Source organism: Pseudomonas sp. B3(2017), assembly GCF_002113595.1.
Lineage (GTDB): Bacteria > Pseudomonadota > Gammaproteobacteria > Pseudomonadales > Pseudomonadaceae > Aquipseudomonas > Aquipseudomonas ekonensis.
On the sequence record NZ_NEIU01000021.1, the window covers coordinates 1 to 57101 of the forward strand.

48 protein-coding genes, 1 other RNA gene, 1 pseudogene and 1 riboswitch are annotated in these 57101 nt (G+C 64.8%); of the genes and pseudogenes, 36 read left to right on the forward strand and 14 right to left on the reverse strand.

Annotated elements, in window-relative coordinates; all coding sequences use genetic code 11:
• Positions 1-398: 398 nt before the first annotated feature.
• The gene (locus CAG33_RS29120) at positions 399-1241 is read right to left on the reverse strand and encodes a methyl-accepting chemotaxis protein (RefSeq protein WP_371856116.1); all 843 of its coding nucleotides are present in this window, start codon (positions 1239-1241) and stop codon (positions 399-401) included.
• A gap of 12 nt (positions 1242-1253) precedes the next feature.
• A pseudogene (locus CAG33_RS29125) lies at positions 1254-2600 on the reverse strand (HAMP domain-containing protein); the annotation flags it as partial.
• A gap of 201 nt (positions 2601-2801) precedes the next feature.
• Here CAG33_RS29125 and CAG33_RS24015 point away from each other — a divergent pair.
• Positions 2802-3620, forward strand: coding sequence for a M48 family metallopeptidase (locus CAG33_RS24015; protein ID WP_085584775.1), 819 nt, complete (start codon positions 2802-2804; stop codon positions 3618-3620).
• A 246-nt stretch (positions 3621-3866) separates the two neighbouring features.
• On the opposite strand, the gene CAG33_RS24020 is transcribed toward CAG33_RS24015, so the two are convergent.
• The 3 genes from CAG33_RS24020 to CAG33_RS24030 form a co-directional block, all read right to left on the reverse strand.
• Positions 3867-4451 carry a TMEM165/GDT1 family protein gene (locus CAG33_RS24020; protein ID WP_085584777.1) on the reverse strand — a complete coding sequence of 195 codons (585 nt, stop codon included), beginning with the start codon at positions 4449-4451 and terminating at the stop codon, positions 3867-3869.
• Between the two features lie 88 nt (positions 4452-4539).
• A riboswitch (yybP-ykoY riboswitch) is annotated at positions 4540-4662 on the reverse strand.
• 40 nt (positions 4663-4702) lie between these two features.
• The gene (locus CAG33_RS24025; protein WP_085640797.1) at positions 4703-5701 is read right to left on the reverse strand and encodes a class I SAM-dependent methyltransferase; all 999 of its coding nucleotides are present in this window, start codon (positions 5699-5701) and stop codon (positions 4703-4705) included.
• Positions 5702-5734: 33 nt separating this feature from the next.
• Complete coding sequence (locus CAG33_RS24030; protein ID WP_085629388.1) at positions 5735-6700, reverse strand: 2-hydroxyacid dehydrogenase; 966 nt, start codon at positions 6698-6700, stop codon at positions 5735-5737.
• A gap of 142 nt (positions 6701-6842) precedes the next feature.
• Here CAG33_RS24030 and CAG33_RS24035 point away from each other — a divergent pair, with 142 nt between their 5' ends.
• Positions 6843-7472 (forward strand): LysE family translocator, encoded by a 630-nt coding sequence (locus tag CAG33_RS24035; protein ID WP_085629390.1) that lies wholly within the window; start codon positions 6843-6845, stop codon positions 7470-7472.
• Here CAG33_RS24035 and CAG33_RS24040 read toward each other — a convergent pair.
• Entirely contained in the window at positions 7456-8229 is a 774-nt protein-coding gene (locus CAG33_RS24040) for a helix-turn-helix domain-containing protein (RefSeq protein ID WP_085640799.1), read from the reverse strand. The genes CAG33_RS24035 and CAG33_RS24040 overlap by 17 nt on opposite strands.
• A gap of 84 nt (positions 8230-8313) precedes the next feature.
• On the opposite strand from CAG33_RS24040, the gene CAG33_RS24045 reads away from it, so the two are divergent.
• From CAG33_RS24045 to CAG33_RS24065, 5 genes are all read left to right on the forward strand, one after another.
• The gene (locus tag CAG33_RS24045) at positions 8314-9498 is read left to right on the forward strand and encodes an MFS transporter (RefSeq protein WP_085640801.1); all 1185 of its coding nucleotides are present in this window, start codon (positions 8314-8316) and stop codon (positions 9496-9498) included.
• Between the two features lie 145 nt (positions 9499-9643).
• Complete coding sequence (locus CAG33_RS24050) at positions 9644-11326, forward strand: fatty acid--CoA ligase (RefSeq protein WP_085584789.1); 1683 nt, start codon at positions 9644-9646, stop codon at positions 11324-11326.
• Positions 11327-11665: 339 nt separating this feature from the next.
• Positions 11666-13552 carry a DUF1302 domain-containing protein gene (locus CAG33_RS24055; protein WP_085584791.1) on the forward strand — a complete coding sequence of 629 codons (1887 nt, stop codon included), beginning with the start codon at positions 11666-11668 and terminating at the stop codon, positions 13550-13552.
• Between the two features lie 28 nt (positions 13553-13580).
• A complete protein-coding gene (locus CAG33_RS24060; protein ID WP_085584793.1) occupies positions 13581-14945 on the forward strand; it encodes a DUF1329 domain-containing protein in 1365 nt (454 codons plus the stop codon).
• A 187-nt stretch (positions 14946-15132) separates the two neighbouring features.
• Entirely contained in the window at positions 15133-17859 is a 2727-nt protein-coding gene (locus CAG33_RS24065) for a LuxR C-terminal-related transcriptional regulator (protein WP_085584795.1), read from the forward strand.
• 80 nt (positions 17860-17939) lie between these two features.
• Here the strand turns inward: CAG33_RS24065 and CAG33_RS24070 are convergent, their stop codons facing one another.
• The gene (locus CAG33_RS24070; protein WP_085640803.1) at positions 17940-21557 is read right to left on the reverse strand and encodes a M10 family metallopeptidase C-terminal domain-containing protein; all 3618 of its coding nucleotides are present in this window, start codon (positions 21555-21557) and stop codon (positions 17940-17942) included.
• A gap of 224 nt (positions 21558-21781) precedes the next feature.
• Here CAG33_RS24070 and CAG33_RS24075 point away from each other — a divergent pair, with 224 nt between their 5' ends.
• Both CAG33_RS24075 and CAG33_RS24080 read left to right on the forward strand, forming a co-directional pair.
• Positions 21782-22426: an MBL fold metallo-hydrolase gene (locus tag CAG33_RS24075; RefSeq protein ID WP_085584799.1), complete on the forward strand. Its 645-nt coding sequence runs from the start codon at positions 21782-21784 to the stop codon at positions 22424-22426.
• Between the two features lie 113 nt (positions 22427-22539).
• Positions 22540-23271 (forward strand): OmpA family lipoprotein, encoded by a 732-nt coding sequence (locus tag CAG33_RS24080; RefSeq protein ID WP_007956806.1) that lies wholly within the window; start codon positions 22540-22542, stop codon positions 23269-23271.
• 248 nt (positions 23272-23519) lie between these two features.
• Here CAG33_RS24080 and CAG33_RS24085 read toward each other — a convergent pair whose 3' ends face one another.
• Positions 23520-23954, reverse strand: a complete 435-nt coding sequence (locus tag CAG33_RS24085) for a YhcB family protein (RefSeq protein WP_085584803.1) — start codon at positions 23952-23954, stop codon at positions 23520-23522.
• Positions 23955-24098: 144 nt separating this feature from the next.
• On the opposite strand from CAG33_RS24085, the gene CAG33_RS24090 reads away from it, so the two are divergent.
• The 3 genes from CAG33_RS24090 to zapE all read left to right on the forward strand — a co-directional run bounded on the left by CAG33_RS24090 (position 24099) and on the right by zapE (position 27293).
• Positions 24099-24728, forward strand: a complete 630-nt coding sequence (locus tag CAG33_RS24090; RefSeq protein WP_085629895.1) for an alpha/beta hydrolase — start codon at positions 24099-24101, stop codon at positions 24726-24728.
• Between the two features lie 24 nt (positions 24729-24752).
• Positions 24753-26108, forward strand: a complete 1356-nt coding sequence (locus CAG33_RS24095) for a tryptophan--tRNA ligase (RefSeq protein ID WP_085629400.1) — start codon at positions 24753-24755, stop codon at positions 26106-26108.
• Between the two features lie 90 nt (positions 26109-26198).
• Positions 26199-27293 (forward strand): cell division protein ZapE, encoded by a 1095-nt coding sequence (zapE, locus tag CAG33_RS24100; protein ID WP_085584808.1) that lies wholly within the window; start codon positions 26199-26201, stop codon positions 27291-27293.
• 178 nt (positions 27294-27471) lie between these two features.
• Here zapE and CAG33_RS24105 read toward each other — a convergent pair whose 3' ends face one another.
• Positions 27472-28368 (reverse strand): GlxA family transcriptional regulator, encoded by an 897-nt coding sequence (locus CAG33_RS24105; protein ID WP_170929945.1) that lies wholly within the window; start codon positions 28366-28368, stop codon positions 27472-27474.
• A gap of 247 nt (positions 28369-28615) precedes the next feature.
• Here CAG33_RS24105 and CAG33_RS24110 point away from each other — a divergent pair, with 247 nt between their 5' ends.
• Positions 28616-29752: an acyl-CoA dehydrogenase family protein gene (locus CAG33_RS24110; RefSeq protein ID WP_085584812.1), complete on the forward strand. Its 1137-nt coding sequence runs from the start codon at positions 28616-28618 to the stop codon at positions 29750-29752.
• A gap of 185 nt (positions 29753-29937) precedes the next feature.
• Here CAG33_RS24110 and CAG33_RS24115 read toward each other — a convergent pair whose 3' ends face one another.
• The gene (locus CAG33_RS24115) at positions 29938-30978 is read right to left on the reverse strand and encodes an NADP(H)-dependent aldo-keto reductase (RefSeq protein ID WP_085629402.1); all 1041 of its coding nucleotides are present in this window, start codon (positions 30976-30978) and stop codon (positions 29938-29940) included.
• Positions 30979-31222: 244 nt separating this feature from the next.
• Here CAG33_RS24115 and rplM point away from each other — a divergent pair, with 244 nt between their 5' ends.
• The 7 genes from rplM (at position 31223) to CAG33_RS24150 (ending at position 36108) form a co-directional block, all read left to right on the forward strand.
• Positions 31223-31651: a 50S ribosomal protein L13 gene (gene rplM / locus CAG33_RS24120; protein ID WP_013789889.1), complete on the forward strand. Its 429-nt coding sequence runs from the start codon at positions 31223-31225 to the stop codon at positions 31649-31651.
• A gap of 14 nt (positions 31652-31665) precedes the next feature.
• Complete coding sequence (gene rpsI / locus CAG33_RS24125) at positions 31666-32058, forward strand: 30S ribosomal protein S9 (protein ID WP_085584816.1); 393 nt, start codon at positions 31666-31668, stop codon at positions 32056-32058.
• 267 nt (positions 32059-32325) lie between these two features.
• On the forward strand, positions 32326-32919 hold the full coding sequence (petA, locus tag CAG33_RS24130) for a ubiquinol-cytochrome c reductase iron-sulfur subunit (RefSeq protein ID WP_085584818.1): 594 nt from the start codon (positions 32326-32328) through the stop codon (positions 32917-32919).
• Complete coding sequence (locus tag CAG33_RS24135) at positions 32919-34130, forward strand: cytochrome bc complex cytochrome b subunit (RefSeq protein ID WP_085584820.1); 1212 nt, start codon at positions 32919-32921, stop codon at positions 34128-34130. The genes petA and CAG33_RS24135 overlap by 1 nt, the downstream gene beginning before the upstream one ends.
• On the forward strand, positions 34130-34912 hold the full coding sequence (locus CAG33_RS24140) for a cytochrome c1 (RefSeq protein ID WP_085584822.1): 783 nt from the start codon (positions 34130-34132) through the stop codon (positions 34910-34912). The genes CAG33_RS24135 and CAG33_RS24140 overlap by 1 nt, the downstream gene beginning before the upstream one ends.
• Positions 34913-35060: 148 nt before the next feature.
• On the forward strand, positions 35061-35678 hold the full coding sequence (locus CAG33_RS24145; RefSeq protein WP_085584824.1) for a glutathione S-transferase N-terminal domain-containing protein: 618 nt from the start codon (positions 35061-35063) through the stop codon (positions 35676-35678).
• A 16-nt stretch (positions 35679-35694) separates the two neighbouring features.
• Entirely contained in the window at positions 35695-36108 is a 414-nt protein-coding gene (locus tag CAG33_RS24150) for a ClpXP protease specificity-enhancing factor (protein ID WP_085584826.1), read from the forward strand.
• An 81-nt stretch (positions 36109-36189) separates the two neighbouring features.
• Here CAG33_RS24150 and CAG33_RS24155 read toward each other — a convergent pair whose 3' ends face one another.
• The 4 genes from CAG33_RS24155 to CAG33_RS24170 all read right to left on the reverse strand — a co-directional run bounded on the left by CAG33_RS24155 (position 36190) and on the right by CAG33_RS24170 (position 39636).
• On the reverse strand, positions 36190-36768 hold the full coding sequence (locus CAG33_RS24155) for a BON domain-containing protein (protein ID WP_085584828.1): 579 nt from the start codon (positions 36766-36768) through the stop codon (positions 36190-36192).
• A complete protein-coding gene (locus CAG33_RS24160; RefSeq protein ID WP_007928463.1) occupies positions 36765-37358 on the reverse strand; it encodes a phosphoheptose isomerase in 594 nt (197 codons plus the stop codon). Before CAG33_RS24160 ends, CAG33_RS24155 begins: the two co-directional genes overlap by 4 nt.
• A gap of 104 nt (positions 37359-37462) precedes the next feature.
• A complete protein-coding gene (locus tag CAG33_RS24165) occupies positions 37463-37825 on the reverse strand; it encodes a YraN family protein (protein WP_085584830.1) in 363 nt (120 codons plus the stop codon).
• Positions 37825-39636, reverse strand: a complete 1812-nt coding sequence (locus tag CAG33_RS24170) for a penicillin-binding protein activator (RefSeq protein WP_085640805.1) — start codon at positions 39634-39636, stop codon at positions 37825-37827. The genes CAG33_RS24165 and CAG33_RS24170 overlap by 1 nt, the downstream gene beginning before the upstream one ends.
• A gap of 178 nt (positions 39637-39814) precedes the next feature.
• Between CAG33_RS24170 and rsmI the strand changes: the two genes are divergently transcribed.
• The 16 genes from rsmI (at position 39815) to ftsA (ending at position 57068) form a co-directional block, all read left to right on the forward strand.
• Positions 39815-40720, forward strand: a complete 906-nt coding sequence (gene rsmI / locus CAG33_RS24175; protein ID WP_085640807.1) for a 16S rRNA (cytidine(1402)-2'-O)-methyltransferase — start codon at positions 39815-39817, stop codon at positions 40718-40720.
• Between the two features lie 73 nt (positions 40721-40793).
• Positions 40794-41147: RNase P RNA component class A (rnpB, locus tag CAG33_RS24180), an RNA gene on the forward strand.
• 403 nt (positions 41148-41550) lie between these two features.
• Positions 41551-42006 (forward strand): division/cell wall cluster transcriptional repressor MraZ, encoded by a 456-nt coding sequence (gene mraZ, locus CAG33_RS24185; RefSeq protein ID WP_003205355.1) that lies wholly within the window; start codon positions 41551-41553, stop codon positions 42004-42006.
• Complete coding sequence (gene rsmH, locus CAG33_RS24190; RefSeq protein ID WP_085584837.1) at positions 42003-42950, forward strand: 16S rRNA (cytosine(1402)-N(4))-methyltransferase RsmH; 948 nt, start codon at positions 42003-42005, stop codon at positions 42948-42950. Before mraZ ends, rsmH begins: the two co-directional genes overlap by 4 nt.
• A complete protein-coding gene (ftsL, locus tag CAG33_RS24195; RefSeq protein WP_007956777.1) occupies positions 42947-43240 on the forward strand; it encodes a cell division protein FtsL in 294 nt (97 codons plus the stop codon). Before rsmH ends, ftsL begins: the two co-directional genes overlap by 4 nt.
• Complete coding sequence (locus CAG33_RS24200; RefSeq protein ID WP_170929944.1) at positions 43240-44979, forward strand: penicillin-binding protein 2; 1740 nt, start codon at positions 43240-43242, stop codon at positions 44977-44979. The genes ftsL and CAG33_RS24200 overlap by 1 nt, the downstream gene beginning before the upstream one ends.
• A complete protein-coding gene (locus CAG33_RS24205; protein ID WP_085584841.1) occupies positions 44979-46442 on the forward strand; it encodes a UDP-N-acetylmuramoyl-L-alanyl-D-glutamate--2,6-diaminopimelate ligase in 1464 nt (487 codons plus the stop codon). The genes CAG33_RS24200 and CAG33_RS24205 overlap by 1 nt, the downstream gene beginning before the upstream one ends.
• Positions 46435-47802 (forward strand): UDP-N-acetylmuramoyl-tripeptide--D-alanyl-D-alanine ligase, encoded by a 1368-nt coding sequence (murF, locus tag CAG33_RS24210; RefSeq protein ID WP_085584843.1) that lies wholly within the window; start codon positions 46435-46437, stop codon positions 47800-47802. Before CAG33_RS24205 ends, murF begins: the two co-directional genes overlap by 8 nt.
• On the forward strand, positions 47802-48884 hold the full coding sequence (gene mraY, locus CAG33_RS24215) for a phospho-N-acetylmuramoyl-pentapeptide-transferase (protein WP_085584845.1): 1083 nt from the start codon (positions 47802-47804) through the stop codon (positions 48882-48884). The genes murF and mraY overlap by 1 nt, the downstream gene beginning before the upstream one ends.
• 5 nt (positions 48885-48889) lie before the next feature.
• Positions 48890-50236, forward strand: a complete 1347-nt coding sequence (murD, locus tag CAG33_RS24220; protein ID WP_085584847.1) for a UDP-N-acetylmuramoyl-L-alanine--D-glutamate ligase — start codon at positions 48890-48892, stop codon at positions 50234-50236.
• Positions 50233-51450 (forward strand): putative lipid II flippase FtsW, encoded by a 1218-nt coding sequence (gene ftsW / locus CAG33_RS24225; protein WP_085584849.1) that lies wholly within the window; start codon positions 50233-50235, stop codon positions 51448-51450. The genes murD and ftsW overlap by 4 nt, the downstream gene beginning before the upstream one ends.
• Positions 51440-52510, forward strand: a complete 1071-nt coding sequence (gene murG, locus CAG33_RS24230; protein ID WP_085584851.1) for an undecaprenyldiphospho-muramoylpentapeptide beta-N-acetylglucosaminyltransferase — start codon at positions 51440-51442, stop codon at positions 52508-52510. The genes ftsW and murG overlap by 11 nt, the downstream gene beginning before the upstream one ends.
• Positions 52503-53963, forward strand: coding sequence for a UDP-N-acetylmuramate--L-alanine ligase (murC, locus tag CAG33_RS24235; protein ID WP_085640809.1), 1461 nt, complete (start codon positions 52503-52505; stop codon positions 53961-53963). Before murG ends, murC begins: the two co-directional genes overlap by 8 nt.
• A complete protein-coding gene (locus CAG33_RS24240; protein WP_085584855.1) occupies positions 53960-54922 on the forward strand; it encodes a D-alanine--D-alanine ligase in 963 nt (320 codons plus the stop codon). The genes murC and CAG33_RS24240 overlap by 4 nt, the downstream gene beginning before the upstream one ends.
• 4 nt (positions 54923-54926) lie before the next feature.
• Positions 54927-55793, forward strand: coding sequence for a cell division protein FtsQ/DivIB (locus CAG33_RS24245; protein ID WP_085584856.1), 867 nt, complete (start codon positions 54927-54929; stop codon positions 55791-55793).
• Positions 55794-55808: 15 nt separating this feature from the next.
• Positions 55809-57068: a cell division protein FtsA gene (gene ftsA, locus CAG33_RS24250; RefSeq protein ID WP_065261511.1), complete on the forward strand. Its 1260-nt coding sequence runs from the start codon at positions 55809-55811 to the stop codon at positions 57066-57068.
• The last annotated feature ends 33 nt before the right edge of the window (positions 57069-57101 follow it).

Here is a 57101-nt window from a genome sequence, read left to right on the forward strand (position 1 = left end):
GCAAACTGGCCCGGATCGTATTCGCCCTGCTCAAAGGGCAAAGCGAATATGAACCAAAAGCAGGCTGAGGGCTTTGCCTCAACCATAGAATCTCCCACAGGGGATCGCGGGTGCCTGCGGAATCTGTGGTTCTCACCGAACCCTGCGGGAGCGAGCCTGCAAGCGATGAGGCCGGCTCATCCGACATCACCTGTGCCTGATCCACCGCCATCGCCAGCAGGGATCTGGTGGGCATGCGCAACTGTGTTCACTGCAAAAACCTGTGGGAGCGGGCTTGCCCGCGATGAGGCCGGCCCATTCGGCATCTATGCGTCAGGCTGCCTCCCACAGTTTTTCACCACCGTCCCCCTGTGGGAGCGAGCCTGCTCGCGATAAGGCCCGCAGGGCCTTCCCGCCGGTCAGACCTTGAACTGATTGATCAGCCGGCGCTGCTGCTCCGCAAGTTTGGTCAGGTCGGCGCTGGCCGAACTCGATTCGTCGGCGCCGCCCGCGACTTCGTTGGCCACCTGGCCGATGTTGATCACGTTGCGGTTGATGTCGTCGGCCACCGCGCTCTGTTCCTCGGCGGCGCTGGCGATCTGGGTGTTCATGTCGTTGATCACCGACACCGCCTGGGTGATGGTCTCCAGCGCTTCGGCGGCCTTGGCCGCGTGCTGCACGCTTTCGTCGGTGCGGCTCTGGCTGTCCTCCATGACCCGCACCACTTCGCGGGTGCCCTGCTGCAACTGCTGGATCATGCTCTGGATTTCTTCGGTGGCCTGCTGGGTCTTCTGCGCCAGGTTGCGCACCTCGTCGGCCACCACCGCGAAACCGCGGCCCTGCTCGCCGGCGCGGGCCGCTTCGATGGCCGCGTTCAGGGCCAGCAGGTTGGTCTGCTCGGCGATGGCGCGGATGGCGATGAGGATCGCGTTGATGTTCTCGCTGTCCTTGGCCAGTGCCTGCACCACTTCCACGGCCTTGCCGATCTCCACGGCCAGCACGCCGATCGACTTCGACGTGTCGCTGACGATCTGCATGCCTTGGCTCGCGGCCTGGTCGGCATGGCTGGCCGCCTGCGCGGCCTGGGTCGCGTTGCGCGCCACGTCCTGGGCGGTGGCGGTCATCTCCTGCACGGCGGTGGCCACCTGGTCGATCTCGGCCATCTGCTTCTGCACGCCGATGTTGGTGCGGATGGCGATGTCGGCGGTGTGCTCGGACGAATCGCTGACGCTCTGCACCGACGTCACCACTTGGGTGATCATCGCCTGCAACTTGGCCAGGAACGTGTTGAAGCCTTTGGCGATCGAGCCGAGCTCATCGCTGCGGTCGCTGCTCAGGCGGCGGGTCAGGTCGCCTTCGCCCTGGGCGATGTCGTCGAGCATGGTCACCATCTGCTTGAGCGGACGGGCGATGCCGTGGCCCACCAGCCAGATCACCAGCAGGCCGAGGCCGGCGATGATCAGGCCGACCATGGCCATGCCGAAAGTGTCGGATTTGCGCTGGGCGTCGAGGTCGCCCTGGAGTTTCTGCAGGTCGGCCATCACCGCGTTCAGCGGCAATTGCAGCATCAAGGTCCAGCGCGCGTCGGTCTGGCCGATGCCGAACGGCAGGTACAGCTCGATCCGCCCTTGTTCCTTGCTGACGGTGTAGGTGACTTCGCCGCGCTTGAGATTGGCCATGTTGGCGATCTGCTGGCTGTCGAGGATGTCGCTGACCTTCTCGCCGAACTTGCTCGGATCCTTGGTGTAGGCCACGATCCGGCCGTTGCCGCCGATCAGGGCCATCTGCCCGGCGCCGGCGTACAGTTTCTGGTTGGCGGCCAGGAGCATCTCCTGGATGAAGTTCACCGACAGGTCGGCGCCGACGATGCCCTGGAACGCGCCGTTGAGCATGATCGGCTCGATGAACGAGGCGAGCATCACGACCTTGTCGCCGACCTTGTACGGCGCCGGGTCGATCACGCAGGACTTCTTGGTTTCCTTCGAGCACAGGTAGTACTCGCTGGCGCGCACGCCGGTGGACAGGACTTTCTGGTCGTCCACATCCACCAGTTTGTCCAGGCCCAGGGTGCCGTCGTCATTGCGGAACCACCACGGCAGGAAGCGCCCGTTGGTGGCGTCGATGCCCACCACCTGGGTGCCGACGTAGGCGGCGTCGTTGTGGTCCAGGGCGTTCTTTTCCCAGCCGATGTAGGTGCCGAGGATTTTCGGGTTCTTCTCGACGTTTTCCTTGATCAGGCTGATCAACTGCTCGCGGCTGACGGTCAGCCGGGGCTGGCCGTCGGCGCCCGGCGTGCCGAGCAGGGCGTTGACCCGCACCAGCCCGCCGGCGATCAGCAGCGGCGCTTCGAGCTCGCGCTGGATCTGGCTGACCTGGGTCTGCGCCAGAGACGTCAGACGCTGTTCAATGACCTGCTCGAACTGGGCCTGGGTGCGTTCCTGCACCATGTCTTGCGTCCGGGCGCCGGAGAACAGCGCATACAGCACCAGCGCGGCCACCACGCTGAGAACGATGGCGCCGGCCAGGGCCGCCACGGAAAACTGGATCGACTTGAATTTCATGGGAGCTCCGCACGCAGGAAGACGTCTGCGCTGATGTATCGGCAGCGGGCACGGAGCCATGAGCGGATTGCGCCGGAATAAAGGAAGGATGTCGCAAATGGATCGGTGCGCGACGCAGTGGCGGAAGGCATTGCGGCGGGTATGAATTTTTTCCTACAGGGGCGCGGAGGCTTTCTGAAAGTACGTGCAACACGTCTGTTGGATCTGGCGCGGCTACCGTTACCCGCCTAGGATACGCGCAGGTTTCCAGGGAGCTTTTGAATGAACAAGATTTGGGTTGCAGGTGCGCTGGGCGCAGCGCTGTCGCTGGCCGGTTGCCAGTCGGTCAACACCACCAGCGGCGGCGCCGTGGGTGTGGAACGCAAGCAGTACATGTTCAGCATGCTGTCCTCGCAGGAAGTCGACCAGATGTATGCCCAGTCCTATCAGAAGACGGTGGGCGAGGCGTCCGGCAAGGGCGTGCTGGACAAGACCAGCAACGACGCGAAACGCGTTCAGGCCATCGCGAACCGGCTGATTGCGCAGGCGCCGAACTTCCGTCCGGACGCTGCGCAGTGGAAGTGGGAGGTCAACCTGATCAAGAGCGATGAGCTCAACGCCAACTGCGGCCCCGGCGGCAAGATCATTTTCTACACCGGGCTGATCGACAGCCTGAAGCTGACCGACGACGAGATCGCCGCGGTCATGGGCCATGAGATCGCCCACGCCTTGCGCGAGCACGGTCGTGAGGCGATGTCCAAGGCCTACGGCATCGAAATGGCCAAGCAGGGGGCCGGTGCGCTGCTCGGCCTGGGTCAGGACAGCCTGGCCCTCGCCGACACGGTGGCCAACTACGGCATGACCCTGCCCAACAGCCGCGCCAACGAAAACGAAGCCGACCTGATCGGCCTCGAACTCGCCGCCCGGGCCGGCTACAACCCGAACGCCGCGATCACCCTGTGGAACAAGATGAGCAAGGCCTCGGAAGGCGCACCGCCGGAGTTCATGAGCACGCACCCGGCCTCGTCCAGCCGGATCGCCTCGTTGCAGGCGGCGATTCCGAAGGTGATGCCGTTGTACGAGAAAGCGCCGAAGTCCTGATGGACACCCTGCGCGGCTGGTGGCCCCTTCGCGGGCAAGCCCGCTCCCACAAGGACGGTTCAGCGCAGATTCCTGTGGGGGCACCTGTCTTGTCTTGGGCCTGTGGTGCCCGGACTGACGCCATCGCCAGCAGGCTGGCTCCCACAAGGGATCTCGGGTGAATGCTGGGGCTGTGGTCACCGCAGAATCCTGTGGGAGCGGGCTTGCCCGCGATGAACGATAACGCGACATCGCAGGCTTGCCGCGTCAGACCCAGCCGCTGCTCTGCATCGCCTTGTACACCGCGACGATCGCCAGAATCATGAAGGCCGAAGCCGCCAGGCGACGGATCAGCGTCAGCGGCAGTTTCTCCGCCGCGAAATTCCCCGCCAGCACCACCGGCACGTTGGCGATCAGCATGCCTGCGGTGGTGCCGATGATCACCAGCCACAGCTCCGGGTACTGCGCCGCCAGCATCACCGTGGCGATCTGGGTCTTGTCACCGATTTCAGCCAGGAAGAACGCGATCAGCGTGGTCAGGAACGGCCCGAACTTGCGGGCCGTGCTGGCCTCGTCGTCGTCCATCTTGTCCGGCACCAAGGTCCACAGGGCCGTGGCGGCGAAGCTGGCCGCGAGGATCCAGTGCAGGACGGAGTCGGAGAAGAAACTGCCGAACCAGGCGCCGACCGCACCGGCGGCCGCATGGTTGGCCAGGGTCGCGGCGACGATGCCGGCGATGATCGGCCAGGGTTTGCGAAAGCGTGCGGCGAGAATGAGCGCGAGCAGTTGCGTCTTGTCGCCGATTTCGGCGAGGGCAACGATGGCGGTGGGAACGAGCAGCGAGTCCAGCATCAGGATTTCCTAAGGGGCGGGTCGACACGGCTATGACACGTACAGCCTTCCCGCCCCGGGTAAGGTGTGCGTGTCATAGGTCTTGTCAAACCCTGCGGTCCGTCTGGTGCGGACGCTGGGGTCGCATACGCCATGATCTGCGGATCAAGTGTGTTGACGTATGCCGGACGAGCTAGGCGCTCGTGGGAGACTACTCCCCTAGGACGGAGCGGATTCTGCCTAGGCAAATCCGATTGGGCAAGTACAAATTTTCAGCCGCGCTTGGCGCTGTAGATCCGGAACCCCTGGCCTTCGGCCCTCACCGAACAGGCGCCCAGATGCTCCTCGATCAACGGTTGGTACTTGAGGAAACTATTGGCCACCAACCGCAGTTCGCCACCATTTTTCAGATGTTGGGCTGCTTTTCGCAGCAGGTTTTCCGTTGCCTGGTAGTCGGTGTGCACCCCGGTGTGGAACGGCGGATTGGTCAGGATCGCGTTCAGGCCCAGCGGGGCGGCATCGATGCCGTCGCCGGTCAGCACGTCGCCTTCCAGACCGTTGGCCGCCAAGGTCAGACGGCTGCTGGCGGCGGCGAAGGCGTCGACGTCCAGCAAGGTCACCTGGGTGTCCGGGTAGCGACGCTTGACCGCAGCCCCCAGCACGCCGGCACCGCAGCCGAAGTCCAGCAGATGGCCGCTGGGCAGTTTGTCCAGGTGCTCCAGCAGCAGGGCGCTGCCGCAGTCCAGCCGGCCGTGGCTGAACACGCCCGGCAGGCTGATCACCTTGAGCGGCCCTTCGGCCAGCGGCAGTTCATAGGTCTGGGCCAGGCTTTCCAGCGGTTTGGCCGCCGGCGCGTCGGCCACCGTCACCTGCCAGAGCTGGCAATGGCGGGCGCTGTCGAGCTTGCGCGGCTTGCCGAACGGATTGAGCTGCTTGGCTGCGCCTTCGATGCCGCCGCGTTTCTCCCCCACCAGGTACACCTCGCGCCCGGCCAGGCGCGCAGCCACGGCGTTGAGCAGGTAGTCGGTCAGGTCCTTGGCCTTGGGCAGGAACACTACCGCGCTGTCAAACCCGCGCTCGGGGACGTTCACGCCGAAGTGGCTGCGCCCGGCGAAGCGCGCCTCCAGCATGGCCTGATCGCCGGCATGCCAGCACCAGCCGAACGCGTCGGGCAGGCGCCCGAGCAGATCGTCGGCGGGCAGCCCGGCCAGCAGCACCGACCCTTGGAATAACTCGGCCTGACGAAGCAGTACTTCACTGCGCGGATCCATAACTGCTCCTTGGTAAAAAAGTGCCGCAGTCTATCAATTGACGACCCGCAGCGCCTCACCGCTGAAGAACGCGTGGGCGTTTTCGGTCAGTTGCCCGACGATGCGCTGCCGCGCCTCGCGGCTGCCCCAGGCGTTGTGCGGGGTGACGATCAGGCGCGGAATGTCGGCGGCCAGCAGCGGGTTGCCGTTGACCGGCGGCTCGGTGCTCAGCACGTCGGTGGCGGCGCCGCCGAGGTGGCCGCTGCGCAGGGCGTCGGCCAGCGCCTGCTCGTCGATCAGGCCGCCGCGGGCGGTGTTGACCACGAACGCGCCGGGTTTCATCGACGCCAGTTCGCGGGCACCGATGAAGTGGCGGGTGTGTTCGTTGAGCGGGCAGTGCAGGGTGAGGGCGTCGACCTGGGGCAGCAGTTCAGCCAGCGGCACGCGGTCCGGCCGCGGCGGCCGTCCCGGAATCTGCCCCGACAGCACGCGCATGCCGAACGCTTCGGCCAGGCGGGCCACCGCGCCGCCCAGTTCGCCGTGCCCGAGCAGGCCCAGGGTCTTGCCTTCCAGCTCGACGATCGGGTAGTCCAGCAGGCAGAACTGTTTGGCCTGTTGCCAGCGGCCTTCGCCGACGGCTTTTCGGTAGTCACCCAAACGGGTGGCGAGGTTGAGCAGCAGCATGATCGTGTGCTGCGCCACCGACGGCGTGCCGTAGGCCTGGCAGTTGCACACGGTGATGCCGCGGGCCTTTGCGGCGGCCAGGTCGACGTTGTTGGTGCCGGTGGCAGTGATCAGGATCAGCTTCAGGTCGGGGTTGGCCGCCATGGCGGCCGCGTCGATGACGATCTTGTTGGTGATCGCCACGGTGGCGCCGTGCAGGCGTTCGGCGACCTGCTCCGGCAGGGTCTGGGCGAACAGTTGCAGGTCGCTGAAGCACTCGCGCAAAGGGTTCAGGTCGAGATCGCCCAGGTCCAGGGAAGGGTGATCGAGGAATACGGCGCGGCGGGCGTTCGTCATCAACTGTACCTTTTGTGCGGTGAACGGAAGGCGTAATCTGCCGAGCCTACCAGATGAAACAAATTGATACGCAACGGCTGAAGCCCGCCCCGCTGGGGGCTCTGCTCTGCGGATCCGCCCGATTCGACCCAAAGGAGTCCCCATGTACTGGACCGAGTTCTTGACCGTTGCACTGATCCACCTGCTGGCCGTGGCCAGCCCCGGCCCGGATTTCGCCGTGGTGGTGCGCGAGAGCGTGACCCACGGCCGGCGCGCCGGCACCTGGACGGCGCTGGGCGTGGGCACGGCGATTTTCCTGCACGTGGGTTACTCGCTGCTGGGCATCGGCCTGATCGTGTCGCAGTCGATCGTGCTGTTCAACGCCCTGAAATGGGCCGCCGCCGCGTACCTGCTGTACATCGGCTACAAGGCCTTGCGCGCGCAACCGGCGCCGGCCGTCACCGATGATCTGCACAAGGAGGCCGGCGAGCGCACCGCCCGCGGCGCGTTCACCTCAGGCTTCGTGACCAACGGGCTGAACCCCAAGGCCACGCTGTTTTTCCTGTCGCTGTTCACCGTGGTGATCAACCCGCACACGCCGCTGGCGGTGCAGGCCGGCTACGGCCTCTACCTGGCGGCGGCCACCGCGACCTGGTTCTGCCTGGTGGCCCTGCTGTTCAGCCAGCAGCGTGTGCGCGCCGGTTTCGCCCGCATGGGCCACTGGTTCGACCGCACCATGGGCGCGGTGCTGATCGCCATCGGCGTGAAGCTGGCCTTCACCGAGATGCACTGATCGACCCGAGCTGGTTGAGGGCGTTGAGGTACTCCCGGGGATTGTCCCCGAGCAAACGGCGGAACATCGCGCTGAACGCCCGCGCGCTGCCGTAACCCAGGTCCTGCGCCACGCGCTGCACGCTGTCCCCGGCGAGCAGGCGGGGCAGGGCTTCCATCAGGCGCAGTTGCTGGCGCCAGGCGTTGAAACTCATCTTCAGCTGCTGCTGGAACAGGCGCGCCAGCGTCCGTGAACTGGCCCCGGCCTGCTGCGCCCAGTCCTCCAGGGTGTTGGGGTGGTCGGGGGTCTGCAGCAGCGCCAGGCAGATGCCTTGCAGGCGCCGGTCGGCGGGCATCGGAATGTGCAGCGGCAGGTTCTCCAGGCCGGCGAGCTCCTGCAGCATCAGTTGCTGGATCAGCGGATTGTCCGCGTGGGGCGGGCCCTGCACGGCGCGCAGGATCAGTTCGCGCAGCAACGGCGTGACCGCCAGCACACAGCACTGCTGGAGGCTGGCCGGCGACAGCTCCGGGGCGATGAACAGCGAACGCATCTGCACGTCGCCGGACATGAAGATCTCGTGCGCGACCTCGGGCGGGATCCACACCGCACGGGTCGGCGGCAGCACCCAGGCGCCTTGGGCCGTGACCACCCGCATCACCCCGCGCACCGCATACAGCAGCTGCGCCTCGCGGTGCAGGTGCAAGGGCTGGTGGGCGCCGTCCAGGTAGTCCCGGGGGTAGGCGCTCACCGGGCCGTGTTCGAAATGGCTGATCAACATGTCTGGTTCGATGACTTGATTGGCAGGTCTGCGCTTTTTCGCCAACTTAGCATAGCCGCTCACAACAACATCAAGCGTGCCGCCATGAACCGATCCGCCACCGTCATCCGCTACATCAACGCAGCCCATGTGATCGATCACATGTTCATGCTGATCTTCCCCGCCGCCGTGCTCGGCATGACCCAAGCCTTCGGGCTCGACTACGCCGCGCTGATCGGCCTGTCGCTGGGCGGCTTCATCGCCTTCGGCGCCTGCTCGCTGCCGGCCGGGTGGCTCGGCGACCGCTGGAGCCGGCGCCACATGATGCTGGTGTTCTTTTTCGGCATCGGCGCCTCGGCGATGTTCACCGGCCTGAGCGCAAGCCCCGCGATGCTGGTGGCGGGCCTGACCCTGACCGGTGTCTTCGCCGCGATCTACCACCCGGTGGGCACGGCGATGCTCGTGGCCTATGCGCAGAACCGCGGGCGCGAGATCGGCATCAACGGCATGTGGGGCAACCTGGGGGTGGCGTTCTCGGCGCTGGTCACCGGGTTGCTGGTGGCGCAGTTCGGCTGGCGTGCGGCGTTCCTGGTGCCAGGTGCGGTGGCCATCGCCCTGGGCATCGGGTTTGCCCTCCATGTGCGTGACGAACCGATTCCGGTGCGTGCCCACGCTGCGCTCAAGAGCGCCGGGGGCCAGCGCATCTCCATGGCGATGGTGTTCGGCGTGCTGGCGCTGGCCACGGCCACCGGCGGAGTGGTGTTCAACGCCACCACCATGACCTACCCGAAGCTGTTCCAGGAGCGCTTGCATGAATGGGCCGCCTCGCCGCAGACCCTCGGGGTGGTGGTCAGCCTGGCCTACGCCTTCGGCGCGGTGGCGCAGTTGAGCATCGGCCGGGTGCTGCACCGGATCAGCCTGAAATGGCCGTTCGTGGTGTTGACCCTGTGCCAGGCACCGTTGTTGCTGGCCTTGGCCTGGGTCGATGGCTGGGCGGTGATCGCCGTCGGTGCGGCGTTCATGTTCGTGGTGTTCGGTCAGGTCACGGTGAACGATTCGATGGTGGCCAACTTCGTCGCGCCGCACTGGCAGGCCCGGGTGTTCGCTTTGCGCTACTGCCTGTCGTTCGGCGCCAGCGCGACGGCGATCCCGCTGATCGCCTATGTCGAACCACGCCATGGCTTCGCGGGCCTTTACTTGATTCTCGCCGGTTTTGGCGCCTTGACCTTCCTTGCCGCAGCGGTTTTCCCACGCACGCCTTCGGAAGAGGCTGTCGGACAAATGGCTTGAGCCGGTTCGAACCATCGCAAATGCTGGCGCAAAGCTAGCATTTGCGCCGCTCTGCAAATCATTCCTTTGGCTGATTTGACTGTCACGCAACGGTTCTAGAGTAGAGCTCTAATGCCAACACCGTGCCGTCAGAAAAGGGATTCCTATGTTGCAGACCCGCGTCATCCCGCCCGCCGAAGGGGCGTACCAGTACCCGCTGCTGATCAAACGGCTGCTGATGTCCGGCGCCCGTTACGAGAAGACCCGCGAGATTGTCTACCGCGACCAGCTGCGCTACAGCTACCCGACCCTGATCGAACGGGTCGCGCGGCTGGCCAACGTGCTGACGGCGGCGGGCGTGAAGGCCGGCGACACCGTGGCGGTGATGGACTGGGACAGCCATCGCTACCTGGAATGCATGTTCGCCATCCCGATGATCGGCGCGGTGATCCACACCATCAACGTGCGCCTGTCGCCGGAGCAGATCCTCTACACGATGAACCACGCCGAGGACCGCTTCGTGCTGGTCAACAGCGAGTTCACCGGCCTGTACCGGGCCATCGCGCCGCACCTGACCACGGTGGAGAAGACCCTGCTGCTGACGGATCTGCCGGAGAAGACCGCCGACCTGCCCAACCTTGTCGGCGAGTACGAGCAACTCCTGGCTGCCGCCAGCCCGCGCTACGACTTCCAGGATTTCGACGAGAACTCGGTGGCCACCACCTTCTACACCACCGGCACCACCGGCAACCCGAAGGGCGTGTACTTCACCCACCGGCAACTGGTGCTGCACACCATGGGCGTGTCGACCATCATGGGCGCCATCGACAGCGTGCGGCTGCTGGGCACCAACGACGTGTACATGCCGATCACGCCGATGTTCCACGTGCATGCCTGGGGCCTGCCGTACGTGGCGACCATGCTCGGGCTCAAGCAGGTCTATCCGGGGCGCTACGATCCGGAGTTCCTGGTCGAGCTGTGGCGCAAGGAAAAGGTCACCTTCTCCCACTGCGTGCCGACCATCCTGCAGATGGTGCTCAACGCCAAGGGCGCCCAGGGCACCGATTTCGGCGGCTGGAAAATCGTCATCGGCGGCAGCGCGCTCAACCGTTCCCTGTATGAGACCGCCAAGGCCCGCGGCATTCAGCTGACCGCCGCCTACGGCATGTCGGAGACCGGGCCGCTGGTGTCCTGCGCGCACCTGAACGACGAACTGATGGCCGGCAGCGAAGACGAGCGCACCACCTACCGGATCAAGGCCGGGGTGCCGGGACCCCTGGTGGAGGCGGCCATCGTCGACGCCGAGGGCAATTTCCTCCCGGCGGACGGCGAGACCCAGGGCGAGCTGGTGCTACGTGCGCCGTGGCTGACCGAGGGCTACTTCAACGAGCCGCAGAAGGGCGCCGAGCTGTGGGCCGGCGGCTGGCTGCACACCGGTGACGTCGCCACGCTGGACGGCATGGGCGTGATCGACATCCGCGACCGCATCAAGGACGTGATCAAGACCGGCGGCGAATGGATCTCCTCGCTGGACCTCGAAGACCTGATCAGCCGTCACGTCGCGGTACGCGAAGTAGCGGTGGTGGGCATTCCCGATCCGCAGTGGGGCGAGCGGCCGTTTGCCCTGCTGGTGGTCCGCGAGGGGCATGAGATCGGGGCGCGGGAGCTCAAGGAGCACCTCAAGCCGTTCGTCGAGCTGGGGCACCTGAGCAAATGGGCGATCCCGAGCCAGATCGCCCTTGTTACCGAAATTCCCAAGACCAGCGTCGGCAAGCTCGACAAGAAGCGCATCCGCCTCGACATCACCGAGTGGCAGACCAACAACAGCGCCTTCCTCTCCACGCTCTGAGCGTCCCCTGGCGCGCCGCAAACGGCGCGCCAGACACCCCCAAGCAAGCGCTTGGCTTGTGAAATCCGAATTTTCAGCCATCCTTGCCGTGCCGACATGGGTCGGCCTGGCGAAAGGACTGTTCCAGAGTGGCCGGCAGCTGCAAATCACACTTTAGAGGGATCAAGCGATACCCCCTGCTGGCTATAGTCCGCTCAAGGATTTTTAAGAACGGGGCACACGCGCACACATTTGGGGCGATGCAATTTGAAGCGAATTCGGGCAGCCCTGGCGTCCGGTCCTTCAGGCGTTTTTAAAAGTACTCACTGCCATAACAATAATGCACATGGAGTAGCGTCGATGAATTCAGCTAACCAGTTCTGGCGCCGGGCTAAACTGCCTCTGGCCGTCAGTCTCGCCTCCACGCTCGCCGGGCCTGCATTCGGCGTCAGCTTCAACGTCGGTGAAATCGAAGGCCAGTTCGACTCCTCCCTGTCGATCGGGGCCAGCTGGTCGACCCAGCAGCCGAACAAGAACCTCATCGGCGTCAACAACGGCGGCCACGGCCTCTCCCAGACCTCCGACGACGGCCACGCCAACTTCAAGAGCGGCGAGACCTTCTCCAAGATCTTCAAGGGCATCCATGACCTGGAGCTGAAATACGGCGACACCGGCGTGTTCGTCCGGGGCAAGTACTGGTACGACTTCGAGCTCAAGGACGAAAGCCGCGAGTTCAAGGACATCAGCGACAACAACCGCAAGGAAGGCGCCAAGTCCGCCGGCGGCCAGATCCTCGACGCCTTCGTCTACCACAACTACTCGATCGCCGATCAGCCGGGCTCCGTGCGCCTGGGCAAGCAGGTGGTGAGCTGGGGCGAAAGCACCTTCATCGGCGGCGGCATCAACTCGATCAACCCGATCGACGTCTCCGCGTTCCGCCGTCCGGGCGCCGAGATCAAGGAAGGCCTGATCCCGGTCAACATGTTCTACGTGTCCCAGAGTCTGACCGACAACCTGTCGGCCGATGCCTTCTACCAGATCGAATGGGACCAGACCGTCGTCGACAACTGCGGCACCTTCTTCTCCCAGCCGGACATCATCGCCGACGGCTGCGACAACAACCTGCGCGTGCTGAACAAGCGTTCGCAGATCCCGGCCATCGCCCTGGGGCCATTGGCGGCCAACGGCGTCGACGTCAACGAGGAAGGCGTGCTGGTGCGCCGCGGCGGCGACCGGGACGCCCGTGACGGCGGCCAGTGGGGCGCGTCCCTGAAGTACATGTTCGAGCCGCTGGACACCGAATTCGGCGCCTACTTCATGAACTACCACAGCCGTGCGCCGATCTTCAGCGCCACCGGCGCGCCGCAGTCGGTGTACAACACCGCGCGCGGGCTGCCGGGGCCGTTCGCCGCGCTCGGGCCGCTGCTGGTGGCGGGCAACTCGCAGTACTTCGTCGAATACCCTGAGGACATCCGCCTCTACGGGCTGAGCTTCTCCACCACCCTGCCCACCGGCACGGCGTGGAGCGGCGAGATCAGCTACCGGCCGAACGCGCCGGTGCAGCTGAACTCCACCGACATCCTGTTCGCCGGCGTGCGGCCGCTGGGCGGCGCCCTGACCAACGCTTCGCTGCTCAACGGCGTTCCGGGCCAGGACCTGCACGGCTACCGCCGCAAGGAAATCACCCAGTTCCAGACCACCCTGACGCACTTCTTCGATCAGGTGATGGGCGCCAGCCGCCTGACCCTGGTGGGCGAAGTGGGCGTGACCCACGTCGGCGGCCTGGAAAGCACCTCGGACGTGCGCTACGGCCGCGATCCGGTCTACGGCCCGGGCGAACTGCCGTTCACAGGTCCGGTGGACACCTGCGTGGCGCTCAACACCAGCACCATCAACGGCGCAGGCCCCGGCACCCCGACCAACAACCGTAGCCGCAACTGCACCAACGAGGGCTTCACCACCTCGACCTCGTGGGGCTACCGCGGCCGGGCGATCTGGGAATACAACGACGTGTTCGCCGGCGTGAACCTCAAGCCGAACGTGGCCTGGTCCCACGACGTGAGCGGCTACTCGCCAGGCCCTGGCGGCAACTTCGAGGAAGGCCGCAAGGCCATCAGCCTGGGCCTCGACGCCGAGTACCAGAACACCTACACCGCGAGCCTGGCCTACACCAACTTCTTCGACGGCAAGTACACCACCGTGGATGACCGCGACTTCGTGGCCCTCAGCTTCGGCGTGAACTTCTAAGCACTGCATCTTCAGGACGAACGAATTTATGAAAATAACAAAGAGTCTGTTCCACGCCGGTGTTCTGGGCCTGTCGCTGCTGGCGACCGGCGTCATGGCGGCGGTGCCCGCCGCCGAAGCGGACAAGCTGGGCAAGAGCCTGACCCCGATGGGCGCCGAAATGGCCGGCAACGCCGACGGTTCGATCCCGGCCTGGAAACCGATGCCGAAGAACGCCGGCACCGTCGACAGCAAGGGGTTCCTGTCCGACCCGTACGCCAGCGAGAAGCCGCTGTTCACCATCACCGCGCAGAACGTCGAGCAGTACAAGGACAAGCTCGCGCCGGGCCAGTACGCGATGTTCAAGCGCTACCCGGACACCTTCAAGATGCCGGTCTACCCGTCCCACCGCGGCGCCACCGTGCCGGACGCCGTGTTCGCCGCGATCAAGAAGAACGCCACCAGCACCAACCTGGTGTCCGGCGGCAACGGCCTGGAGAACTTCGACACCGCCGTGCCGTTCCCGATTCCGAAGAGCGGCGTGGAAGTCATCTGGAACCACATCACCCGCTACCGCGGCGGCAGCGTGACCCGTCTGGTGACCCAGGCCACGCCGCAGGCCAACGGCTCGTTCAGCCTGGTGTACTTCCAGGACCAGTTCGTGTTCCGCGACAAGATGAAGGACTACGATCCGGCCAACCCGGGCAACATCCTGTTCTACTTCAAGCAGAAAGTGACCGCGCCGGCGCGTCTGGCCGGTGGCGTGCTGCTGGTGCACGAGACCCTCGACCAGGTGAAGGAACCACGTTCGGCGTGGGTCTACAACGCCGGCCAGCGCCGCGTGCGCCGGGCGCCGCAGGTGTCCTATGACGGCCCGGGCACCGCGGCGGACGGTCTGCGCACCTCCGACAACCTGGACATGTACAACGGTGCGCCGGACCGCTACGACTGGAAGCTCGAAGGCAAGAAAGAGATGTACATCGCCTCCGACAGCTACAAGCTCGACGATCCGAAGCTCAAGTACGCCGACATCATCAAGGCCGGCCACATCAACCAGGACCTGGCCCGCTATGAGCTGCGCCGCGTCTGGCATGTGGTCGCGACCCTGAAGGAAGGCCAGCGCCACATCTACGCCAAACGTGACTTCTTCATCGACGAAGACACCTGGCAGGCGGCGGTGATCGACCACTACGACGGCCGCAACCAGCTGTGGCGCGTGGCCGAAGCCCATTCGCAGAACTACTACAACGTCCAGGTACCGTGGTACACCCTGGAGACCCTCTACGACCTGCAGTCCGGCCGCTACTTGGCGCTGGGCATGAAGAACGAAGAGAAGTCGGCGTATGACTTCGGCTTCACCGCCACCACCGCCGACTTCACGCCGAACGCGCTGCGTCAGGACGGCATCCGCTAAACCGCTGCAAACGAGGCCGCATCCTCGTGGAAACGCCCCGACCGGTTCGGGGCGTTTTTTTTGCCTGTGGCTTTTTCCGTAGCCTTTTTGTAGCCATTTGTAGCAACCGCCTTCAATCCCTCTTCGTTTACGGCTAGTCTGCGGACATCTGCCACGCCGCCAACAGCCATTCGAACAAGAGCCGGCCATGACTGATCTGTCCCCGCTACCGGGTCCTGCAAGCGTTGCCGTCGCGGCACTGGACGGCCGTTTCTTCCGTCCGCCGCTGCCTGACGGCCATGTGTTGCGCCCGCGCCTGTGCGAGCGCCTGCGCGCCGGCCTCGGCGGGCGGCTGTTGCTGGTCAGCGCCCCGGCCGGTTTCGGCAAGAGTTCGCTGGCGGTGGAGTTCTGCCAGAGCCTGCCGGCGCACTGGCAGAGCCTGTGGCTGGGCCTGAGCCCGCGGGACAGCGATCCGGGGCGTTTCCTCGAACGCCTGCTTGAAGGCCTGCAGGACTTTTTCCCGCAGTTGGGCAGCCGGGCGCTGGGGCTGCTGAAAATGCGTCAGCGTCATCAGCCGTTCGCCTTCGAAGAGTGGCTGGACGGCCTGCTCGACGAACTGGCGCTGCAGCTCGATCCTTCGGCGCCGCTGCTGCTGGTGCTCGACGATTACCACCTTGCCCAGGGGCCGGTGCTCGACCGTTGCCTGCAATTTTTCCTCAACCATTTGCCCGACGGCCTGCTGGTCATGGTCACCAGCCGCCAGCGGCCGGACTGGCACCTGGCGCGCCTGCGCCTGTCGCGGCAACTGCTGGAACTCAACGAGCAGGACCTGCGCCTGACCCGCGACGAGGCGCTGGCCTTGCTCGACCGCCACAGCAGCGCCTTGCGCGGTGAGGCGGTGGAGAACCTGATCCAGCGCAGCGAAGGGTGGGTCGCCGGCTTGCGTTTCTGGCTGCTGGCGGCGGCCGGGGCCGGCAACGAAGCGGCGCTGCCGCAGGCCTTGAACGGCGGGGAAGGGCTGATCCGCGACTACCTGCTGGAGGAGGTGATCGACTGCCTGCCGGCGGACGTGCAGGCTTTCCTCTTCGACACCGCGCCGCAGGAGCGCTTCTGCAGCGAGCTGTGCGATGCCGTGCGCGAAGCCCACGACAGCGCCGAGATCCTGCGCTACCTGCTGGCGCATCAGGTGTTCCTGGTGCCGCTGGATGAGCACGGCCACTGGTACCGTTACCATCACCTGTTTTCCGACCTGTTGCGCAGCCGGCCTGCCGCCCATGCCATGGTGCCGCCGGCCACCTTGCACCTGCGCGCCTGCCGCTGGTTCAACGCCCAGGGCCTCTTGGACGAGGCGGTGGAGCAGGCCCTGCGCGCCGGGCACCTGGACGTGGCGGCGAACCTGGTGCAGAACCTGTCCGAGGAGCAACTGCTGGCCGAGCAGAACGTCGGCATGCTGCTGCGCTGGAAGATGGACCTGCCCGACAGCCTGCTGATCAGCACGCCGCGGTTGATCGTGCTGTACAGCTGGGCCCTGGGCCTGGCCTGCCAGCTCGATGCCGCCGAGGAACTGGCCAGCCACCTCAGCCGCTTCCTGCCGGCACCGTCGGCCACCGCCCAGAAATCCATGCTGGCGCAATGGCTGGCGTTGAGCGGGATCATCGCCCGGGGCCGCGGCCGGCGCGAGCTGACACGCCAATACTGCAGCGAAGCGTTGGAGAGCCTTCCTGAAAAGCGCTACGGGCAACGGCTGATGTGCCTCTCGACCCTGTCCAACCTGGCGATCGCCGACGGCGACCTCTGGCAGGCCCGGCGCCTGAACCGCGAGTCCCTGGAGCTGGCGCAGCGGGTCGGCAATCCGTTGTTCGAGGCCCTGACCCACTATGACCGGGCGCGGGTGCTGCAGGCCCGGGGGGAAATCCTGCGGGCGCTCGATGAAGTGCACCAGGGGCTTGAGCGCCTGCGCGGGCTGTCGACGCAGCGCCTGTACGCCGTGCGGGCCCGGCTGACGCTGTACGAAGGTTTTCTGTTGGCCATGCGCCTGCAACCCCGGGCGGCGCGGGCACGGCTGCAGGCCGGCCTGAGCGAGGCGCGGGCCTGCCGCGACATCAGCGTGCTGATCGGCCACTGTGTGATCGCCCGGCTGGAGGGCAGCGGCGGCGAATTCGCCAAGGCCTTCGCCGAGTTGGCCGAAGCCGAGCGGCTGATGCACATCTGGGACGTTCCGCCGATCTATTACCTGGCGATGATCACCCTGGTCAAATGCGAACTGTGGCTGGCGCAGGGGCGCACCGACCTGGCCGAGGCCTGGCTGGCGCGCCTGGGGCAGACCTACACAGGCGAACGCGCCGCGGCGCCGCCGGAGTTCCATCCGCAGTTGCCGTTGCATGTCGAATTGCAGCAGGCCTTGCTGGATGTGATTCAAGGGCAGCCGATGCTCGCCGAAGGCCGGCTGAACGTGTTGCTGGAAAACGGCCAGCAAACCGGGCGGCAGCTGCTCAGCGTGATGGCGTTGACGCAGAAGGTCGCCGTGCTGCTGGGCGGCGGGCGGGAGCCTGAAGCGCGCAAGGCCTTGAGCCAGGCCCTCGAAGCGGCCGCCGGCGGTGTGCTGCAGCCGTTCGGACAACTGTTCGACGAGCACCCGGACTGGTTGCGCAGCCAACTGACCGGAAGCCCGCTGGGCCGGCAATTGCTGGAGCTGTTCCCGCCGGCCCCTGCGCGTGCGGCGTTGGAGGCTCCGGCGGCCGAGCTGTTGAGTTCCCGCGAGTTGGCGGTGCTGCGGCTGATCGCCCAAGGTTGCTCGAACCAGGAAATCAGCGAACAGCTGTTCATTTCGCTGCACACGGTCAAGACCCATGCCAGCCACATCAACAGCAAGCTGGGCGTGGAGCGGCGCACCCAGGCCGTGGCGCGGGCCAAGGCGTTGGGTGTGCTGGCCTGAGCGGTCCAGCGCAGTCCCCCCAATGAAAAACGCCCCGAACCGGTCGGGGCGTTTTTCGTTCAGTCACAGCCGCGAGGCGATCAGGACACCAGATCGTTGGCGCTGAAGCTGTTGACGCCGACCAGCATGATCTCGAAATCGGCGCCGGCGTTGCCGCTGACGTTGCCCGACAGCACGTGATCGACGAAGCGCAGTTGACCGGCGCCGGTGAAGGCGTTGGCGCCGATGAACGTGAAGCCGTTCATGCCGCTCTGCAGCAGGTTGGCATCGAACTGGGTCAGGTCGATCTTGTCGCCTTGCAGGCTGCTGAAGTCGCTGATCACGTCGCGGTTGGCGCCGATCCCCATTTCATTGACGGCACGGAACACGAACGTGTCCGCCCCGGTATCGCCGAACAGGGTGTCTGCGCCTGCACCGCCGTCCAGCACGTTGTTGCCGGCGTTGCCCCGCAGAACGTTGTTCAGCGAGTTGCCGGTGGCCTTGACGGCGCCGCCGACCAGGTTGAGGTTCTCGAGGTTGGCGCCCAGGGTGTAGTCGATGTAGGAGTACACCGAATCGACGTCGGTGGTCGAGGGGCCCTGCTCGATGATCACGTCGCCGACATTGTCGATGACGTAGCTGTCGCTGCCGGCGCCGCCGATCAGGGTGTCCGCGCCGGCGCCGCCGTTGAGGGTGTTGTTGCCGCTGTTGCCGATCAGGGTGTTGTTCAGGGCGTTGCCGTAGACGCTGAAGTCGCCGGCGCCGACGAGGGCGACGTCTTCGACGTTCTGCAGGTTGGCCAGGCCCAGGTCGATGGTGCTCTGGGCGCTCGCGTTGAACGAGATCTCCAGGCGGTCGGTGCCTTCGTTGGCCAGTTCCTGGACCAGGGCGAGCTCGCCGACCTGGTCGATACCGTAGGCGTCGTTGCCCTTGCCGCCGATCAGGGTGTCCACGCCCGCGCCGCCGACCAGCTGGTTGTCGCCGTCGTTGCCGATGATGACGTTGTTCAGCTCGTTGCCGATGCCGTAGATGTTGCCGGTGCCGGTCAGGGTGAGGTTCTCGACGTTGGCGCTGAGGGTGTAGTTCACGGAGGCGCGGACGGTGTCGATCTCGCTGGCCAGGGTGCTGGTCTCGCTGACCACGTCGCCGACGTTGTCGACGATGTAGGTGTCGTTGCCCAGTCCGCCGATCATGATGTCGGCGCCGGCGCCGCCGTCCAGCACGTTGTTGCCGTCGGTGCCCCTGAGGGTGTTGTTCAGCGAGTTGCCGGTGGCGTTGAGGGCGCTGCCGACCAGGTTGAGGTTCTCGAGGTTGGCGCCCAGGGTGTAGTCGATGTAGGAGTACACCGAATCGACGTCGCTGGCCGACGGGCCCTGCTCGATGATCACGTCGCCGACGTTGTCGATGACGTAGCTGTCGCTGCCGGCGCCGCCGATCAGGGTGTCCGCGCCGGCGCCGCCGTTGAGGGTGTTGTTGCCGCTGTTGCCGATCAGGGTGTTGCTCAGGGCGTTGCCGTAGACGGTGAAGTCGCCGGCGCCGAGGAGGGTGACGTCCTCGACGTTCTGCAGGTTGGCCAGGCCCAGGTCGACGGTGCTGCTCTGGGCGGTCGCGCTGTACGAGATCTCCAGGCGGTCGGTGCCTTCGTTGGCCAGTTCCTGGACGAGGGCGAGCTCGCCGGCCTGGTCGAGGCCGTAGGTGTCGTTGCCCTTGCCGCCGATCATGATGTCCAGGCCGGCGCCGCCGATCAGGCGGTTGTCGTTGTCGTTGCCCCGCAGGACGTTGTTCAGGGCGTTGCCGGTGGCGTTGAGGGCGCCGCCGACCAGGTTGAGGTTCTCGAGGTTGGCGCCCAGGGTGTAGTCGATGTAGGAGTACACCGAGTCGACGTCGGTGGCCGACGGACCTTGCTCGATGATCACGTCGCCGACGTTGTCGATGACGTAGCTGTCGCTGCCGGCGCCGCCGATCAGGGTGTCCGCGCCGGCGCCGCCGTTGAGGGTGTTGTTGCCGGCGTTGCCGATCAGGGTGTTGTTCTGGGCGTTGCCGAAGAGGGAGAAGTCGCCGGCGCCGATGATGGCGACGTCTTCGAAATTCTGCAGGTTGCTCTGGTTCAGGTCGATGGTGCTCTGGGCGGTCGCGTTGAACGAGATCTCCAGGCGGTCGATGCCTTCGTTGGCCAGTTCCTGGACCAGGGCGAGCTCGCCGACCTGGTCGATGCCGTAGGCGTCGTTGCCCTTGCCGCCGATCAGGGTGTCCACGCCCGCGCCGCCGACCAGCTGGTTGTCGCCGTCGTTGCCGATGATGACGTTGTTCAGCTCGTTGCCGATGCCGTAGATGTTGCCGGTGCCGGTCAGGGTGAGGTTCTCGACGTTGGCGCTGAGGGTGTAGTTCACGGAGGCGCGGACGGTGTCGATCTCGCTGGCCAGGGTGCTGGTCTCGCTGACCACGTCGCCGACGTTGTCGACGATGTAAATGTCGTTGCCCAGGCCGCCGATCATCAGGTCGGCGCCGGCGCCGCCGTCCAGCACGTTGTTGCCGTCGGTGCCCCGGAGGATGTTGTTCAGCGAGTTGCCGGTGGCGTTGAGGGCGCCGCCGACCAGGTTGAGGTTCTCCAGGTTGGCGCCCAGGGTGTAGTCGATGTAGGAGTACACCGAATCGACGTCGCTGGCCGAAGGGCCCTGCTCGATGACCACATCGCCGACGTTGTCGACGACATAGCTGTCGTTGCCGGCGCCGCCTTCCATGATGTCCGCGCCGGCGCCGCCGTTGAGGGTGTTGTCCAGGGCATTGCCGGTCAGGGTGTCGTTGAATGCCGAGCCGGTGGCGTTTTCGATCTTCGCGCCGAAGGCAATGGCCAGCCCTTGGTTGAAGGTGTTGCCCGCCTGATCGGTGAAGGCCTTGCCGATCTTGCTGTACTGGCCTTCGTTGAGGTTGATGCTGACGGCCGCCAATTGGTTGCTGGCATCGATCGTGTCGATGCCGCCGGCGTCCCAGATGGTTTCGAACACGGACTGCGTCGGTGCCCAGGAGTAGACGTTGTTGCCGGTCGCCCATTGGGTATTGGCGCCGTACAGGCTCTGGATCGCCAGAATGTCGAGCACCATGGGGGTGGTCGGCAGATAGGAATAGTTGTTGTTGTAGCTCATGATCGTGAAGCCCGCGTCATCGAGCTGCGGATCAAGCGTGATGCTGTTGTAAACCGACGGGGCGAACGAATGCTTGAGGCCGATCGCATGGCCGATCTCATGGACGAACGTCATGAAATCGTAGGTGCCTTTGTCGGGCGATGGCTCATTGGTGTTCGGGCCGATCCAGACGTCGCCGGCGTTGGGGGTTTCGTACGGCGTGTAGGCCCAAGCTGCGGAGCCGCTGTCCAGCAGCGTGTAGCCGCCGAAGCGCAGGTCGCCCACGCTTGTCGACGATTCGCCCGTCAATTGGAACGTGATGTTGGCCACGGCGGACCAGGCGCCCAGCGCCGCGGTCACCGCCGTCTTTTGCGCGTCGGTCAGCGCATAGGCGGCCTTGGGCTCGTTGTCGGGGCTGTAGTTGGGGGCGAAGACGGAAGTGCCCGGCACAATGAAACTGTACGTCAGACTGGTTACGGCTGTTGGCGACCACCACTTGGTGCTTTCCCATTTGTAGCCGGAAATGAGACTGTCGACGGGTTTGACGCCAGTCAGCGAGGCGAACGTAGCATCGGTGTAACCAGTAGGGCGGGGCATGCGGATTTCCTGAGTAGGCTGCGGCCCTTCCTGAAAATGTGGCCGCTACAAAGTGCAATTTTGCATTAGAAACCGGGCGACTGGCATCAATTGGCCACTATTTTTTTATTCATGGCGCCAAAAATCTGACCGGAGGTTCTCTATCGGCCGGTGGCGTAGAATCCTGAGCGCCATTGCCGACCGTGCGTCGCGCCCGGCAGGCCCACGAACACACAGGACTTCCCATGACCGCCATCAAGCCCCAACTCATCCGCGAAACCTTTCCTGTCGGCCCGCTGCAATGCAACTGCACGATCATCGGCGATCCGATCACGAAAAAGGCCATCGTCGTCGACCCCGGCGGCAATCCGGACCGGATCATGGCGCGCCTCGACGCCTTGGGGCTGAAGGTGGTCAGCATCATCCACACCCATGCCCATCTCGATCACTTCCTGGCGTCCGGCCAGATGAAGGAAAAGACCGGCGCCACCCTGCACCTGCACAAGGACGACCAGTTCCTGTGGGACAACCTGGAGATGCAATGCCAGATGTTCGGCGTGCCGTACACCCCGGTGCCGTCGCCGGACCGCTGGCTCGAGGACGACGAAGAGCTGGCCTGCGGCTGCGGCGTCGCGCTGCACACGCCGGGGCATACGCCAGGTTCCATGAGCTTCTGGTTTTCCGAGGCTAAGCTGTTGATTGCCGGCGACACGCTGTTCCGTCGCGGAGTGGGACGCACGGACTTGTGGGGCGGCGATCAGGCGACCATCGTGCGATCGATCAAGCAGCGGCTGTACACCCTGGACGAAGACGCCACCGTGGTGGCGGGACATGGCCCGGACACCCGGCTGGGCGACGAGATGCGTGAAAACCCCTTCGTGCGCGCCTAAACATTTTGTCATGAGTGCACGGCGGAATTTTTGCCCATTGCCATGATCCAACGCCCGCACGGGTCTTTTGCCAATGGCCGCTGCACAACAGAATGCAAATGTAGGAGCACTCCATGTTCACCACCCGTCGTTTGATCATTGTCGCCACCGCCGTGGCCGTTTTGTCCGGCTGCGCCTCGCCCAACCCGTACGACAACCAGGGCCAGGCCGACGGCGGCTCCCAGGGCATGAGCAAGACCGCCAAGTACGGCGGCCTCGGTGCCCTGGCCGGCGCCCTGGCCGGTGCGGCGATCGACCACAACAACCGCGGCAAGGGTGCCCTGATCGGCGCCGCCGTGGTCGGCGCCTCGGCGGCCGGTTACGGCTACTACGCCGACCAGCAAGAGAAGAAACTGCGCGCCAGCATGGCCAACACCGGCGTCGAGGTGCAGCGCCAGGGCGATCAGATCAAGCTGATCATGCCGGGCAACATCACCTTCGCCACCGATTCGGCGAACATCGCCTCCAGCTTCTATCAGCCGCTCAACAACCTGGCCAACTCCCTGAAGGAGTTCAACCAGAACCAGATCGAGATCGTCGGCTACACCGACAGCACCGGCAGCCGCCAGCACAACATGGACCTGTCCCAGCGCCGTGCGCAGAGCGTGGCGACCTACCTGACGTCGCAAGGCGTCAGCGGCGCCAACCTGTCGGCCCGGGGCGCCGGCCCGGACAACCCGATCGCCAGCAATGGCGACGTCAACGGCCGGGCGCAGAACCGCCGGGTCGAGGTCAACCTGAAGGCGATTCCGGGTCAGCAGTACGGGGGTCAGCAGCAGCCGGGCACGGTTCAGCAGTATCCGTAACCCGACGGCCGAATGAAAAATGCCCGATCCTGGTGATCGGGCATTTTTTTGTGTGGCCGGCCATGGCCTCATCGCCAGCAGGCTGGTTCCCTCAGGGGAGTGCGGTTGCCGGTCCGACAGGTATGCGCTGCATCGGCGGGAGCCAGCCTGCTGGCGATGGGGTCGTGACCGACACCGAAGACGCCGGACACAAAAAAGCCCCCGGACACTCGCATGTCCGGGGGCTTTTCGCTTGGAGCGGAGGCCGCTTACTTCTTCAGGCCGTAATGCTCGTCGAGCATGCCCGGCGAGTTCGGCGCTTTCGGCGCGTAGTCCCGCGGCGGCTCCTGGTCCCGTGGCGGGGTCAGGCGTTCCCGTGGCGCCTGGCTCGCTTCGGCGTGCAGCGAAGCCAGCAGGCGTTGGCGGGTCTGTTCGTCCAGGGCCAGGCGGTTGGCGCCTTCGGCCAGGTGATCCTGCACTTCCTGGTAGCTTTGGGTCAGCTTCTTGACCAGGTTCGCGGTGCTGTTGAAGTGGGTCACCACTTCGTTCTGATAACTGTCGAAACGTTCCTGGATGTCATCCAGCTGACGCTGCGTGCGGCTCGGCGCGGCGTTCGGCGCAACGCGAGCGATCAGGAAACCGATGGCTACACCCACAACCAGGGCAAGAGTCGGCAACAACCAAACTAAGAGCGAGTGTTCCACGAGTCCTTCCTCTATAAACGGCTTTGCTTTACGTTAACGGCTCGAACCTGCGCTGTATACCGCGATTCACTCGCAATAGATCGGCACAGACAATTTGCTAGACGAGTCGACCCGATCCGAGGTCACGGAGTTCCTTCCTTGCTGATGCGTGAAACCCCTGTAGCGATTGCCGGCCCTGTCGGTCAACTTGAAGCCCTGTACCTGGACAACGAACAGCCGCGCGGCATCGCGCTGATCTGCCACCCGAACCCGGTGCAGGGCGGCACGATGCTCAACAAGGTCGTCTCGACCCTGCAGCGCACCGCGCGCGACGCCGGCCTGATCACCCTGCGCTTCAACTACCGTGGCGTCGGCGCCAGCGAAGGCAGCCACGACATGGGCAGCGGCGAGGTCGACGACGCCTGGGCCGCTGCCGCCTGGCTGCGGGCCAAGCACCCGCAGCTGCCGCTGACCCTGTTCGGCTTTTCCTTCGGCGGGTTCGTGGCGGCCAGCCTCGGCGGGCGCCTTGAGGCCCAGGGCGTGACGCTCAAGCACCTGTTCATGGTCGCGCCGGCGGTGATGCGCCTGGGCGAGCAGGATCAGCTGCCGCATCAAGGCGAACTGACGGTGATTCAGCCGGAAACCGACGAAGTGATCGATCCGCAGCTGGTCTACGAATGGTCCGGCAAACTCCAGCGCCCCCATGAGCTGCTGAAAGTGGCAGAATGCGGACACTTTTTTCATGGCAAGCTGACCGATCTCAAGGATCTGATCCTGCCGCGTCTCTCGAATTGATTGCAGTCTGACAAGCGATTACCCATGACGAACCGTACCCGCATCCTCACCGGCATCACCACCACCGGCACGCCGCACCTGGGCAACTATGCCGGCGCCATCCGCCCGGCGATCGTCGCCAGCCGTGACACGAACGCCGATTCGTTCTACTTCCTGGCCGACTATCACGCCCTGATCAAGTGCGACGACCCGCTGCGCATTCAGCGTTCGCGCCTGGAGATCGCCGCGACCTGGCTGGCCGGCGGCCTGGATGTGGACCGCGTGACGTTCTATCGCCAGTCCGACATCCCGGAAATCCCCGAGCTGACCTGGCTGCTGACCTGCGTCGCCGCCAAGGGCCTGCTCAACCGCGCCCATGCCTACAAGGCGTCGGTGGACAAGAACGTCGAGGCCGGCGAAGACCCGGACGCCGGCGTCACCATGGGGCTGTACAGCTATCCGGTGCTGATGGCCGCCGACATCCTGATGTTCAACGCGCACAAGGTGCCGGTCGGACGCGACCAGATCCAGCACGTCGAAATGGCCCGTGACATCGGCCAGCGCTTCAACCACCTGTTCGGCCAGGGCAAGGAGTTCTTCACCCTGCCCGAGGCGCAGATCGAGGAAAGCGTCGCCACGCTGCCGGGCCTCGACGGCCGCAAGATGTCCAAGAGCTACGACAACACCATCCCGCTGTTCTCCAGCTCCAAGGACATGAAGGATGCGATCTCGCGGATCGTCACCGACTCCCGGGCGCCGGGCGAGGCGAAGGATCCGGACAACTCGCACCTGTTCACCCTGTTCCAGGCGTTCGCCACTCCGGCGCAGGCCGACGAGTTCCGCAGCGACCTGCTGCAGGGGTTGGGCTGGGGTGAGGCGAAGAGCCGCCTGTTCCAGTTGCTCGACGGCCAGTTGGGCGAGTCCCGCGAGCGCTATCACCAGTTGATCGAGCGTCCGGCGGACCTGGAAGACATCCTGCAGCACGGCGCGAAAAAGGCCCGTGCGGTGGCCACGCCGTTCCTCAACGAACTGCGCGAGGCCGTCGGCCTGCGTTCGTTCGTCAATCAGGCGCAAGCGGCCGCGACCACCAAGAAGAAAGCCGCCAAAGCCGCACGGTTCGTCAGTTTTCGCGAGGACGACGGCAGCTTCCGCTTCCGTCTGCTGGCAGCGGACGGCGAGCAACTGCTGCTGTCGCGCAATTTCGCCGACGGCAAGGCGGCGGGCCAGGTGACCAAGCAACTGCAATCGGGTCAGGCGCTGGATGTGCGCAGCGAAGGCCTGGCGTTCAGCGTGTGGCTGGAAGGCGAGTGCGTCGGCGACAGCCCGGCGTTCGCCGACGCCGCTGCGCGGGATGCGGCGGTCGAGGCGCTGCGGATCGCGCTGACGCCGGTTCAGGAATAAACAACGGTTCGGCCCGACCAAGGGCCGATTGCCATTCCCCGGGGCCGTCGCTACAGTGTCGGCCCGTTTTTGTTGCCTTGCTAACGAATTATGACGCCCCTAGAACGATATCAAGCTGATCTGAAACGTCCGGACTTTTTCCATGACGCCGCCCAGGAAACCGCCGTGCGTCATCTGCAGCGGCTGTACGACGATCTGATCGCCGCCGAGCAGAACAAGCCGGGCCTGCTGGGCAAACTGTTCGGCAAGAAGGATCAGGCACCGGTCAAGGGGCTGTACTTCTGGGGCGGCGTGGGCCGCGGCAAGACGTACCTGGTGGACACCTTCTTCGAGGCGCTGCCGTTCAAGGAAAAGACCCGCACCCACTTCCACCGCTTCATGAAGCGCGTGCACGAAGAGATGAAGACCCTGGGCGGCGAGAAGAACCCGCTGACCATCATCGCCAAGCGCTTCGCCGCCGAATCGCGAGTGATCTGCTTCGATGAGTTCTTCGTCTCCGACATCACCGACGCCATGATCCTCGGCACCCTGATGGAAGAGCTGTTCAAGAACGGCGTGTCCCTGGTCGCCACCTCGAACATCGTGCCGGACGGCCTATACAAGGACGGCCTGCAGCGCGCGCGCTTCCTGCCGGCCATCGCGCTGATCAAGCAGAACACCGAGATCGTCAACGTCGACAGCGGCGTCGACTACCGCCTGCGCCACCTCGAACAGGCGGAACTGTTCCACTACCCGCTGGACGAGGCCGCCCACGAAAGCCTGCGCAAGAGCTTCCGTGCGCTGACCCCGGAATGCACCGCCGCGGTGGAAAACGATGTGCTGATCATCGAAAACCGCGAAATCCGTGCGCTGCGCACCTGCGACGACGTGGCCTGGTTCGACTTCCGCGAACTGTGCGACGGCCCGCGCAGCCAGAACGACTACATCGAACTGGGCAAGATCTTCCATGCCGTGCTGCTCAGCGGCGTGGAGCAGATGAGCGTCACCACCGACGACATCGCCCGCCGCTTCATCAACATGGTCGACGAGTTCTACGACCGCAACGTCAAGCTGATCATCTCCGCCGAGGTGGAGCTGAAGGACCTGTACACCGGCGGGCGCCTGACGTTCGAGTTCCAGCGCACGCTGAGCCGTCTGCTGGAGATGCAGTCGCACGAATTCCTCGCGCGGGCGCACAAGCCGTAACGCGATCCGGAACATGAAAAGGGCCTGCAATCGCAGGCCCTTTTTTGTATTCGAAGTCACCGCGTACCCTGTGGGAGCGGGCTTGCCCGCGAAGGCGTCGTGTCAGTCGATGGTTTCTTCGCTGACACTCCCTCTTCGCGGGCAAGCCCGCTCCCACATGTTGTGCTGACCTGCGAGGTCAGGCCGCCTGCTGGAACTGCTGCCGGTATTGGTTCGGCGACAGCTCGGTGTGCTGGCGGAACAACCTTGCGAAGAAACTCGCGTCGTCGTAGCCGACTTCGTAGCTGATGGTCTTGATGCTCTTGCGGCTGCCGGACAGCAGCCCCTTGGCGGTCTCGATGCGCAGCCGCTGCAGGTAATGCAGGGGCTTGTCGCCGGTGGCGGTCTGAAAGCGGCGCATGAAGTTGCGGATGCTCATGCCATGCTCGCGGGCCACGTCCTCGAAGCGGAACTTGTCGGCGAAATGCTCTTCGAGCCAGTGCTGGATCTGCAGGATGATCACGTCCTGGTGCAGCTTCTGGCCGCCGAAGCCGATGCGGCCCGGCGAGTAGCTGCGCTGCACTTCATAGAGGATGTCCCGGGCCACGGCCTGCGCCACGTTGGCGCCGCAGAAGCGCTCGATCAGGTAGATGTAGAGGTCGCAGGCCGAGGTGGTGCCGCCGGCGCAGTACAGGTTGTCGGCGTCGGTCAGGTGCTTGTCCTGGTTGAGGTAGACCTGCGGGAACCGCTCGGCGAACGCGTTGAAGAAACGCCAGTAGGTGGTCGCTTCCTTGCCGTTGAGCAAACCGGCCTCCGCCAGCCAGAACACCCCGGTCGCCTCGCCGCAGAGCACCGCGCCGCGGGCGTGCTGTTCGCGCAGCCACGGCAGCACCTGCGGGTAGCGTTTGCACAGGGTCTCGAAGTCGTCCCAGAACGCCGGGAGGATGATGACGTCGGTGTTCTCCAGGCCGCCGTCCACCGGCATGATCACGTCGCTGAAGCTGTTCACCGGTTTGCCGTCGGGGCTGACCAGGCGGGTTTCGAACGCCGGCGTCAGGCCGTGGCCCAGTTGTTTGCCGTAGCGCAGGCTGGCCAGGTGGAAGAAGTCCTTGGCTTGCATGAGGGTGGAGGCGAAAACCCGGTCGATCGCCAGGATGCTGACGCGCCGCAAGGGCGTGGAGACTTGCTTAGACATAATTCAACTTTTGTTTTTATAAGGGAAAGTGGTCATCAGACGGCTGGATCGTCTTATTTTTTGTCGGATGTGTCCAGTGTCCTGTATCGGGAGCGGGGCTTAGTCTCTGAAGGCTCGATCCTTTCAACAATAAAGAAAAAGGTGCCGCATGATCCCCAGAACCCTGTTCAGTCCCGAGCACGAACTGTTCCGCGACAGCGTGCGTACGTTCCTCCAGAAAGAGGCCGTGCCGTTCCATGGACAGTGGGAGAAGCAAGGCTACATCGACCGCAATCTGTGGAACAAGGCGGGGGAGGCGGGGATGCTGTGCTCGCACCTGCCGGAGGCGTACGGCGGGCTGGGGGCGGACTTCCTCTACAGTGCGGTGGTGATCGAAGAGGTCGGTCGGCTGGGGCTGACCGGCATCGGGTTCTCGTTGCATTCGGACATCGTCGCGCCCTACATCCTGCATTACGGCAGCGAGGCGCTGAAGCAGAAATACCTGCCGAAGCTGGTCTCCGGCGAAATGGTCAGCGCCATCGCCATGACCGAGCCGGGGGCGGGTTCCGACCTGCAAGGGGTCAAGACCACCGCGGTGCTGGACGGCGACGAGTACGTGATCAACGGCTCGAAGACCTTCATCACCAACGGCTATCTCGCGGATCTGGTGATCGTCGTCGCCAAGACCGACCCGAAGGCCGGGGCCAAGGGCACCAGCCTGTTTCTGGTGGAGGCCGGCACGCCGGGCTTCGACAAGGGCAAGCGCCTGGAGAAGGTCGGCATGAAGGCCCAGGACACCTCCGAACTGTTCTTCCAGGACGTGCGCGTGCCGAAGGAAAACCTGCTGGGGCAGGCGGGCGCCGGGTTCGCCTACCTGATGCAGGAGTTGCCGCAGGAACGCCTGACGGTGGCCATCGGCGGGCTGGCGTCGGCCGAGGCGGCGCTGCAATGGACGCTGGACTACACCCGTGACCGCAAGGCGTTCGGCAAGTCGATCGCCGACTTTCAGAACACCCGCTTCAAGCTGGCCGAGATGGCCACCGAGATCCAGATCGGCCGGGTGTTCGTCGACCGCTGCCTGGAACTGCACCTGCAGGGCAAGCTCGACGTGCCGACGGCGGCGATGGCCAAGTACTGGGGCACGGACCTGCAATGCAAGGTGCTCGACGAGTGCGTGCAACTGCATGGCGGTTACGGCTTCATGTGGGAATACCCGGTGGCCCGGGCATGGGCGGACGCGCGGGTGCAGCGGATCTATGCCGGCACCAACGAAATCATGAAGGAGATCATTGCGCGTTCGCTTTGAATGTAAGGCGACTGCCGGATCGTCATCGCGGGCAAGCCCGCTCCCACAGTGGTCGGTGTTGCCCGCAACACTGTGGGAGCCAGCCTGCTGGCGATGGCGCCAGTTCAGGACAAGGCAGTTGCTCCCGCATTGGAATGAGTTCCCTGTGGGAGCGGGCTTGCCCGCGATGGCGGTTCATCTGCCGGTCAAGGCGCCGGGTTCGGATGGTCCTTGTGGATTGCCTCGATCCCTTCCAGCACTTCGTCGGACAGCTTCAGGTCGAAGCTGGCGATGTTGCTGTCCAGTTGCTCCAGGGTCGTGGCGCCGATGATGTTGCTGGTGACGAACGGCTGCTGATTGACGAAGGCCAGGGCCATCTGCGCCGGATCCAGCCCGTGCTCGCGGGCCAGGGCCACGTAACGGCTGCAGGCCGCTTCCGATTGCGGGTTGAAGTAGCGGCTGAAGCGGCTGTAGAGGCTCAGGCGGCCCTTCGGCGGGCGGGCACCGCCTTCGTACTTGCCCGACAGGAAACCGAACGCCAGCGGCGAATAGGCCAGCAGGCCGCACTGTTCGCGGATGGCGATTTCCGCCAGGCCCACCTCGAAGCTGCGGTTGAGCAGGTTGTAGGGGTTCTGGATCGACACGGCGCGCGGCCAGCCGCGGGCTTCGGCCAGGGCCAGGAAACGCATGGTGCCCCACGGGGTTTCGTTGGACAGGCCGATGTGGCGGATCTTGCCGGCGCGCACCTGTTCGTCGAGCGCCTCCAGGGTGTCTTCCAGCGGCGTGAGGTTGGCTTCGGTCTTGTGCTTGTAGCCGAGCTGGCCGAAGAAGTTGGTGCTGCGCTCCGGCCAGTGCAGCTGGTAGAGGTCGATGTAGTCGGTCTGCAGGCGTTCGAGGCTGGCGTTCACCGCCTCGGTGATGTGCCGGCGGTTGTGGCGCAGGTTCTTGTCGCGGATGTAGTCGATGGTGTTGCCGGGGCCGGCGATCTTGCTCGCCAGGATCCAGTCGGCGCGGTCGCCGCGCGTCTTGAAGTAATTGCCGATGTAGCGCTCGGTGGTGGCGTAGGTGTCGGCCTTGGGCGGCACCGGGTACATCTCGGCGGTGTCGATGAAATTGATCCCGGCGCCCTTGGCCCGTTCGATCTGGGCGAAGGCTTCGGCTTCGGTGTTCTGCTCGCCCCAGGTCATGGTGCCGAGGCAGATTGCGCTCACGTTCAGGTCGGTGCGGCCTAGCTGGCGATAGTCCATCGGGTGCTCCTTGGGCAAAGGAGCCATAAAAGCAGGTTGAATTTTTTTTCGCAATCTGGATAATTGCCGACCTCTTTCTGCAGTGGAAGTGATGCGCCGCCGCCGAAGAATCTTGCCGTTGAACGGACGCGCCGACCCGAGCCCCCGAAAGCGTCTGTATCCGGCTGCCTTTGACTTGTCAAAGTACGCACTATTCAGTAAGATCCGCCGTCTTATTTACGGGCGGCCCCTGAGGCTATAAAGAATGAAAACTTTTACTGCTAAACCGGAAACAGTAAAGCGCGACTGGTTTGTCGTCGACGCTGCTGGTCAGACCCTGGGTCGTCTGGCCACCGAAATCGCGAGCCGCCTGCGTGGCAAGCACAAGCCTGAGTACACCCCTCACGTTGACACCGGCGACTACATCGTCGTGATCAACGCCGAGCAGGTTCGTGTGACTGGCGCCAAAACCAGCGACAAAATGTACTACTCCCACTCCGGTTTCCCGGGCGGCATCAAGTCGATCAACTTTGAAAAGCTGATCGCCAAGGCCCCTGAGCGCGTGATCGAGACCGCGGTAAAAGGCATGCTGCCTAAGAACCCGCTGGGTCGCGACATGTACCGTAAGCTGAAAGTCTATGCGGGCGCTGCTCACCCTCATACTGCTCAGCAGCCCCAAGAACTGAAGATTTAACGGAATAGTTCATTATGTCGGCGACTCAAAACTACGGCACTGGCCGTCGCAAGACCGCAACCGCACGCGTTTTCCTGCGTCCGGGCACTGGTAACATCTCCATCAACAACCGTTCGCTGGACACCTTCTTCGGCCGCGAAACTGCCCGCATGGTAGTTCGTCAGCCGCTGGAGCTGACCGAAACCGTCGAGAAGTTCGACGTGTACGTCACCGTGATCGGCGGTGGTGTGAGTGGTCAAGCTGGCGCAATCCGCCACGGCATCACCCGCGCCCTGATGGACTACGACGAGTCTCTGCGCAGCGCCCTGCGCAAAGCCGGTTACGTCACTCGTGACGCCCGTGAAGTTGAACGTAAGAAAGTCGGTCTGCGTAAAGCGCGTAAGCGTCCGCAGTACTCGAAGCGTTAATTCCGCTTCCACGTTCAAAAAGAACGCCCGCTTCCTCATGGAACCGGGCGTTTTTTTATGCCTGCGATTTGTTGAAGAATTGCGCTGTGACAACTTGCCACATCCGTAGACCCCCTATACTACAAGGCTTGAGGGCCAGCCCTCCGGGTAATTACCTTGTCAGAATTGGGGGTTTTCATTACCATTCGGCAAAATTTTTATAAGTACATAGTTTTATTTAGTAGATGCCTGATTTAACAGGCCACAAAGCTGATGGGAGAGGACTGAATGAGCAATGACGGCGTGAATGCAGGCCGGCGTCGCTTCCTGGTTGCAGCCACATCCGTGGTGGGTGCTGCAGGGGCGGTGGGGGCTGCGGTCCCGTTCGTGGGGTCATGGTTTCCCAGTGCCAAGGCGAAAGCTGCCGGTGCACCGGTGAAAGTGAATGTCAGCAAGATCGAGCCAGGCCAGCAGATGATTGCTGAGTGGCGCGGCCAGCCGGTGTTCATTGTCCGCCGTACCGAGGAAATCCTGGGGAATCTCAAGAAGATCGAGGGCCAGCTCTCCGATCCGACCTCCAAAAACTCCACGCAACCCACTTATGTCGACCCGGAAGTGCGGTCGATCAAGCCGGAAATCCTGCTGCTGATCGGTATCTGCACGCACTTGGGTTGCTCCCCGACCTTCCGTCCCGAAGTGGCGCCCGCGGATCTGGGCAAGGACTGGGTAGGCGGCTATTTCTGCCCTTGCCACGGTTCCCACTACGATCTGGCTGGCCGCGTCTACAAGTCGCAACCTGCGCCTTTGAACCTGCCAGTGCCCCCGCATTCCTATGAGTCTGACGACGTCATCGTCATCGGCGTCGACAAGGAGAACGCGTGATGAGCAAGTTCATGGATTGGGTGGATGCGCGCTTCCCCGCCACCAAGATGTGGGAAGACCATCTCAGCAAGTATTACGCTCCGAAAAACTTCAACTTCTTCTACTTCTTCGGCTCCCTGGCGCTGCTCGTGCTGGTCAACCAGATCGTCACCGGCGTCTGGCTGACCATGAGCTACACCCCGTCGGCGGAAGAGGCGTTCGCCTCCGTCGAATACATCATGCGCGACGTCGAGTACGGCTCGATCCTGCGTCTGCTCCACTCCACCGGCGCTTCGGCGTTCTTCATCGTGGTCTATCTGCACATGTTCCGTGGCCTGCTCTACGGTTCGTACCAGAAGCCGCGCGAACTGGTGTGGGTGTTCGGCATGCTGATCTACCTGGCGCTGATGGCCGAGGCCTTCATGGGCTACCTGCTGCCGTGGGGCCAGATGTCCTACTGGGGCGCCCAGGTGATCATCTCGCTGTTCGGTGCGATTCCGGTCATCGGCAACGACCTGACCCAATGGATCCGCGGTGACTACCTGATCTCCGGCATCACCCTGAACCGCTTCTTCGCGCTGCACGTGGTGGCCCTGCCGATCGTCATCCTCGGTCTGGTGGTGCTGCACATCCTGGCGCTGCACGAAGTCGGCTCGAACAACCCGGACGGCGTGGACATCAAGAAGCACAAGGACGAGAACGGCGTACCGCTGGACGGCATCGCCTTCCACCCGTACTACACCGTGAAGGACATCGTCGGTGTGGTCGTGTTCCTGTTCATCTTCTGCTTCATCGTGTTCTTCTTCCCGGAAATGGGCGGCTACTTCCTCGAAAAACCGAACTTCGAGCAGGCCAACCCGTTCAAGACGCCTGAGCACATCGCCCCGGTCTGGTACTTCACGCCGTTCTACGCGATCCTGCGGGCGGTTCCCGACAAGCTCTTCGGCGTCATCGCCATGGGCGCGGCCATCGCGGTGCTGTTCGTCCTGCCGTGGCTCGACCGCAGCCCGGTCAAGTCGATGCGCTATAAAGGCTGGCTGAGCAAGATCTGGCTGGTGGTGTTCTGCATCGCCTTCGTGATCCTCGGCATCCTGGGGGTTCTGGCGCCGACGCCGGGCCGCACGTTGCTGTCGCAGGTCTGCACCTTCCTGTATTTCGCCTACTTCATTCTGATGCCGTTCTACACCAGGCTCGAGAAGACCAAACCGGTTCCGGAAAGGGTGACTGGCTGATGAAAAAGTTATTTGTTGCTCTGATTCTTGCTGCATTGCCTGTGCTGTCCTTCGCGGCCGAACACGGTGGCCCCGAGCTGGAAAAGGTCGACATCGACGTCTCCGACAAAGCGGCCCTTCAGGACGGCGCGCGCACCTTCGCCAACTATTGCATGGGCTGCCACAGCGCCAAGTTCCAGCGTTACGAGCGTGTGGCGGATGACTTGGGCATCCCTCACGAACTGATGCTGGAGAAGCTGGTGTTCACCGGCGCCAAGATCGGCGACCACATGAGCATCGGCATGCAGCCGGCCGACGCCAAGACCTGGTTCGGCGCAGCGCCGCCGGACCTGACACTGGTGGCCCGTGTCCGCGGCACCGACTGGCTCTACGGTTACCTGAAGTCGTTCTACGAAGACCCGGCGCGTCCATGGGGCGTGAACAACAAGGTCTTCCCGAACGTCGGCATGCCTAACGTGCTGGTCGGCCTGCAAGGTCGCCAGGTCGTGGGCTGCAAACAGGTGCAGATCGTCGACGACGGCAAGAAGCAATACGACCCGTTGACCGGCACGCCGCTGACCCACGAAGCCTGCGACCAGCTGACCATCGTGCCGAAGACCGGCACGCTGAACGAAGAGCAGTTCGATGAGAAGGTGAAGAATCTGGTAACCTTCCTGGCTTACTCGGCTAACCCGGTCAAGCTGCAGCATCAGCGCATCGGTACCTACGTCTTGCTGTACCTGGCGTTCTTCTTTGTGTTCGCCTACCTGCTCAAGCGTGAATACTGGAAAGACGTGCACTGATAACGCTTCAAACCATTGCTGTCGATCGCGCGCGCCCAGGGGCGCCTCCGGTGACGCAAGGTCTGGTTGGCCAGGCTTTGCGGGAGGCGCCCTCTGGGCGCGCGTGCTTTTCCGGTTCCGATCAATTCAACAAGCGAGGAGGATCGCCATGGGCGTGACCAATCGGTTGGCCTGTTACTCCGACCCCGCCGACCACTATTCCCACCGAGTGCGCATCGTGCTTGCCGAGAAGGGTGTCAGCGCCGAAATCATTTACGTGGAGGCTGGCCGCCAGCCGCCTAAACTGATTGAGGTAAACCCTTACGGCAGCCTGCCCACCCTGGTCGACCGCGACCTGGCGTTGTGGGAGTCGACTGTGGTGATGGAGTACCTGGATGAGCGTTACCCGCACCCGCCGTTGATGCCGGTCTATCCGGTGGCGCGTGCCAACAGCCGTCTGCTGATGCACCGCATCCAGCGCGACTGGTGCGGTCAGGTGGATCTGATCCTGGATCCGCGCTCCAAGGAGGCGGCCCGCGTGGTGGCGCGCAAGGAGCTGCGCGAAAGCCTGACAGGCGTGTCGCCGCTGTTCGCCGACAAGCCGTTCTTCCTCAGTGAGGAACAAAGTCTGGTGGACTGCTGCCTATTGCCCATACTCTGGCGTTTGCCGGTCATGGGCATCGAACTGCCGCGGCCGGCCAAGCCGTTGCTTGATTACATGGAGCGCCAGTTTGCGCGTGAGGCTTTCCAGGCGAGTCTGTCTGGCGTCGAACGCGACATGCGCTAAGGCTTAAGGAGCCGCTATGAATTCCAGTCGACCTTATCTGGTCCGCGCGCTCTACGAGTGGATTGTGGACAACGACTGCACCCCGCACATGCTGGTCAATGCCGAATACCCGGCGGTGCAGGTGCCGCAGGGCTTCGCCAGCGACGGGCAGATCGTGCTGAACATTTCGCCCAATGCCGTTCGCCATCTGCACATGGACAACGACGTCGTGACCTTCGAAGGCCGCTTCGGTGGCGTCCCGCACAGCCTGTACGTGCCGATCGGCGCGATCCTCGGCATCTATGCCCGGGAAAACGGCCAGGGCATGGTGTTCGACCTCGAGTCGCCGATGGATGACGAAGAGGACATCGAGCCGGATGACGACGTGCCGCCGCCGGACAGCGAACCGCCGCGCCCGAGCGGCCGGCCAAGCCTGAAAGTGGTGAAGTGACAAAAAAAGGCGATCCAACCGGATCGCCTTTTTTTGTGCCCCGCAGAAGCGGGGGCTTTGAGCTTTGGTGCCTGACGGTCGTCAGTCGATGTACTCGAACAGCTTCACGATCTTCTGCACGCCGGAAACACCCTGAACCAGGTTGGTGGCCTGGGCGGCTTCCTGCTTGGTCAGCAGCCCCAGCAGATAGACGATGCCGTTCTCGGTCACGACCTTGATGCGCGAGCCCGGAATGTTGGCGTCGGTGAGCATCTGGGTCTTGATCTTGGTGGTCAGCCAGGCGTCGTTCTGGCGGGCGAGCAGGGAAGAGGGCTGGATCACCTGCAGCTCGTTGTGCACGGTCTTCACGCGCTGCACGTTGGCGGCTGCCTGTTCGGCCTTGGCCTTGAGGTCTGCGCGCGGCGTCTGGCCGGCCAACAGCACCACGCCGTTGAAGCTGGTGACGACGATGTGCGAATCCTTGTCCAGGCCGACGTCGGCCTTGGCCACGTTGACGCCGACCTTGGTCTCGATCAGCGAATCGTCGATCTTGCTGCCGAAGGTGCGGGTGCCGCGGTCATCGTCGATGGGGGCTTCACGGCTGGCGTTCACCACCGAGGTGCAGCCGCTGATGCCGAGGCACAGGGTCAGGGCCAGGAGGCCGAGGCGATTAGGGGTCATTCTTCACTCCCGAACAGTTGGCTGTCGATCAGATCGCAAAGGCAATGGATCGCCAGCAAGTGGACTTCTTGAATACGTGCGGTGACGTTGGCCGGAACGCGGATCTCGACGTCTTCGGGCAGCAGCAGGGAAGCCATGCCGCCGCCGTCGCGTCCGGTCAATGCTACGACAATCATTTCGCGGTCATGTGCGGCCTGGATCGCCTGAATGATGTTCGCCGAGTTGCCGCTGGTCGAAATCGCCAGCAGCACGTCGCCCGGCTGGCCGAGGGCGCGGATCTGCTTGGAGAACACCTCGTTGTAGCTGTAGTCGTTGGCGATCGAGGTGATCGTCGAGCTGTCGGTGGTCAGGGCGATGGCCGGCAGGCTCGGGCGCTCGCGTTCGAAGCGGTTGAGCAGTTCCGAAGAGAAGTGCTGGGCGTCGCCGGCCGAGCCGCCGTTGCCGCAAGACAGCATTTTGCCTTCGTTGAGCAGGGCGTTGACCATCACCTGGCTGGCTTGCTCGATGTGCGGTGCAAGTACGTCCATCGCCTGTTGCTTGGTGTCGATGCTGGCTTGAAAGAGCTGGCGAATTCGGGATTGCATGTCCATCTGTGTGACCTTAATTGGCGCGGCTGTCCGGCACGTGAATGTGCTGCCCGCAAAGCAAAGAGCAAAAAAGAGTTGGGTGACGATGTCCGGGGCGCCGCCGGCGCTCAACTGTCGAACGCATTCTGCAGCCAGTTCAGTTGATCGGGACGGTTGTCGATGGCCACCACGTCGAAGCGGCAGGGAGAATTGGCCCAGCGCGGTTCGCGCTGAAGAAAATACTGCGCGGCGAAAATCAGTTTTTGCCGTTTGCGCTCATCGACGCTGTCGAGTGCGCCGCCCCATTGGGTGTTCTTCCGGTAGCGGACTTCGACGAATACTACTGTATCGCCATCGAGCATGACCAGATCAAGCTCGCCGCGTTTGCACATCCAGTTCTGCGCCAGCAGGCGCAGACCCTGGTGCTGCAGATGATCGAGCGCTTGGCGCTCGGCATCCTTGCCGCTTTGCTGGCGTGACCTGTCGGGCATCAGCGCGGGGTGTCCGGCAGGCGCTGGACCTGGCCGCTGACGAACTCGGCCCATGGCAGCTGACGCACGACGCGCTGGCTCTGGGTCATGCCCAGGCTGCCCGACTGGCCTTCGATGCGGCTGTCCGGCATGGCCTTGAGCTGGCCCAGGCGCGGCGCCAGGCGGTAGGCGTCGACGCCCATCGCATACAGGCGGCCGAGGCTGCCGGCGGCCTGCGGCCACTGCGCGGTCACCTGCTTGCGCAGCGGATCGTTGGCGTCCAGCAGCCATGGGGTTTCGCAGAAGCGAATGCCGTTCATGTCGTTGTACTGGTTCACGTCGCCGCTGGCGCTGAACACGTGGGAGGTGGCGTAGACCGGCACGTCGCCGGCGTACTGGAAGTTCAGGGTCGGCTTGATCTGCTGGGCCTGCTGCGGGGTGGCGGCCAGGAAGATGAACTCGATGTCCTGACGGCGCGACGGCTGCGCGGCGACGTTGGTGCCGGCGGCGTTCTGCAGGCTCTTGGCGCGGGCCTCGCTCTGGCGCAGCTGGAACATGTCGGCGATCTGCTGGGCCAGTTGCACCGGCTGATCGACGCGTTCGGTGGCGACGATGCTGCCGCCGTTGGCTTGCCAGTCCTGGCTGAACGCGCGCAGGACGCGGTCGCCCCATTCGCCGCGCGGCACCATGATCGCTGCGCGGTGCAGGCCGTCGGCGCGGGCGCGGCGGGACACTTCGCGGGCTTCGTCTTCAGCGGCCAGGCCGAACTGGAACAGTTGTGCCGGGCCTTGGTCGCCTTCGCTGTAGTTCAGGGCCAGGGTGGTGATCGGCAGTTGCGGACGGGTGCTCAGTTGTTTGACCAGCGGCTTCTCCAGCGGGCCGACGACCAGTTGTACGCCGTCGGCCTGGGCCTTGCGGTAGAACTCATCGAGATTGGTCAGGCGCGAGCTGTCGTAGAACTCGATGGCCGGCGGCTTCTGGCCGGCCTGCTGGGCCTGGTAGTGGGCGGCCATGAAGCCGTCGCGCAGCGCTTTGCCGACCGAGGCCAGCGGGCCGTCCTGGGGCAGCAGCAGGGCGATCTTGCTCAGGGGCTGGCTGGCCAGTTCCTTGAGCTTGGTCAGCGGCAGCGGCAGGGTGATGGCAGCCGGGTGCTTGGGATGCTGCGAGCGCCAGGCGTCGATGGCGGCCTGTTGCTGTTCCAGGGTGCCGGCGGTCTTGACGGCCAGGGCCAGGCTCATCCAGCCGCCGAGGTCGTCGGTGGCGTTGGCCTGCAGTTGGTCGGTCGGCAGCGAGGCGACCAGTGTCCAGATCGCTTCGTGGTTCTTGGCGGCGGCTTCGCCTTCGAGCATCGGCGCGATGAAGATGCGCTCGCGTGCGGCGGCCAGGGTCTGGCCGTCGGCCTCCAGGGCGCGGGCGTGAACGGTGCCGGTGCGCACTTGCTGCGCCTCGGAAAGTTCACCCAGGCGTTGCAGGCTCGGATGGCTCAGGGCGGTCAGCGCGGCCTTCGGCTGGTTGCGGGTCATGGCCAGCTCCGCCGACAGGGTGGCGGCGAAGACCTGCTGGCCGGGCTTGAGCTGCTCCATCGGCACTTGCTGCAGGATCTGCGCGGACTGCCCGGCATTGCCTTGGCGATAGGCCAGGTCCGCAGCGCTCAGGCGCAGCAGGGCGGCCTTGTCCGGGGATTTGCTCTGGGCGGCCTGTTCGAGCAGTTGCTCGATGCTGGCGTCCGGAGTCCGTGGAAGTTCGCCAAGGCTGGAGGAAGGGGAACTGGCGCAGGCCGCCAGCAAGGCAACGAGGCAGAGGGCAGTGAGCAGCCGCAGACAAGCGATCATGTAAGTGTTCCTGAATACTCGATCAAATTAGCGTGGAATTGTACCCAAGCGCTGGCCGGGGCGCGATGTCGCCGGTACGAAACCGTTAATTTATCCGCAGCAAATGTTGCGGCGTCACGCCGGCCGGCGACGGGCCCTGTCGATCCAAAGCACGTCGCCCGTCGCCTGACGCGCTACAATGCCGGCTTTTACCGATCTTGAGGTGCGCGCTTTGACTGCTCCAGGTGCTTTGAATTCCGCTGCCGGCTCGCTTTATGTGGTGGCGACGCCCATCGGCAACCTGGACGACATCAGTGCCCGTGCGCTGAAGATCCTGCGCGAGGTGGCGCTGATCGCCGCCGAGGACACCCGGCACTCCCAGCGTCTGATGCAGCACTTCGGCATCAACACGCCGCTGGCGGCCTGCCACGAGCACAACGAGCGCGACGAAGGCAGCCGCTTCATCACCCGCCTGCTGGCGGGCGACAACGTGGCGCTGATCTCGGATGCCGGGACGCCGCTGATCTCCGACCCGGGCTATCACCTGGTGCGCCAGGCCCGGGCCGCCGGGATCAATGTGGTGCCGGTGCCGGGCGCCTGTGCGCTGATCGCCGCGCTGTCGGCGGCGGGCCTGCCGTCCGACCGCTTCATCTTCGAAGGTTTCCTGCCGGCCAAGGCGGTGGGGCGCAACGCGCGCCTGGAGGCCATCAAGGAAGAACCCCGCACGCTGATCTTCTATGAGGCGCCGCACCGCATCCTCGAATGCCTGCAGGACATGGAAGCGGTGTTCGGCGCCGAGCGTCCGGCGCTGCTGGCCCGTGAACTGACCAAGACCTTCGAGACGCTCAAGGGCTTGCCGCTGGCCGAGCTGCGCGCGTTCGTCGAGGCGGACAGCAACCAGCAGCGCGGCGAGTGCGTGGTGGTGGTCGCCGGCTGGACGGCGCCGGAGTCGGACGAGGCGGTCAGTGCCGAAGCCCTGCGCATCCTCGATCTGCTGCTTGAGGAAATGCCGCTCAAGCGTGCGGCGGCCCTGGCGGCGCAAATCACCGGCGAGCGCAAGAACGTGCTGTACCAGGTGGCGCTGGATCGGCAAAAAGGCGCGTAACCCGTCGCCCAGACGGCTCTGATGGCCATTAGCGCTTGTTCTTCGGGCGCTCTGCCGTTAACCTGCGCGGCGGAGAGTCGATCGGACAGTCGCTGCCCCCTATGAGAATTAGGGGGGGGAGGAAAGTCCGGGCTCCATAGGGCGAAGTGCCAGGTAACGCCTGGGAGGCGCGAGCCTACGGAAAGTGCCACAGAAAACAACCGCCTAAGCGCTTCGGCGCCGGTAAGGGTGAAAAGGTGCGGTAAGAGCGCACCGCACGACTGGCAACAGTTCGTGGCTAGGTAAACCCCACTTGGAGCAAGACCAAATAGGGTCCCAAGGCGTGGCCCGCGCTGGGACCGGGTAGGTTGCTAAAGGTGTCCAGTGATGGCCATCGTAGACGAATGACTGTTCAAGACAGAACCCGGCTTACAGATCGACTCTCCACCTTTTTTCTTTCCCTGCTTGAATTAAAGGCGACGGGGCTGTTTATTAGCAGCAGGCCTGCGCCGGAGATCCGGCAGCGGCCGATGCCGTAGTAGCCATTTCCCACCTTGCTTCATTCAACAGCAGAAGCGCTTTTGTAATACCGAAAAGATCTTACTCTTAACAAATCACTTTAACTTTCGAGCGCAGCTTTCAGTGCTGCTTCAGGTTATTGGTCGCAGGTGTCCGCCGGATTCTCGTTGTGCCTCCTTTTATGCTCCTAAATCTCCGTTCTGTAAGGGTTTTCCTTTAATCCGCGCCTTGACGGTGTGGTGGGCGCATTCCTATAGTGTGCGCAAGTGGCGGAAAGTGGCATGAAGTGGGTTTTCTGAGCTCAAAACGCTAAAAATTGGAGAAACGCAGCCGTGTTTCGCGGAGCCAACGCTATCAGTCTCGATGCAAAGGGCCGTCTCGCCATGCCGAGCCGGTACCGTGACGAGCTCGTTTCGCGTAGTTCCGGGCAGTTGATCGTCACGATCGACGCCGTTGATCCGTGTCTGTGTGTCTACCCGCTCGATGAGTGGGAAATTATTGAAACCAAGTTGCGCGCGCTTCCTTCGCTCCGCGAAGAGAACCGTCGCCTGCAACGTTTGCTGATCGGCAACGCCGTCGACCTCGAACTCGACGGCAGCGGCCGTTTCCTGGTTCCGCCGCGTCTGCGCGAATACGCGAAGCTCGACAAGCGCGCCATGCTGGTGGGCCAACTGAACAAGTTCCAACTGTGGGACGAAGATGCCTGGAACGCGGTTTCCGCCGCCGACCTCGCTGCCATACAACAACCGGGCGCCATGCCCGACGAACTGCGTGATCTGATCCTGTGACTATTGATAGCGGCTTCAACCACATCACCGTACTGCTTGACGAAGCCGTCGAGGCTCTCGCCGTACGTCCTGATGGCTGCTATCTGGATGGCACGTTCGGGCGCGGCGGGCACAGCCGGCTGATCCTCAGCAAGCTGGGCCCTGACGGGCGGCTCCTCGGATTCGACAAGGATCCTCAGGCGATTGCCACCGGGCAAACGCTAGCGGCCGAAGACGGCCGCTTTGTCGTTGTGCAGCGCAGCTTTGCCGAGCTCGGCGCGGAAGTGGCCGAGCGCGGTCTGTCCGGCAAGGTCAGCGGCATCCTGCTCGACCTGGGCGTGTCTTCGCCGCAGCTAGACGACCCGGAGCGCGGGTTCAGTTTCCTCAACGACGGTCCGCTGGACATGCGCATGGATCCGTCCCGCGGCATCAGTGCGGCGGAGTTCGTCAACACCGCACCGGTCGAAGAGATCGCCCGGGTGTTCAAGGAATACGGCGAGGAGCGTTTCTCCGGTCGCATGGCCCGTGCCGTGGTCGAGCGCCGCGATGTCACGCCGTTCGAACGCACCGGCGATCTGGCCGAAGTCCTCAAGGTCGCCAACCCGGCCTGGGAAAAGGGCAAGAACCCGGCGACCCGCGCGTTCCAGGGCCTGCGCATCCACGTCAACAACGAACTGGGCGACCTGGAGGCAGGCCTTGAAGCCGCGCTCGAGTGCCTGGAGGTCGGCGGCCGTCTGGTGGTCATCAGTTTCCATTCGCTGGAAGACCGCATCGTCAAGCTGTTCATGCGCAAGCTGGTGAAGGGCGAGGCCGACAACCTGCCGCGCAACCTGCCGGTCCGGCACGTGGCGTTCGAACCCAAGATCAAGGTCCATGGCAAGGCGCAGACGGCCTCCGACGCCGAGCTCAAGGCCAACCCGCGCTCGCGCAGCGCGGTCATGCGTGTGGCGGAGAAGCTGCGGTGAGCAAGCTATTCGCCAAGCCCCTGCCGGGCGGCAGCTTCTTCATGCTGCTGCTGTTCATCGGCGTGCTCGTGTCGGCCATCGGCGTGTCCTACAGCGCCCACTGGAACCGGCAGCTGCTCAACACCCTGTACAACGAGCTGAGCGTGCGCGACAAGGCGCAGGCCGAGTGGGGCCGGCTGATCCTGGAGCAGAGCACCTGGACTGCCCACAGCCGCATCGAAGTGCTGGCCACCGAACAACTGAAGATGCACATCCCCGGCGCGGCTGACGTGAAGATGGTGGCGCCATGATGAAGCTCGAAGGCGCACTCTTCCCATGGCGGTTCCGCCTGGTGGTGGGGCTGCTCGGCATCATGGTCGCGGCGATCTGCTGGCGCATCATCGACCTGCAGGTGGTGGACCGTGACTTCCTCAAAGGTCAGGGCGATGCGCGCAGCGTGCGTCACATTCCGATTCCGGCGCACCGTGGCCTGATCACCGACCGCAACGGCGAACCGCTCGCCGTGAGCACGCCGGTGACCACCCTGTGGGCCAACGCCAAGGAAATGCAACTGGCCAAAGAGAAGTGGCCGGCATTGGCGGCTGCGCTGGGGCAGGATCCCAAAGCCCTGGCCGAACGCCTCGAGGCGCAGGCGAACAAAGAATTCATCTACCTGGTGCGCGGGCTGACCCCCGAGCAGGGCCAGGCCGTGCTCGACCTGAAAGTGCCGGGCGTCTACGGCATCGAAGAGTTCCGCCGGTTCTACCCGGCCGGCGAAGTCACCGCGCACATGGTCGGCTTCACCGACATCGACGACCACGGCCGCGAAGGCGTCGAGCTCGCCTACGACGAATGGCTCGCCGGGGTGCCGGGCAAACGACAGGTCATCAAGGATCGGCGCGGTCGGCTGATCAAGGATGTCCAGGTCACCAAGAACGCCAAGGCCGGCAAGCCCTTGGCGTTGTCGATTGACCTGCGCCTGCAGTACCTGGCCAACCGCGAACTGCGCAACGCGATCATCGAGAACGGTGCCAAGGCCGGCAGCCTGGTGATCATGGACGTGAAGACCGGCGAGATCCTGGCCATGGTCAACCAGCCGACCTACAACCCGAACAACCGCCGCTACCTGCAGCCGGCGATGATGCGCAACCGGGCGATGATTGACGTGTTCGAGCCGGGTTCGACCATGAAGGCCATCTCCATGAGCGCCGCCATCGAGAGCGGGCGCTGGAAACCGAGCGACACCGTCGAGGTGTATCCGGGCAGCCTGCAGATCGGCAAGTACACCATCAAGGACGTGTCCAAGACCGAAGGCCCGGTGCTGGACATGACCGGCATCCTGATCAACTCCAGTAACGTCGGCATGAGCAAGGTCGCGTTCGACATCGGCGGCGAGACCATTTTCCGCCTCGCGCAGAAGCTGGGCCTCGGCCAGGACACCGGCCTGGGCTTCCCCGGCGAGCGTGTAGGCAACCTGCCGAACTACCGGGACTGGCGCAAGGCCGAAACGGCGACGCTGTCCTACGGCTACGGCGTGTCCGTCACCGCGATCCAGCTGGTGCACGCGTTCTCGGCGCTGGCCAACAACGGCCGCCTCGCGCCGCTGACCCTGATCAAGACCGACAAGGCCCCGCAGACTACCCAGGTGCTGCCGGAGGCCGTGGCGAAAACCATGCAAGGCATGCTGCAGCAGGTGATCGAGGCCCCGCGCGGCGTGTTCCGTGCTCAGGTGCCGGCGTACCACGTGGGCGGCAAGTCCGGTACGGCGCGCAAGACGTCGGTGGGCACCAAGGGCTACGCCGAAAACTCCTACCGTTCGTTGTTCGCCGGCTTCGGCCCGATGAGCGATCCGCGTTACGCCATCGTCGTGGTGATCGATGAACCGACCAAGGCCGGCTACTTCGGCGGTCTGGTGTCGGCGCCGGTGTTCAGCCGCGTGATGTCCGGCACCCTGCGCCTGATGAACGTCACCCCGGACAACCTGCCGACCACACAACAGGCCAACGCCACCCCGGCCGTTCCGCTGAAAGCCAATGGAGGGCGCGGCTGATGTCTCTGAGTCTGAACAAGATATTCCCCCACGCCGGCCACGATCTGCTGATCCGTGAACTGGCGCTGGACAGCCGCAACGTGCGCGCCGGCGACCTGTTCCTCGCGGTGCCGGGCGGCAAGTTCGACGGCCGTGCCCACATCGCCGACGCGCTGGAGCGCGGCGCGGCCGCCGTGGCCTATGAAGTGCAGGGCGCCACCGTGCTGCCGATCACCGATGTGCCGCTGATTCCGGTCAAGGGCCTGGCGGCGCAGCTGTCGGACATCGCCGGGCGCTTCTACGGCGAGCCCAGCCATCACCTGAACCTGATCGGCGTGACCGGCACCAACGGCAAGACCAGCGTGACCCAACTGGTGGCCCAGGCCCTGGACCTGCTCGGCCAGCACTGCGGCATCGTCGGCACCCTCGGTTCCGGTTTCTACGGCGCGCTGCAGAGCGGCCTGCACACCACGCCGAACCCGATCGCCATGCAGGCGACCCTGGGCGACCTGAAAAAGGCCGGCGCCAAGGCCGTGGCCATGGAAGTGTCGTCCCACGGCCTGGATCAGGGCCGGGTCACGGCGCTGGCCTTCGATGTGGCGGTGATGACCAACCTGTCCCGCGACCATCTCGACTATCACGGCACCATGGAAGCCTACGCGGCGGCCAAGGCCAGGCTGTTCGCCTGGAACGACCTGAAATGCCGGGTGGTCAACCTCGACGACGACTTCGGCCGGCAACTGGCCGCCGAACAGCGCGAGTCGCGGCTGATCACCTACAGCCTGCTCGACAGCGGCGCCTACCTCTATTGCCGCGAAGCGCAGTTCGACGACCACGGCGTGCGCGCCACGCTGGTCACGCCCCAGGGCGAACATCACCTGCGCAGCACGCTGCTGGGCCGCTTCAACCTGAGCAACGTGCTGGCGGCGGTCGGCGCGTTGCTCGGCCTCGACTACCCGCTGGACGAAATCCTCAAGGTGCTGCCGAAGCTTGAAGGCCCGGCCGGACGCATGCAGCGCCTGGGCGGCGGCAACCAGCCCCTGGTGGTGGTCGACTACGCCCACACGCCGGATGCGCTGGAAAAGGTTCTGACCGCGTTGCGCCCGCACGTCAAAGGCCAACTGCTGTGCCTGTTCGGCTGCGGCGGCGACCGTGACCGCGGCAAGCGTCCGCTGATGGCCGAAGTGGTGGAGCGTCTGGCCGACCGCGTGCTGGTCACCGACGACAACCCGCGCACGGAAGACCCGGCGCAGATCTTCGACGACATCCGCGCCGGTTTCGCGGCTGTGGATAACGTCACCTTCGTGGCCGGCCGCGGCCAGGCCATCGCTCAATTGATCGCCGGCGCTTCGGCCGACGACGTGATCGTCCTGGCCGGCAAGGGCCATGAGGACTATCAGGAAATCAACGGCCAGCGGCATGCCTTTTCCGATCTGGTGGAAGCCGATCATGCCCTGACCGCGTGGGAGGTGGCCCATGCTTAAGGCTCTGAAACTCAGCGAACTGACCAACGCCCTCGACGCACGGCTGATCGCCGGCGACGCGAGCTTCGACGGCGTCAGCATCGACAGCCGCGCGATCAAGCCCGGCCAACTGTTCATCGCCCTGACCGGCCCGCGTTTCGACGGTCACGACTACCTCAACGACGTCGCCGCCAAAGGCGCGGTCGCGGCGCTGGTCGAGCGCGAGATCGCCGACAGCACGCTGCCGCAACTGCTGGTCAAGGACACCCGTCAGGCCCTGGGCCAGTTGGGTGCGCTCAACCGTGCCGCGTTCACCCATCCGGTGGCGGCCGTGACCGGCTCCAGCGGCAAGACCACGGTCAAGGAGATGCTTGCGGGCATCCTGCGCACCCGTGGCTCGGTGCACGCGACCCGCGGCAACCTGAACAACGACCTCGGCGTCCCGCTGACCCTGCTCGAACTCGCCCCGGAACACAGCGCGGCGGTGATCGAGCTGGGGGCTTCGCGCCTGGGTGAGATCGCCTACACCGTCGGCTTGACCAAACCCCATGTGGCGATCCTCAACAACGCAGGCACCGCCCACGTCGGCGAGTTCGGCGGGCCGGAGAAGATCGTCGAGGCCAAGGGCGAAATCATCGAAGGGCTGGCCGCCGACGGCACCGCAGTGCTGAACCTCGACGACAAGGCTTTCGGCATCTGGAAGGCCCGGGCGGGCGGGCGCAAGGTGCTGACCTTCGCCCTGAACAACCCGCAGGCGGATTTCCGTGCCAGCGACCTGGCCACCGACGCGCGCGGCTGCCCGGCGTTCACCCTGCACGGGCCGGCAGGCTCCGAGCGGGTGCAGCTGAACCTGCTCGGCACCCACAACGTCGCCAACGCCCTGGCCGCCGCCGCTGCCGCCCATGCCCTGGGCGTGTCGCCGTTCGGCATCGCCACCGGGCTCGGCGCGGTGCAGCCGGTCAAGGGCCGCACCGTCGCGCAACTGGCCAAGAACGGCCAACGCGTGATCGACGACACCTACAACGCAAACCCCACCTCCATGTGCGCGGCCGTTGATATACTCGCCGGCTTTTCCGGCCGCACCGTTCTGGTGCTCGGGGACATCGGCGAGTTGGGCGACTGGGCGGAGCAGGGGCACCGCGACGTGGGCGAGTACGCCCGGGGCAAGGTTTCCGCGCTTTACGCCGTCGGCCCGCTGATGGCCCATGCCGTGAACGCTTTCGGTGCGCAGGCGCATCACTTCGGCACCCAGGCCGAACTGATCCAGGCCCTGGCCGCCGAACAGGACAAAAACACCACCATTTTGATCAAGGGCTCGCGCAGCGCGGCGATGGAAAACATCGTGGCGGCCCTGTGCGGTTCCAGTCTGGAGAAACATTAATGCTGCTGCTGCTAGCGGAGTATCTGCAACAGTTCTACAAAGGCTTCGCGGTCTTCCAGTACCTGACCCTGCGCGGGATCCTCGGTGTGCTGACCGCGCTGGTCCTGTCGCTGTGCTACGGCCCATGGATGATCCGCACCCTGCAGAACCGCCAGATCGGCCAGGCCGTGCGCAACGACGGCCCGCAATCGCACCTGTCCAAGTCGGGTACGCCGACCATGGGCGGCGCCCTGATCCTGTCGTCCATCGGCGTCAGCACTCTGCTGTGGGCCGACCTCACCAACCGTTACGTCTGGGTCGTGCTGCTGGTGACCCTGCTGTTCGGCGCCATCGGCTGGGTCGACGACTACCGCAAGGTGATCGAGAAGAACTCCCGTGGCCTGCCGAGCCGCTGGAAGTATTTCTGGCAGTCGGTGTTCGGCCTCGGCGCCGCGATCTTCCTTTACATGACCGCCGCGACGCCGGTGGAAACCACCCTGATCCTGCCGATGCTCAAGGACTACAGCATTCCGCTGGGCGCCGGCTTCATCGTGCTGACCTACTTCGTGATCGTCGGGTCGAGCAACGCGGTCAACCTGACCGACGGCCTCGACGGCCTGGCGATCATGCCGACCGTGATGGTCGGCGGCGGCCTGGGCATCTTCTGCTACCTGTCGGGCAACGTGAAGTTCGCCGAATACCTACTGATCCCTTACGTGCCGGGCGCGGGCGAACTGATCGTGTTCTGCGGCGCGCTGATCGGCGCCGGCCTGGGCTTCCTGTGGTTCAACACCTATCCGGCCCAAGTCTTCATGGGCGACGTCGGCGCGCTGGCGCTGGGCGCCGCGCTGGGCACCATCGCCGTGATCGTGCGCCAGGAAATCGTCCTGTTCATCATGGGCGGCGTGTTCGTGATGGAGACCCTCTCGGTGGTCATCCAGGTCGCCTCTTTCAAACTGACCGGCCGCCGCGTGTTCCGCATGGCGCCGATCCACCACCACTTTGAACTCAAGGGCTGGCCCGAGCCGCGCGTGATCGTCCGTTTCTGGATCATCACCGTGATTCTCGTGCTGATCGGCCTTGCCACCCTGAAGCTGAGGTAGAACGAGTGTCCCTGATCGCTTCCGACCACTTCCGCATCATTGTCGGCCTCGGCAAGAGCGGCATGTCCCTGGTTCGCTTCCTGGCGAACCGGGGCGTGGCGTTTGCGGTGGCCGACACGCGGGAAAACCCGCCGGAACTGGCCACGCTCAAGCGTGACTATCCGCACGTGGAAGTGCGTTGTGGCGAGCTGGACGTCGAGTTCCTGTGCCGTGCCGACGAACTCTACGTGAGCCCCGGCCTGGCGCTGGCGACCCCGGCCCTGCAGGCCGCAGCGGCCCGTGGCGTGAAACTGTCCGGCGACATCGAGCTGTTCGCGCGCAACGCGAAGGCGCCGATCGTGGCCATCAGCGGCTCCAACGCGAAAAGCACCGTCACCACCCTGGTCGGCGAGATGGCGGCTGCCGCCGGCAAACGCGTGGCGGTGGGCGGCAACCTCGGCACACCGGCGCTGGACCTTCTGAGCGACGACGTCGAGCTGTACGTGATGGAGCTGTCGAGCTTCCAGCTGGAGACCACCGACCAGCTCAACGCCGAAGTGGCGACCGTGCTCAACATCAGCGAAGACCACATGGACCGCTACAGCGGCCTGCCGGCCTACCACCTGGCCAAGCACCGGATCTTCCGGGGCGCCAAGCAGTTCGTGGTCAACCGCCAGGACGCCCTGAGCCGTCCGTTGATGGGCGAGGGCCAGCCGTGCTGGACCTTCGGCCTGACCAAACCGGACTTCAAGGCGTTCGGCATTCGCGAAGAGGACGGCGAGAAGTGGCTGGCCTTCGAATTCCAGAACCTGATGCCGGTGCGCGAACTGAAGATCCGCGGCGCCCACAACCAGTCCAACGCCCTGGCGGCGCTGGCGCTCGGCCATGCGGTCGGCCTGCCGTTCGACGCGATGCTCGCGGCGCTGCGCAACTTCGCCGGCCTCGAGCACCGCTGCCAGTGGGTGCGTGACGTGGACGGCGTCGGCTATTACAACGACTCCAAGGCCACCAACGTCGGCGCCGCGCTGGCCGCCATCGAAGGCCTGGGCGCGGACATCGACGGCAAGATCGTGCTGATCGCCGGCGGCGACGGCAAGGGCGCCGAATTCCATGACCTGCGCGATCCGGTGGCGGCCCACTGCCGCGCCGTGGTCCTGATGGGCCGCGACAGCGACAAGATCGGCGAGGCCCTCGGCGACGCCGTGCCGCTGATCCGTGCCGGCTCCCTGGCCGAAGCCGTTGCGCAATGCCGCGCCGCCGCCCGCCCGGGCGATGTGGTGCTGCTGTCGCCGGCCTGCGCCAGTTTCGACATGTTCAAGAACTACGAAGACCGGGGCCACCAGTTCGTCCGCACCGTGGAGGATCTGGCATGAGCCTGAAAGGGATCATCAAGCCGTACCCGTCGCCGATCATCACCGGACGCGGCATCGACCTCGACTTCCCGATGCTCGCCGGCTGCCTGGCGCTGCTGGGGCTCGGGCTGATCATGATCGCCTCGGCGTCGACCGAAGTGGCGGCGGCCCAGTCGGGCAGCGCCCTCTATTACATGATCCGCCACCTGATCTACATCGTGCTGGGGCTGGGCGCCTGCGTCGTGACCATGATGATCCCGATCGCCACCTGGCAGCGCATGGGCTGGATGATGCTGATCGGCGCCTTCGGCCTGCTGGTGATGGTGATCGTTCCCGGCATCGGCCGGGAGGTGAACGGCTCGATGCGCTGGATCGGCTTCAGCTTCTTCAACGTGCAGCCCTCCGAGATCGCCAAGGTGTTCGTGGTGATCTACCTGGCCGGCTACCTGGTGCGCCGGCAGAAGGAAGTGCGCGAAAGCTGGATGGGCTTCTTCAAGCCGTTCATCGTGCTGCTGCCGATGGCGGGCCTGCTGCTGATGGAGCCGGACTTCGGCGCCACCGTGGTGATGATGGGCGCGGCCGCGGCGATGCTGTTCCTGGGCGGCGTCGGCCTGTTCCGGTTCTCCCTGATGGTGGTGCTGGCGGTCGCGGCGGTGGTGCTGCTGATCCAGATGCAGCCGTACCGGATGGCGCGTCTGACCAACTTCGCCGACCCGTGGGCCGACCAGTTCGGCGCCGGTTACCAGCTGTCCCAGGCGCTGATCGCGTTCGGCCGCGGCGAGTGGCTGGGCGTCGGCCTGGGCAACAGCGTGCAGAAGCAGTTCTACCTGCCGGAAGCCCACACCGACTTCGTGTTCTCGGTGCTGGCCGAGGAGCTGGGCGCCGTGGGTTCGCTGTGCACTGTGGCGCTGTTCGTGTTCGTGTGCATCCGTGGCATGTACATCGGCCTGTGGGCCGAGAAGGCCAAACAGTTTTTTGCCGCCTATGTCGCTTACGGGCTGTCGTTCCTGTGGATCGGCCAGTTCCTGATCAACATCGGCGTGAACGTCGGCCTGCTGCCGACCAAGGGCCTGACCTTGCCGTTCCTCAGTTACGGCGGCAGCTCCCTGGTGATCTGCTGCGCCTGCCTCGGCCTGCTGCTGCGGATCGAGTGGGAGAGCCGCACGCACCTGGGCAGCGAAGAGATGGAATTCCATGAGAGCGACTTCGCCGAGGAGCCGAACCATGGGCGCTAACGTATTGATCATGGCCGGCGGCACCGGCGGCCACGTGTTCCCGGCGCTGGCCTGTGCCCGCGAGTTCCAGGCGCGCGGCTACACCGTGCACTGGCTCGGCACCCCGCGCGGGATCGAGAACGACCTGGTGCCGGCCGCAGGCCTGGAACTGCACCGCATCAACGCCACCGGCCTGCGGGGCAAGGGCAAGCTGTCGCTGCTCAAGGCGCCGTTCATGCTGCTCAAGTCGGTGCTGCAGGCCCGTGCCGTGATGCGCCGCCTCAAGCCGGTGTGCGTGGTCGGTTTCGGCGGTTATGTGACCGGCCCCGGCGGTGTCGCCGCGAAGCTGGCCGGCGTGCCGGTGATCGTTCACGAGCAGAACGCCGTGGCCGGCACCGCCAATCGGATGCTGGTGCCGTTCGCCGCCCGGGTGTGTGAAGCGTTTCCCGACACCTTTACCCTGTCGGACAGCCGCCGCACCACCGGTAACCCGGTGCGCAGCGAGCTGTTCCTCGAAACGCCGCGGCAGGCCCTGGCCGGTCGCAAGGCACGTTTGCTGATCCTGGGCGGAAGCCTGGGCGCAGAACCGTTGAACAAGCTGTTGCCTGAAGCCCTGGCGCAAGTCGCTGCCGACCTGCGTCCGGAGGTGTTCCACCAGGCCGGCAAGCACCACGATGAAGTGACTGCAGAGCGCTACCGCGCCGCCGGCGTCGACGCGCAGGTGCAGCCGTTCATCAAAGACATGGCCCAGGCCTATGGCTGGGCTGACCTGGTGGTGTGCCGCGCAGGCGCCCTGACCATCAGTGAACTGGCCGCCGCCGGTCTGCCTTCGATGCTGGTGCCCTTGCCCCACGCCATCGACGATCACCAGACCCGCAACGCCGATTATTTGGCCCGCGAAGGCGCTGCCTTCCTGATGCCGCAAAGAACGACCGGCGCAGCGGACCTTGCCGCGCGCCTGACAGAGGTCTTGATGCAACCGCAACGACTCGAACAAATGGCCCAAGCGGCCCGCCGTCTGGCCAAACCCGATGCCACCCGTAGCGTGGTCGACACCTGCCTGGAGGTGGCCCATGGTTGAGAATCAGAAAGCCATGCCGCAACCGGAAATGCGCCGCATCCGCCGCATCCACTTCGTCGGCATCGGCGGCGTGGGCATGTGCGGCATCGCCGAGGTGCTGCTGAACCTGGGCTACGCCGTGTCCGGTTCGGACCTGAAGGCTTCCCCGGTCACCGAGCGCCTGGAGTCCTTCGGCGCGCAGATCTTCATCGGCCACCGTGCCGAGAACGCCGCCGCAGCCGACGTGCTGGTGGTGTCGAGCGCGGTCAACACCTCCAACCCGGAAGTGGCGACCGCCCTTGAGCGTCGCATTCCCGTGGTGCCCCGTGCCGAGATGCTGGCCGAGCTGATGCGCTACCGCCACGGCATCGCCGTCGCCGGCACCCACGGCAAGACCACCACCACCAGCCTGATCGCTTCGGTGTTCGCGGCCGGCGGCCTGGATCCGACCTTCGTCATCGGCGGGCGCCTGAACGCCGCCGGCACCAACGCGCAGCTGGGCACCAGCCGCTACCTGGTCGCCGAGGCGGACGAGAGCGACGCGAGCTTCCTGCACCTGCAGCCGCTGGTGGCCGTGGTCACCAACATCGACGCCGACCACATGGCGACCTACGACGGCGACTTCAACAAGCTGAAGAAGACCTTCGTCGAGTTCCTGCACAACCTGCCGTTCTACGGGCTGGCGGTGATGTGCCTGGACGACCCGGTGGTGCGCGAGATCCTGCCGCAGGTCAAGCGTCCGACCGTGACCTACGGCTTCAGCGAAGACGCCGACGTGCGCGCGATCAACGTGCGCCAGCAAGGCATGCAGACCTTCTTCACCGTGCTGCGCCCCGACCGCGAGCCGCTGGAGGTGTCGGTGAACATGCCCGGCAACCACAACGTGCTCAATTCCCTGGCGACCATCTGCATCGCCACCGACGAAGGCGTCAGCGACGAAGCCATCGTCCAGGGCCTGTCGGGCTTCCAGGGCGTGGGCCGGCGCTTCCAGGTCTACGGCGAGCTGCCGGTGGACGGCGGCAACGTGATGCTGGTCGACGACTACGGCCACCACCCGACCGAGGTCGCGGCCGTGATCAAGGCCGTGCGCGGCGGCTGGCCTGAGCGCCGCCTGGTGATGGTCTACCAGCCGCACCGCTACAGCCGCACCCGCGACCTGTACGACGATTTCGTCAACGTGCTGGCCGACGCCAACGTGCTGCTGCTGATGGAGGTCTACCCGGCCGGCGAAGAGCCGATCCCCGGCGCCGACAGCCGCAAGCTGTGCAACAGCATCCGTCAGCGCGGCCAGCTCGACCCGATCTACATCGAGCGTGGCGCCGATCTGGCGCCGGTGGTCAAGCCGCTGCTGCGCGCCGGCGACATTCTGCTGTGCCAAGGCGCCGGTGACATCGGCGGCCTGGCGCCGAAACTGTTGAGAAGCGAGTTGTTCGCCGGGGCCGTCGCGGCGCCGGTCGAGGGGAAGTTGAAATGAGTGCTGCCTACGCGAACCTGTTCTCCACCATCGCGCCGAAAGACTTCGGCCGCGTCGCCGTGCTGTTCGGCGGCAAGAGCGCCGAGCGTGAAGTCTCGCTGAAGTCCGGCAACGCCGTGCTCGCCGCGCTGCAGAGCGCCGGCGTGGACGCGTTCGGCATCGACGTGGGCGACGACCTGCTGCAGCGCCTGTTGAGCGAGAAGATCGACCGCGCGTTCATCATCCTCCACGGTCGTGGCGGCGAGGACGGCAGCATGCAGGGCCTGCTCGAAGTCGCCGGCATTCCGTACACCGGCAGCGGCATCCTGGCCTCGGCGCTGGCCATGGACAAGCTGCGCACCAAGCAGGTCTGGCACAGCCTCGGGATCCCGACGCCGCGCCACGCCGTGCTGCGCAGCGAAGCGGACTGTATTTCGGCGGCGGCGGAACTGGGCTTCCCTTTGATCGTCAAACCGGCCCATGAAGGTTCAAGTATCGGGATGGCCAAAGTGACTTCCGCGTCCGAGTTGATCGACGCCTGGAAAGCGGCCAGTACCTACGATTCGCAAGTGTTGGTCGAGCAATGGATCCAGGGTCCGGAGTTCACCATCGCCACCCTGCGCGACCAGGTGTTGCCGCCGATCGCCCTGGGCACGCCCCACACGTTCTACGACTACGACGCCAAGTACATCGCCAACGATACCCAGTACCGCATTCCGTGCGGGCTCGATGCCGCCAAGGAACAGGAACTCATGGACCTGACGGCCAAGGCCTGCGACGCGCTGGGCATCGCCGGCTGGGGACGTGCGGACGTGATGCAGGACGCCGACGGGCAGTTCTGGTTCCTGGAAGTGAACACCGCTCCGGGCATGACCGACCACAGCCTGGTGCCGATGGCGGCCCGGGCCGCCGGTCTGGATTTCCAGCAACTGGTTCTGGCCATCCTGGCCGCCAGTGTCGAAGCAGACGCGCGAGGTTAAGGCCATGCAAGGCGCACAGCTCAGACATCAGCCCTCCGCACCCGGCCGCAAGCCGGTGCCGCGGGGCGCCAGCCGCATGGTGGCCAAAGAGCCGATGTCCGCGCGCCTGCCCAAAGCCAATTTCGGCTTCCTCAAAGGGCTGTTCTGGCCGGTGCTGCTGGTGGCCCTGGGGTTCGGCACCTACGAAGGCGCGCAGCGGCTGCTGCCGTACGCCGACCGGCCGATCACCAAGATCGCGGTGCAGGGGGACCTGAGCTACATCAGCCAGCAGGCGGTGCAGCAGCGGATCGCCCCGTACGTGGCGTCGAGCTTCTTCACCATCGACCTGGCCAGCATGCGCACGGAGCTTGAGCAGATGCCGTGGATCGCCCACGCCGAAGTGCGTCGGGTGTGGCCGGACCAGGTGGTGATCCGCCTCGAAGAGCAGTTGCCGGTGGCCCGTTGGGGCGACGAGTCGCTGCTCAACAACCAGGGCCAGGCGTTCACGCCCAAGGAACTGGCGAACTACGAACACCTGCCGCAGCTGTTCGGCCCCCAGCGGGCCCAGCAGCAAGTGATGCAGCAGTATCAGGTGCTGAGCCAGATGCTCAGGCCGTTGGGCTTCTCGATCGCGCGCCTGGAACTGCGCGAGCGGGGCAGCTGGTTCCTGACCACCGGTGCCGGTAGTTCCGGCCCCGGCATCGAGTTGCTGCTGGGACGCGGCAACCTGGTGGAAAAGATGCGCCGCTTCATTGCCATCTACGACAAGACGCTCAAAGAACAGATTACGAACATTGCGCGCATCGATCTGCGCTACGCCAACGGCCTGGCCGTTGGCTGGCGGGAACCTGTAGCGCCGCCGGCAGCCCAACCCGCTGTCGCAAAGAATTAAGAAGAGGCAGGACCCATGGCAAACGTGCAAAGCGGCAAAATGATCGTCGGTCTGGATATCGGCACCTCCAAAGTGGTGGCGCTGGTAGGCGAGGTCGCTGACGACGGCACGCTCGATATCGTCGGGATCGGCACCCATCCGTCCCGCGGCCTGAAGAAAGGCGTGGTGGTGAACATCGAATCCACCGTGCAGTCGATCCAGCGCGCCATCGAAGAGGCGCAGCTGATGGCCGGCTGCCGGATCCACTCGGCGTTCGTCGGCGTGGCCGGCAACCACATCCGCAGCCTGAACTCCCACGGCATCGTGGCGATCCGCGACCGCGAAGTCAGCTCCGCCGACCTTGAGCGCGTGCTCGACGCCGCCCAGGCCGTGGCGATCCCGGCCGACCAGCGGGTGCTGCACACCCTGCCGCAGGACTACGTGATCGACAACCAGGAAGGCGTGCGCGAGCCGCTGGGCATGTCCGGCGTGCGCCTGGAGGCCAAGGTCCACGTGGTCACCTGCGCCGTCAACGCCGCGCAGAACATCGAGAAGTGCGTGCGCCGCTGCGGCCTGGAAATCGACGACATCATCCTTGAGCAACTGGCCTCGGCCTACTCGGTGCTCACCGACGACGAAAAGGAACTGGGCGTGTGCCTGGTGGACATCGGCGGCGGCACCACCGACATCGCGATCTTCACCGAAGGCGCCATCCGCCATACGGCGGTGATCCCGATCGCCGGCGACCAGGTGACCAACGACATCGCCATGGCGCTGCGCACCCCGACCCAGTACGCCGAAGAGATCAAGATCCGCTACGCCTGCGCCCTGGCCAAGCTGGCCGGCGCCGGCGAGACCATCAAGGTGCCGAGCGTCGGCGACCGTCCGCCGCGCGAGCTGTCCCGCCAGGCCCTGGCCGAAGTGGTCGAGCCGCGCTACGACGAGCTGTTCACCCTGATCCAGGCCGAACTGCGCCGCAGCGGCTACGAAGACCTGATCCCGGCGGGCATCGTCCTGACCGGCGGCACCTCGAAGATGGAAGGCGCCACCGAGCTGGCCGAGGAAATCTTCCACATGCCGGTGCGCCTGGGCGTGCCGCACGGCGTCAAGGGCCTCGACGACGTGGTGCGCAACCCGATCTATTCGACCGGCGTGGGCCTGCTGATGTACGGCCTGCAGAAGCAGTCCGACGGGATCTCGTTCTCGGGCATCGGCAGCCGCGACAGCTACAGCAACGACGAGCCGCAGGCGCCGTTGCTCGACCGACTGAAGAAGTGGGTCCAAGGCAATTTCTGAAGCTTTACCGCAGCACCGCAACAAACGGCAGTA

Excerpts from the sequence above, each read along its gene's own strand:
- CAG33_RS29120 (WP_371856116.1), bottom strand. The coding sequence starts at position 1,241 with ATGATCACCCAAGTGGTGACGTCGGTGCAGAGCGTCAGCGATTCGTCC.
- CAG33_RS24015 (WP_085584775.1), top strand. The coding sequence starts at position 2,802 with ATGAACAAGATTTGGGTTGCAGGTGCGCTGGGCGCAGCGCTGTCGCTG.
- CAG33_RS24020 (WP_085584777.1), bottom strand. The coding sequence starts at position 4,451 with ATGCTGGACTCGCTGCTCGTTCCCACCGCCATCGTTGCCCTCGCCGAA.
- CAG33_RS24025 (WP_085640797.1), bottom strand. The coding sequence starts at position 5,701 with ATGGATCCGCGCAGTGAAGTACTGCTTCGTCAGGCCGAGTTATTCCAA.
- CAG33_RS24030 (WP_085629388.1), bottom strand. The coding sequence starts at position 6,700 with ATGACGAACGCCCGCCGCGCCGTATTCCTCGATCACCCTTCCCTGGAC.
- CAG33_RS24035 (WP_085629390.1), top strand. The coding sequence starts at position 6,843 with ATGTACTGGACCGAGTTCTTGACCGTTGCACTGATCCACCTGCTGGCC.
- CAG33_RS24040 (WP_085640799.1), bottom strand. The coding sequence starts at position 8,229 with ATGTTGATCAGCCATTTCGAACACGGCCCGGTGAGCGCCTACCCCCGG.
- CAG33_RS24045 (WP_085640801.1), top strand. The coding sequence starts at position 8,314 with ATGAACCGATCCGCCACCGTCATCCGCTACATCAACGCAGCCCATGTG.
- CAG33_RS24050 (WP_085584789.1), top strand. The coding sequence starts at position 9,644 with ATGTTGCAGACCCGCGTCATCCCGCCCGCCGAAGGGGCGTACCAGTAC.
- CAG33_RS24055 (WP_085584791.1), top strand. The coding sequence starts at position 11,666 with ATGAATTCAGCTAACCAGTTCTGGCGCCGGGCTAAACTGCCTCTGGCC.
- CAG33_RS24060 (WP_085584793.1), top strand. The coding sequence starts at position 13,581 with ATGAAAATAACAAAGAGTCTGTTCCACGCCGGTGTTCTGGGCCTGTCG.
- CAG33_RS24065 (WP_085584795.1), top strand. The coding sequence starts at position 15,133 with ATGACTGATCTGTCCCCGCTACCGGGTCCTGCAAGCGTTGCCGTCGCG.
- CAG33_RS24070 (WP_085640803.1), bottom strand. The coding sequence starts at position 21,557 with ATGCCCCGCCCTACTGGTTACACCGATGCTACGTTCGCCTCGCTGACT.
- CAG33_RS24075 (WP_085584799.1), top strand. The coding sequence starts at position 21,782 with ATGACCGCCATCAAGCCCCAACTCATCCGCGAAACCTTTCCTGTCGGC.
- CAG33_RS24080 (WP_007956806.1), top strand. The coding sequence starts at position 22,540 with ATGTTCACCACCCGTCGTTTGATCATTGTCGCCACCGCCGTGGCCGTT.
- CAG33_RS24090 (WP_085629895.1), top strand. The coding sequence starts at position 24,099 with ATGCGTGAAACCCCTGTAGCGATTGCCGGCCCTGTCGGTCAACTTGAA.
- CAG33_RS24095 (WP_085629400.1), top strand. The coding sequence starts at position 24,753 with ATGACGAACCGTACCCGCATCCTCACCGGCATCACCACCACCGGCACG.
- zapE (WP_085584808.1), top strand. The coding sequence starts at position 26,199 with ATGACGCCCCTAGAACGATATCAAGCTGATCTGAAACGTCCGGACTTT.
- CAG33_RS24110 (WP_085584812.1), top strand. The coding sequence starts at position 28,616 with ATGATCCCCAGAACCCTGTTCAGTCCCGAGCACGAACTGTTCCGCGAC.
- CAG33_RS24115 (WP_085629402.1), bottom strand. The coding sequence starts at position 30,978 with ATGGACTATCGCCAGCTAGGCCGCACCGACCTGAACGTGAGCGCAATC.
- rplM (WP_013789889.1), top strand. The coding sequence starts at position 31,223 with ATGAAAACTTTTACTGCTAAACCGGAAACAGTAAAGCGCGACTGGTTT.
- rpsI (WP_085584816.1), top strand. The coding sequence starts at position 31,666 with ATGTCGGCGACTCAAAACTACGGCACTGGCCGTCGCAAGACCGCAACC.
- petA (WP_085584818.1), top strand. The coding sequence starts at position 32,326 with ATGAGCAATGACGGCGTGAATGCAGGCCGGCGTCGCTTCCTGGTTGCA.
- CAG33_RS24135 (WP_085584820.1), top strand. The coding sequence starts at position 32,919 with ATGAGCAAGTTCATGGATTGGGTGGATGCGCGCTTCCCCGCCACCAAG.
- CAG33_RS24140 (WP_085584822.1), top strand. The coding sequence starts at position 34,130 with ATGAAAAAGTTATTTGTTGCTCTGATTCTTGCTGCATTGCCTGTGCTG.
- CAG33_RS24145 (WP_085584824.1), top strand. The coding sequence starts at position 35,061 with ATGGGCGTGACCAATCGGTTGGCCTGTTACTCCGACCCCGCCGACCAC.
- CAG33_RS24150 (WP_085584826.1), top strand. The coding sequence starts at position 35,695 with ATGAATTCCAGTCGACCTTATCTGGTCCGCGCGCTCTACGAGTGGATT.
- CAG33_RS24155 (WP_085584828.1), bottom strand. The coding sequence starts at position 36,768 with ATGACCCCTAATCGCCTCGGCCTCCTGGCCCTGACCCTGTGCCTCGGC.
- CAG33_RS24160 (WP_007928463.1), bottom strand. The coding sequence starts at position 37,358 with ATGGACATGCAATCCCGAATTCGCCAGCTCTTTCAAGCCAGCATCGAC.
- CAG33_RS24165 (WP_085584830.1), bottom strand. The coding sequence starts at position 37,825 with ATGCCCGACAGGTCACGCCAGCAAAGCGGCAAGGATGCCGAGCGCCAA.
- CAG33_RS24170 (WP_085640805.1), bottom strand. The coding sequence starts at position 39,636 with ATGATCGCTTGTCTGCGGCTGCTCACTGCCCTCTGCCTCGTTGCCTTG.
- rsmI (WP_085640807.1), top strand. The coding sequence starts at position 39,815 with ATGCCGGCTTTTACCGATCTTGAGGTGCGCGCTTTGACTGCTCCAGGT.
- CAG33_RS24200 (WP_170929944.1), top strand. The coding sequence starts at position 43,240 with ATGAAGCTCGAAGGCGCACTCTTCCCATGGCGGTTCCGCCTGGTGGTG.
- CAG33_RS24205 (WP_085584841.1), top strand. The coding sequence starts at position 44,979 with ATGTCTCTGAGTCTGAACAAGATATTCCCCCACGCCGGCCACGATCTG.
- murF (WP_085584843.1), top strand. The coding sequence starts at position 46,435 with ATGCTTAAGGCTCTGAAACTCAGCGAACTGACCAACGCCCTCGACGCA.
- mraY (WP_085584845.1), top strand. The coding sequence starts at position 47,802 with ATGCTGCTGCTGCTAGCGGAGTATCTGCAACAGTTCTACAAAGGCTTC.
- ftsW (WP_085584849.1), top strand. The coding sequence starts at position 50,233 with ATGAGCCTGAAAGGGATCATCAAGCCGTACCCGTCGCCGATCATCACC.
- murG (WP_085584851.1), top strand. The coding sequence starts at position 51,440 with ATGGGCGCTAACGTATTGATCATGGCCGGCGGCACCGGCGGCCACGTG.
- murC (WP_085640809.1), top strand. The coding sequence starts at position 52,503 with ATGGTTGAGAATCAGAAAGCCATGCCGCAACCGGAAATGCGCCGCATC.
- CAG33_RS24240 (WP_085584855.1), top strand. The coding sequence starts at position 53,960 with ATGAGTGCTGCCTACGCGAACCTGTTCTCCACCATCGCGCCGAAAGAC.
- CAG33_RS24245 (WP_085584856.1), top strand. The coding sequence starts at position 54,927 with ATGCAAGGCGCACAGCTCAGACATCAGCCCTCCGCACCCGGCCGCAAG.
- ftsA (WP_065261511.1), top strand. The coding sequence starts at position 55,809 with ATGGCAAACGTGCAAAGCGGCAAAATGATCGTCGGTCTGGATATCGGC.